Source organism: Saccharopolyspora terrae (assembly GCF_004348435.1).
Taxonomy (GTDB): Bacteria; Actinomycetota; Actinomycetes; order Mycobacteriales; family Pseudonocardiaceae; genus Saccharopolyspora; species Saccharopolyspora endophytica.
The window spans coordinates 1-57671 of sequence record NZ_SMKS01000034.1 but is presented as its reverse complement, the minus strand read 5'-3'; the positions used below and the strand labels follow the sequence as shown (position 1 = coordinate 57671).

The following is a 57671-nucleotide window of genomic DNA, read 5'->3' as shown; positions in this document are numbered from 1 at the left end:
AAGGTGCGCACCCCGCAGGACCTGGCGGGCAAGACCATCGCCATCTCCGGACCGCGCACCATCTCGGAACTGCTGGTCAAGGCCACCATGCGGGCCTACGGCGTGGACTTCTCCAAGTCCGAGTTCACCGCGATCCCGTTCATCAACATGCCGGCCGCCCTGCAGCAGGGCCGGGTGGACGCGGCGATCCTGACCGAGCCGTTCCTGACCCAGGCCGCGCGCGCCAGCGGGGCGGTCCCGGTGGCCGACACCAACACCGGTCCGCTGGAGGACCTGCCGCTGACCGGCTACGGCGCCACCGCGAAGTTCGTGCAGGACAACCCCAAGACCGTCGCCGCCTTCCAGCGCGCGATGGACCGCGCGGTGGCCGAGTCGCAGGACCGCTCGAAGATCGAGCCGCTGCTGCCGGAGTTCGCCAAGATCGACAAGGACACGGCCGCGATCATCTCGCTGCTGAAGTTCAACTCCCGCGCCGACGCGACGCGCTTGCAGCGCGTTCCGCGTCTGATGAAGGACTTCGGGTTCCTCGACAAGGACATCGACGTGTCCAAGATGATCGTCCAGCCGGCGCAGGGCTGACCCTCGCCTCAGCCCCAGGGCTGAGGGCCGCGCCGATCCGATCAGCCAAAGTGCTGAGCAGGATCGGCCGGCCCGGCACCCGGACCCCGCCGCGGGACCGACCCAGCCGCAGGTGCTTCGTCACGAACGAGGCATCTGCGGCTTTTGTCGTTTATCTCACCGTGTATTTCACGTTATTGGCGCATGGCCACCCGTTTGCGATGTGGACAGCACTCTCCGTGTTGTTTGCTTTTGCCAATGAGTGACCGGAGACACACCTTCGAGTAATGGACACAACGAGCCCATTACGTCTTGTTGTCGCCCCCTGGTCAGGTATCTAGAGTTCTGCGCACCGATGCAGTCGGTGATCCCGAGGACACGGGACGTGCGCAGCGGACCACCGGCACGCCCGCGCACGCAGTCCCGCATCCCGGCCGCAACGGCCTCGGTCCACGCAAGTCGCTCCAGCCGCCAGGGCCCGCACAGGCCCACACCCCGCCACGCCAGGAGGAAACGCCATGCGTCCGAAGAACCGCCCGATAGCCCGCCGCGACCTGTTCAAGATCGCCGGCGGTGTGGCCACCGCAGGAGCGCTGATGGGTTCGAGCGGGTGCGGGCTGCTGGGTGGCGCGGAGCAGCAGTCGTCCGGGAACAGCCAGGTGGAGAAGGCCAACCTGCGGGTCGGCGCGCTGCCCACGGCAGAGCTCGCCCCGCTGTACCTGGCGGCCGAAGCCGGTCACTTCCAGCGCGAGGGCCTCAACGTCGAGATCGTCCCCGCCTCCGACGGCGGCGCCGCGCTCAACAGCGCCATCGGCGGCGACCTCGACATCACCTTCTCCAGCTACGTGCCGATCTTCGCCGCGCAGGCCAAGGGCGTGGCCAACCTCAAGATCGTCGCCGACTGCATGTCGGCGGTGCCCAACAGCTGCCTGATCATGTCCGGGCCGAACTCCGGGGTGCGCACCGCGCAGGACCTGGCGGGCAAGCGGATCGCGATCTCCGGCCCGGGCACCATCTCCGAGCTGCTGGTCAAGGCCTCGATGAAGGCCAACGACGTGCCCTTCGACAAGGTGCAGATGGTGCCGCTGGGCTTCATCAACATGCCCAACGCGCTCAAGGCCGGGCAGGTCGACGCCGCGATGGTCGTGGAGCCCTTCCTGACCCTGGCCGCGCGCGACGCCGACGCCGTGCCGGTCCTCGACACCACGGCGGGCCCGCTGGAGGACCTGCCGCTGGGCGGCTACGTCTCCAACTCCGAGTTCGCCGAGCAGAACCCGAAGACCGTCGCCGCCTTCCAGCGCGCGATGACCGCCTCGGTGGCCGAAGCGCAGGACCGCGCCAAGATCGAGCCGTTGCTGCCGAAATTCGCCAAGATCGACAAGGAAACTGCGTCCATCATCACATTGCTGAAGTTGAACGCGCGCGCAGATGCCACCCGCTTGCAGCGGGTTCCGCGATTGATGCTGGAATTCGGTTACATCTCAAAGGACGTCGACGTGGCGAGCATGATCATCAAGCCGCCGCAGAGCTGATCGGGACATGACCAGAACACTCCGGGGTCTGCTCGGACTGCTGGGCTTCCTGCTGTTGTGGGAAGCCTTCAGCAGGTCCGGGCTCGTCGACCCCCAGTACTTCCCACCGCCCTCGGTGGTGCTGACCAGGTTCGTCGAGCTCCTCGGCGACCCCTCCTTCCTGCTCGACCTGATCGCGAGCGTGCTGGCCTGGGCCATCGCGCTGGGCATCTCCATCGCCATCGCCGTGCCCGCCGGCCTGCTGCTGGGCAGCGTGCGCGGCATCCGGGTGGCCACCCGCGCGATCATCGAGTTCCTCCGGCCGATCCCCTCCGTGGCGCTGATCCCGCTGGCCATCGTGCTGGTCGGGTCCGGCCCGGAGACCAAGATCGCCCTCGCCGTGTACGCGGCGGTGTGGCCGATCCTGTTCAACACCATCTACGCGTTGGACGAGGTCGACCCGGTGATGGTGGACACCGCGCGGTCCTTCGGCTTCGGCCGGGCTCGCACGATGTTCACCGTGATGCTGCCCAACGCCGCGCCGTTCGTGCTCACCGGCATCCGGATGTCGGCCTCGGTGGCGCTGATCCTGGTGGTCAGCACCGAGTTCCTGGCAGGAGGCGGCAGCGGGCTCGGCAGCTTCGTGCTGGACGCCTCGACCGGTGCCGGGCGGATGGACCTGGTGCTGGCCGGGACGATCGTCGCGGGCATCGTCGGCTACCTCATCAACGAGGCGCTGGAAACGGTGCACAAGCGCGGCCTGGCGTGGAGCGCGGTCGATCGGGAGGCAGTGTGACGGGCCACCTTTTTCCCGGCGTTCACGATTTCCCGGGAATTGACATCGTGAATTCACTGGAATTCAACTTCGGGCTGCGGGGTGCGTTGTGAAGAAAACGCGTGGATTCCTCCGCCAATGGCTCGTGCTCATCATCGCGGTTCTGCTGTGGGAATTGGTGACCCAGATCGCACAGCACCCGTTCTTCCCGTCGCCGAGCAAGATCCTCGCCACCGCCGGGCAGAAGTGGTTCTCCGGGCCTCCGGAATCGCTCTTCCTGACCAGCGAGGCCACCGGCGACCTGTTCGCCAGCCTCGGCCGGGTCGCCTTCGGGTGGGTGCTGGCCGCAGTCATCGGCGTCGCGCTGGGCACCCTGCTCGGCCGCTCGCGCAACCTGCTGGACTTCGTCGGGCCGCTGATGGCGTTCATGCGCGCCATCCCCTCGCCCGTCCTGGTCCCGGTGTTCATCGTGCTGCTGGGCATCGGCTCGTCGATGCAGATCACCGTGATCGTGTTCAGCGTCGTGTGGCCGATCCTGCTCAACACCGTCGACGGCGTCCGCTCGGTGGACCAGGTCAAGATCGACACCGCGCGGTCGTTCCGCATCCCGCGCGCCCAGTGGATCACCGGCGTGGTGCTGCCCGCGGCGACGCCCAAGATCTTCGCCGGGCTGCGGGTTAGCCTGTCGTTGTCGCTGGTGCTGATGGTCGTGTCGGAGCTGGTGGGCTCCACCAACGGCATCGGCTACCGGCTCATGTTCGACCAGCGGCAGTTCGACTTCCCGGCGATGTGGGCGGGGATCGTCCTGCTGGGCGTCCTCGGATACGTACTGAACACCCTGCTGCTCGTGGTGGAACGCCGTGCGCTGAGCTGGCAGCCCTCGCAGGCGTCGGCTGACCAAGTTGTCGGAGGCTGACCGAAATGACCCGAACGAACACGATGCTGGAAGTCTCCGGACTCGGTCACCGCTACGGCGGGGCGAACGGGCACCAGGCCATCGCCGACCTCACCTTCGAGGTCCGCACCGGTGAGCTGGCGTGCATCGTCGGCCCCTCCGGCTGCGGCAAGTCGACGATGCTGCGGGGCATCTCCGGCCTGATCAAGCCGACCTCCGGCGACGTGCGGCTGCACGGCGAGGCGGTCGACGGCGTGCCCAGCGACCTGGCCGTGGTGTTCCAGGACTACAGCCGCTCGCTGTTCCCCTGGAAGTCGGTGCGCGCCAACGTCGAGTTCCCGCTGCAGGCCCGCGGCGTCAGCCGGTCCGAGCGGCGCGAGCGCGCCGACGAGGTCCTGGAGTGGGTCGGCTTGACGGCCTCGGCCAAGAAGTACCCGTGGCAGCTCTCCGGCGGCATGCAGCAGCGGGTCTCCATCGCCCGCGCCCTGGCCTGCCGGCCCGCGCTGCTGCTGATGGACGAGCCGTTCGCGTCGGTGGACGCCCAGACCCGCTTCGAGCTGGAGGACCTGCTGCTGCGGGTCCGCAAGCAGTTCGACAGCACGGTCCTGCTGGTCACCCACGACATCGACGAGAGCATCTACCTCTCCGACCGGGTCTTCGTGCTGTCGAAGTCCCCGGCCACGATCGTCAAGGACCTGGAGATCCCGCTCGGCACCGAGCGCGACCAGATCACCACACGCGAGTCCGAGACCTTCGTGCACCTGCGCAGCGAGGTGGCCCGCCTCCTCGACGTCAAGAGCGCAGGCGCCGCTCCCGCCTCGGCAGCGGAGACCACTCAGGTCTTTTGATCCTCAACGACGAAGAGGCGGCCCCGACCAGCTGTGGTCGGGGCCGCCTCTTCGTCGTTGAGGACCGCTGATGGGTTCCCGATCAGTACAGGAAGCGCTGGCCCGGGTCGACCTTGATGTGCAGGAGGCTGGGGCCTTGCTTGCCGGCGAACTCCTCGGGCAGGGCCTCGGCCAGCTCCTCCGGGGTCTGGATGAGCTTGGCCGGGCAGCCGAGGCTCGTGGCCAGCGAGACGAAGTCGATCCCGCCCAGGTCGACGCCCGGCAGCTTGCTGCCACCGGCGGCCTCGCCCAGCACGGCCACCGCGGCGTACCGCGAGTTGTCCATGATCACGAACGTGACGGGAGCCTGCTCGCGCACGGCCGTCCACAGCGACTGGATGCCGTACATGCTCGAACCGTCGCCGAGCAGCGCCACCGTCCGCCGGGCGGTGTTGGCCATGCCGACGCCGACCGCGGCGCCGACGCCGTAGCCCAGCGCGCCGGAGAAGCCGGTGAAGAACCCGCCGTCGGTGGAGCGAACGGGGAAGTACTCGTGCAGGTCGTTGCGGTGGCTCGGGGTCTCCTCGACGACGGCCGCGTCGGCGGGGAGCTGACCCACGAGGGTGTCGAAGACGTAGGAGGCCGTCATCGGCGTGCTGGCGGCGGGCTTCTCGGGCCGGGCCATGGTCGTCGGCGCCGACCGGTCCAGGTCGTCGAGCAGCGCGTTGACCTGCGGAACCGCGTGCGCCATCGTGCCCATCACGCCCCGCCCGGAGCGGGCGCGGGCCAGCACGTCGGCGTCGTCGTTGACCAGGAACAGCTCGGGCAGCGCGACCTCGGCCTCACCCCGGTAGACGTGGTAGGTGAACGCCGGGGCGCCCCACACCACGACCAGGTCGTAGCCGGAGAGCTCCTGGCTGAGCAGCCGCTGCTCGGGCTGCAGGAACCCGGCGAAGCACGGGTGGTCCTCCGGGAAGGAGCAGCGCGGCGACATCGGCGGTGCGTACACGGCGGCCTTGGTCTTCTCGGCCAGCCGCACCATCTCGTCCACGACGCCGTCGGCGTCGACCGCCGGGCCGGTCACGAACGCGGGCCGCTCGCAGTCGCGCAGCGCCTCGGCGAGCCCGGCGATGGCCTGCGGGTCGGGCGCGAAACCCGGTGTGCGCGGGCGCGCGGGGACCTCCACGCCGGGCTCGTCCCAGTCGTCGGCGGGCACCGACAGGAAGACCGGACCGTACGGCGGGGTCGTCGCCATCTGGTAGGCGCGCACCAGCGCGGCCGGGACGTCCGCGGCCCTGGCCGGCTCGTAGCTCCACTTCACGTAGGGCTTGGGGAAGTTCGGCGCCTCGGTGGCGCCCAGGAACGGTTCGTTGAACATCAGGCTGCGGGTCTGCTGACCAGCGGTGATGATCATCGGAGTGCGGTTGCGGTAGGCGGTGAACACCGCGCCCAGCGCGTGCCCGACACCACCGGCCGAGTGCAGGTTGACCAGCACCGGTTCGCGGCGGGACTGCGCGTAGCCGTCGGCCATCGCGACCACCACGGACTCCTGCAGCCCGAGCACGTAGTGGAAGTCGTCCGGCCACCCCGTCAGGAAGGGGACCTCCGTCGTGCCCGGGTTGCCGAACACCGTGGTCAGCCCGAGCTCACGCATCAAACCCCGGGTGATGTCGCGAACCGTGCGATCCTCGCTGCCCATTGGTACTGCCTCCTCGCCCCACCGATCGTCGTGGTCCATCACAGCAGACCGGCTTCGTTAGCGGTAGTAAACATCAGATGCCCCGAACGTCCCCGAAGCACACGGTCTTGCGGGTGAAGACGTAGTAGCCCTCGTTCTCCCCGCACGCGGACTCCGGGTCCTGCCCACCGACGACCCTGGTGACCTGGTCCTCCGACCGGGAGCACTCGATCTTCAACGGCAGGACGCCCTCGTCCTCCTGGAAGGGCGTCAGGCAGTCGCCCACCTTGACGTCGAGGACGACGCAGTAGGCGTTGCCCTCGGAGTAGTTGACGTAGTCGTCGCCGCACTCGGCGAGCCCGCGGTCCTGGACGTCGACGACCTCGTAGTCGGACTCGGCCGAACCGCAGTCGGCGGAGGCCATCGGGCCACCGCGCTCGTCGAGCAGCTCCACGCAGTCGCCGGCCTCGACCCGGTTGCTGGCGATCACCGCCAGCGAGATCCCGATGATGCCCCCGGCCAGCAGCAGCACGCCGCCGACGACGAGCCCGACGATGAGACCGGTGCGCTTCTTCTTCGGCGGCGGAGTTGGTTGCTGGTTGCCCGCGACCTGGCGCCAGAAGGCGTCGGAACCCTGCTGCGGGTACGGGTAGCCCTGCTGCGGGTGCTGACCGGGCCAGCCGCCCGGATACGGCCCGGACTGCGCACCGTGAGGATCCGGTTGCGGTGGGTAGGTCACAAGTCCTCCGTGGTCGAGTTCGCCACCAGCAATCTACCCAGCCAGGGAAAACGCGTTCCTACGCGGCATCGCGGCGCAGCACGAACACGAACGGCGCGGCCATGCCGCGCAAGTCCATCGCGCACAGCAGCGTGTCGTCGTCGACCTTGCGGAACGGGTCCTGGATCGGCAGCGCGTCGTAGACCATCGCCGCCGAGGACACGCCCCGGTACTCGACCATCCGCAGCCGCGCGCGGGCCTCGCTCGTGGTCATCAGCGGCATCAGGATCCGGAACAGCTTCGCCACGACGGGGTTGTTGAGCTTGTCGGCGATGCCGAGCATCAGCCCGACCGGCATGAACGCCGGGTTGATGCTCACCACGCGGCCACCGGAGGCGGCGAACAGCAGCGGATGGGCGTCCTCGGGGCCTCCGAAGCGCTTGCCGTACCAGCCGAACCGCTCCAGCAGCCCGTCGAACGGGTTCCCGGTGTCGATCCCGTTGCCCCGCCAGGTGCCCACCAGCTCCTCGACCCGCACCGGGGGCAGCGAGTCGAACAGTTCCAGCACGTCCGCCAGGCGGGCCCCGGGCTCCAGCTCCCGCAACCGCTCCCCCGCGTTCTCCGCAGCCATGTCACTCCTCGCACCCGAACGAGATCGACGACACGCTCCCACCAGCCCGGCACCACCACAATCCCCCAACCGCCGGGCGGCGCACCCCCTGGAGCGGGCGGTCCTGGTCCGAACCGACCGGACGTGAAGGACATCGATCAGGGACGGTTCGGAGCAACACCACTCCTTCCAGCCCAGGCGAGCGGGCGATTTGAGTCACTTCGGGCCGCCGCTGGGACTGGACCCGGCGGGGGCGGTGTTGCCCGGGTGGAATACTGGGCCGGGAGTCTTGCCGGTGGCTGCCGACAGTGTTGATCACCTGCGGAAACTCCACCCGATCCCCGAGGGAGCGCTCACCTTGACCGACGGACCTCTGATCGTCCAGTCCGACAAGACGCTGCTGCTCGAAGTCGATCACGACCTCGCCGACGACGCGCGCACCGCCATCGCACCCTTCGCCGAGCTGGAGCGCGCGCCGGAGCACGTGCACACCTACCGGATCACGCCGCTCGCGCTGTGGAACGCGCGCGCCGCCGGGCACGACGCCGAGCAGGTCGTCGACGGACTGGTCCGCTTCTCCCGCTACCCCGTGCCGCAGCCGCTGCTGGTCGACATCGTCGAGACCATGGGCCGCTTCGGCCGGCTCCAGCTGACCAACGACCCCGCGCACGGCCTCGTGCTGGTCTCCGTGGACCGCGCCGTGCTCGAAGAGGTCCTGCGCAACAAGAAGATCGCCCCGATGTTCGGCGCCCGCATCGACGACGACACCGTCGTGGTGCATCCCAGCGAGCGCGGACGCCTCAAGCAGATGCTGCTCAAGGTCGGCTGGCCCGCCGAAGACCTCGCCGGTTACGTCGACGGCGAAGCGCACCCCATCGAGCTGGAGCAGGACGGCTGGAACCTGCGCGACTACCAGCGCCAGGCAGTGCAGTCGTTCTGGGCCGGTGGCTCCGGCGTCGTCGTGCTGCCCTGCGGCGCGGGCAAGACGCTGGTCGGTGCGGCGGCCATGGCCGAGGCGGCGGCGACCACGTTGATCCTGGTCACCAACACCGTCGCGGGCCGCCAGTGGAAGCGCGAGCTGATCGAGCGGACCTCGCTGACCGAGGAGGAGATCGGCGAGTACTCCGGGGAGAAGAAGGAGATCCGGCCGGTCACCATCGCGACCTACCAGGTGATCACCCGCCGCTCCAAGGGCGAGTACAAGCACCTGGAGCTGTTCGACTCCCGCGACTGGGGCCTGGTCGTCTACGACGAGGTGCACCTGCTGCCCGCCCCGGTGTTCCGGATGACCGCCGACCTGCAGTCCCGCCGCCGGCTCGGCCTGACCGCCACCCTCGTGCGCGAGGACGGCCGGGAAGGCGACGTGTTCTCGCTGATCGGCCCCAAGCGCTACGACGCCCCGTGGAAGGACATCGAGGCGCAGGGCTGGATCGCGCCCGCGGAGTGCGTCGAGGTGCGGGTGACGCTGACCGACAACGAGCGCCTGCAGTACGCGACCTCCGAGGCCGAGGAGCGCTACAAGCTGTGCGCGACCGCGCGCACCAAGGCTCCGGTGGTCAAGGCGATCCTCGACCAGCACCCGGACGAGCCCTCCCTGGTCATCGGCGCCTACCTGGACCAGCTGCACGAGCTCGGCGAGGCGCTGGAGGCGCCGATCATCGAGGGTTCGACGAAGAACAAGGAGCGCGAGGAGCTCTTCGACGCGTTCCGGCGCGGCGAGATCAACCGGCTCGTCGTGTCCAAGGTCGCCAACTTCTCGATCGACCTGCCCGAAGCCTCGGTCGCCGTGCAGGTGTCGGGCACCTTCGGGTCCCGGCAGGAGGAGGCGCAGCGGCTCGGCCGGCTGCTGCGGCCCAAGGCCGAGCGCAAGCAGGCGCACTTCTACTCGGTCGTCTCGCGCGACACCTTGGACACCGACTACGCCGCGCACCGGCAGCGGTTCCTCGCCGAACAGGGCTACGCCTACCGGATCGTGGACGCCGATGACCTCCTCGGCCCGGCCCTCCCGGACGTGGGGTGACGGAAACTCCGGGTGAGCCCCGGATAGCTGTCACCCAAAAGGGGTCCGCGATCGGCTGCTTTGCAGCTACCGTTGCGATGAACGAACGCAGCGTCTGAGCTGCAAGACACTGGAGATCGGATGGAAACCGAGCACCAACGGCCGGCGATGGGCGGTGCGCACCGCTTCGTCGGCCTCGCGGAGAACCTGGAACGGTACGCCGGCGCCCCCACGGGAGCCGAGCCGCCGAACGTGAACGGCACCAACCGCGGCTACGGTCTGGTGTTCTTCCACCTCGAAGAACTCCATCTGACGACGGTGATCAGCAGCGGCCTGCGGTTCCAGCCGCTCGGCGCCCACCCCGCTCAGGAGCTGGCCTGCACGGTCTACCGGGAGCAGGCCGAAGCCGCCCGCCACCTGGTCGACCTCACCTCGGAACTGCTGGTGCAGAACCGCACCTTCCTGGTTCCCGACCAGATCGTGCCGAACGAGAAGCCGCTGCTGCCGGGCACCGAGTTCCACGGCGTCCTGGCCAGCGGGCATCCGATCTTCCCGTCGGAGTTCACCCGCTTCACCGACCCGGACGGCGTCGAGCAGCTCCAGGTCTTCACCCTCCTCCCGGTCACGCTGGGCGAGCTCAACTACATCCTCGACCACGGCGTCACCGCCCTGCGGCAGCAGTGGGCCCGCTTCGAGGTGGACGTCTTCGACCTCGGCCGCCCGAGCGTCGCCTGACCCTGACCCCACCCGAGGCGCCTGATCAGGGACATCACCTCCTGAACCCGATTTCCACTGAAATCCGGACCCGGGTTTCAGCGGAAATCGGGGGTCGGACTTCCACTGAAATCGGGTGCACCTCGAGGGCGCGGAGGCGGGTCCGGGCTGAAAGGATTGGGGTATGGCGAGCTTCGATCCTGCGGAACTGGACGCCGTGCGGGTGTACGCGTTGCCGATGCGGAACCGGTTTCGCGGGATCACCGTGCGGCGCGGGGTGCTCATGTCCGGGCCTGCCGGGTGGGGCGAGTTCTGCCCGTTCGAGGACTACGACGACGCCAGCTCCGTCCCGTGGCTGAAGGCGGCGTTCGAGGCGTGCGGTGAGCACTGGCCGGAGCCCGTCAGGGACAGGATCCCCGTCAACTGCACCGTTCCCGCCGTGTCCGCCGAGAAGGCCGCGCAGATCGTGGCGCGCTCCGGGTGCCGGACGGCGAAGGTCAAGATCGCCGATCCCGGCCAGACCGCCGCCGAAGACCTGGAGCGGGTCGCCGCCGTCCGGGACGCGCTCGGGCCCGACGGCGCGATCCGGGTCGACGCCAACGCGGCGTGGGACGTCGACACCGCCATCAGCCGCATCCGCGAGCTCGACGCCGCCGCCCGCGGCCTGGAGTACGCCGAGCAGCCGTGCCCGAGCATCGAGGAGCTCGCCGCCGTGCGGCGCAGGGTCGACGTGCGCATCGCCGCCGACGAGAGCATCCGCCGCGCCGAGGACCCGATGCGCGTGGCCGTGGCCGGAGCGGCCGACGTGGCGATCATCAAGGCGACGCCGCTGGGCGGAGTCCGCCGAGCGCTGCAGGTCGCCGAGGCGTGCGGTCTGCCGTGCGTGGTGTCCTCGGCGGTGGAGACCAGCGTCGGTCTGTCCGCGCAGCTGGCGCTGGCGGGTGCGCTGCCCGAGCTGCCGTTCGCGTGCGGGCTGGGCACCATGGCGCTGCTCGACGGCGACGTGGTCGCCGATTCGCTGCTGCCCGAGCAGGGGTTCCTGCCGGTGCCGTCGAAGCCCCCGGAACCCGACCCGGCGCTGGTCGCGGCCGCCACTCCGCCCGCCGACGTGCAGCGGTGGTGGCTCGACCGGCTCGGCCGGGTCGGAGCCCTCCTGCGGGACTGAGAGCCCCGCAGGAGGGAAATCCTCACGAGGCGCGCTTGCGGGCGCGGCGCTTCTTGAAGCGGCGCAGCACGATGAACGCCACCAGCAGACCGATCACCGCGGGGGCGGCCCGCTTGAGGACCGGTGCGCCCGCGGTGCCCAGCAGGTCGATGGCCTCGTCGTTGGCGGTCGGCTCGGCGACGGTGGTCGAGCTCGGCGAGTCGGCGCTGGCCGGGGTGACCCGCCAGCTGGTGTCCTTGCGGGCCGAACCGACCGCGGCGCCCGCGGCCGCCGAACCCGCAGCCGCGGCGGCACCGTTGCCGTTGGCGCCACCCGGGGTCTCGGTGCTCTGCGGCTCGGCCGACGCCTTCTCCTGCGCGGCCGGGGCCTCCTGCTCGGACTCCAGCTTCTTGGCGAGGTTGTCGGCGAACTGGTTCAGGATCTTGCCGCCCACCTCGGAGATCAGGCCGCGACCCAGCTGAGCGGGCTTGCCGGTGACCTTGAGGTCGGTGTCGACCGTGCCCGAGGTGGTGCTGCCCTCGTCGGTCAGCGTGACCACGACCGTCGCGGCGGCGGTGCCGCTGCCCCGCGAGTCCTTGCCGCTGGCATCGATGACCAGCCGGCGGTTCTTCTCGTCGATGTCCTTGAAGACACCGGTTCCCTTGTACAGCAGCGTCACCGGTCCGAGCTTGACCTTCACCGATCCGGCGAACTCGTTGCCCTCGGCCTTGGTGAGCGTGGCGCCGGGCATGCACGGAGCGACCCGCTCGGGGTCGGTCATCGCCTTCCACGCCGCATCGATCGGCACCGGAACGCTGAACGTGTGCTGCATTTCCACTGGAAGGTCCTCCTGATTGACCGTGCTCGGCTCAGGCGCAGAGCCATCGTTTCAGTCTGAAGCTATAACGCAGTCCACCCACCAGCCTCCCAGGCCGGACGGCGTGCCGATAGCCCGATCGGCTCAGCGGGAAGGACCACCCGCCCACAAGAACGATTCGGGTCTGGCGGCAATTCCGCGAAACGCCGCCAGACCCGATCTTCGCCGGAGCGGATCAGCCGCCTGCCGCCGCCAGCACCGCACGTCCGGTCAGCACCTCGGCGAGGTGTTCCCGGTAGTCGGCATCAGCGCTGGAATCGCCTGTCGCGCTGGTGCCCTCGGTCGCGTGCCGGGCGGCCTCGCGGACCGCGTCGGCCGTGGCCTGCTGGCCGACCAGCGCCTGCTCCACGCCCATCGCGCGGATGGGGGTGGCGCCCATGTTGGTCAGCGCGATGCGCGCTTCGGCGATGGCGCCGCCGGAAACCCGCACCGCTGCGGCGACTCCGACGATCGACCACGCCTGGGCGACGCGGTTGAACTTCTCGTAGTGCGCGTTCCAGCCGGTCCACTTCGGCATCCGCACCTCGACCAGCAGGTCGGTGGGTTCCAGCGCGGTGGTGAAGTAGTCGACGAAGAACTCCGACGCCGGGACGGTGCGCCGGCCCGAGGGACCGGCGATGACCATCTCCGCGTCCAGCGCGAGCGCCGGGGCAGGCAGGTCACCCGCCGGGTCGGCGTGCGCCAGCGAACCGCCGAAGGTGCCCCGGTGGCGCACCTGCGGATCGGCGACGGTGCGGGTGGCCAGCGAGATCAGCTCGGCGTGCTGCCGGATCAGCGGGTCCCGCTGCACCTCGTGGTGGGTGGTCATGGCGCCGACGACGAGCTTGTCGCCGTCCTCGCGAACGCCCCGCATCTCGGGGATGCGCCCGACGTCGACGATCGTGCTCGGATCGGCCATCCGCATCCGCAGCACGGGCAGCAGGCTCTGCCCGCCGCCGAGCACCTTGGCGTCCTCGCCCGCCGCCGCCAGCGCGGCGACGGCCTCGTCCACGGTCGAGGGCGCGATGTATTCGAACTGGGCCGGGATCACCGGGCACCTCCCTGGGGATTCATCGAGCCGAGTCCGCCGCCGGCCTCCGGCGCCGTCTGCCCGGACGCGCGAGCGCCGGTCACCGCTCGCCACACGCGTTGCGGCGAGCAGGGCATCTCGACGTCGTTGACGCCCATCGGGCGCAGCGCGTCGACGATCGCGTTCACCACCGCGGGTGTGGAGGCGATCGTTCCCGCCTCCCCCACGCCCTTGACACCCAGGGCGTTCGAGGTCGCGCGGGTCTCGGTGCGGTCGGTGGTGAACTCCGGCAGGTCGGCGGCCGAGGGCACCAGGTAGTCGGCCAACGTGCCCGTGGTGAGCGTGCCGCCCTCGTCGTAGACGGCCTCCTCGTAGAGCGCCTGCGCGATGCCCTGGGCGAGACCGCCGTGCACCTGGCCCTCCACGATCAGCGGGTTGATCACCGATCCGATGTCGTCCACGCACACGTACTTGCGGATCTTCACGTGCCCGGTCTCGGTGTCCACCTCGGTCGCGCAGAGGTGGGTGCCGTGCGGGAACGAGAAGTTCTCCGGGTCGAACGTCGCGTCGGAGTCCAGGTTCGGCTCCACGCCGTCGGGCAGGTCGTGCGCGGCGAACACCGCGAGCGCGACCTCGCCCATCGCCACACCCCGATCGGTGCCGCGCACGCCGAACCGGCCGGAGGAGAACTCCAGGTCCTCCTCGGCGCATTCGAGCATGTGCGCGGCGATCGGCCGGGCCTTGTCGATGACCTTGTCGGCGGCGGCGACCACGGCCATGCCGCCCACGGCCAGGGAGCGGGAGCCGTAGGTGTCCATGCCGCGCGGTGAGACCTGGGTGTCGCCGTGCAGCACCTCGACGTCCTCGAAGGCGACGCCGAGCCGGTCGGCGACGATCTGGCTCCACGCCGTCTCGTGCCCCTGGCCGTGCGGCGACGAACCCGTGACGACCTCGACCTTTCCAGTGGGCAGCATGCGGATCGCCGCGTGCTCCCAGCCGCCCGCGCCGTAGGACAGCGACCCCAGCACCCGCGAGGGCGCCAGCCCGCACATCTCGGTGAAGGTGGAGATGCCGATGCCCAGCTGGACCGGGTCGTTCTCGCGACGGCGCCGCTCCTGCTCCTCGCGCAGCGAGGTGTAGCCGAACAGCTCCATCGCCTTGTCGGTGGCGGCCTCGTAGTTGCCCGAGTCGTAGGTCAGGCCCGCGACCGTGTCGTAGGGGAACTCGTCGTGGGCGATCCAGTTCTTGCGCCGCACCTCCATGGGCTCCATGCCCAGCTCGGCGGCGAGTTCGTCCATCATCCGCTCGATGCCGAAGGTGGCCTCCGGTCGCCCGGCGCCGCGGTAGGCGTCGGTCGGCGTCTTGTTGGTGAACACGTTGGTGCAGCTGAAGTGGTACGCCGGGATCTTGTAGATCGAGTTGAACATCAGCGCGCCCAGGATCGGCACGCCCGGGGTGACCAGCCGCAGGTAGGCGCCCATGTCGGCGAGGAGTTCGACCTTGAGCCCGGTGATCCGGCCGTCGCGTGTCGCTGCCATCGACAGCTTCTGGATCTGGTCCCGGCCGTGGTGCGCCGAAACCATCGTCTCCGAACGGGTCTCGGTCCACTTGACCGGGCGGCCGAGCCGTTGCGCCATCAGGAACGACAGGACCTCCTCCGGCGTGACCTGGAGCTTCCCGCCGAAACCACCGCCGACGTCGGGTGCGATGACCCGGATCTTGCTCTCGGCGACGCCCAGCGTCATGGCCAGCATGACCCGCAGGATGTGCGGGACCTGCGTGGCCGACCAGACGGTGATCTGCTCACCGGTCGGGTCGACGACGACCGAGCGCGGTTCCATGAACGCCGGGATCAGCCGCTGCTGCCGGAAGGTCCGCTCGACGAGCACCTCCGCGCCGGACAGGGCCTGCTCGACGTCACCGCCGGTGCCGGCCTCGGCCGAGTCGAAGGTCCACACGGCGTTGGTGTTGGTGCCCAGGTCCTGGTGGACCAGCGGTGATCCCGGTTCGATCGCCGAGGGCATGTCCAGCACGACCGGCAGGTCCTCGTAGTCGACGTCGATGGCGTCCATCGCGTCGCGCGCCTCGGCGGCCGAGCGGGCGGCGACCATCGCCACCGCTTCACCCGCGAAGCGCACCTCGTCGACGGCCATCGCCGGGGCCGCCGGGGCCTTCATGTCCTCGGTGATCGGCCACGCGCAGGGCAGGCTGCCCTGGACGTCGGCGATGTCGCGGCCGGTGACGACCGCGACCACGCCGGGAGATTCCTTGGCGGCCTCGGTGTCGATCGCGGTGATCTTGGCGTGCGCCATCGGTGAGCGCAGGATCGCCAGGTGCAGCGTTCCGCTGGGCGCGAGGTTGTCGGTCCAGCGCGTGCGGCCGGTGATCAGCCGCGCGTCCTCCTTGCGCTTGCGGGAACGCCCGAGTTCCGGTTCTGCCACAGCGGTCATGACTGGCGACCTCCCGTGGCCTCGGCGCCGGTCCGCTCGTCGGCGGGCTTGCGCTGCATGGGCGTGTCATCGGTGTGCTCGGCCGCGGGCCCCGCGCCGGGTTCCATGCGCTGAGCGGCATCGCGCACCGCTCGGACGATGTTCTGGTAGCCCGTGCAGCGGCAGAGGTTTCCCTCCATGCCCTCGCGGACCGCCTGCTCGTCGGGTTCGGGGTCCTCGGCCAGCAGGTCCAGCGCCTGCATGATCATGCCGGGGGTGCAGAACCCGCACTGCAGCGCGTGGTTGTCGTGGAAGGCCTCCTGCAACGGGTGCAGCTTGCCGTCCTGGGCCAGTCCTTCGATGGTGGTGACGTCGTGGCCGTCGGCCTGGACCGCCAGGACCGAACACGACTTCACGCTGTGCCCGTCCATGTGGACGGTGCAGGCACCGCAGTTGCTGGTGTCGCAGCCGACCACGGTGCCGACCTTGCCGAGCCGCTCGCGCAGGTACTGCACGAGCAGCGTTCTAGGTTCCACTTCATCGGTGTACTTGGTGCCGTCTACGTTGACGGTGATGCGGGACATGGAACGGCCTCCTCGCCAGGAGCGCGGACGTTCGGGAACACGACTATCCGCCGAGTGACGGATGTCACTCCGCTAGAGGGTCCTACTCCGTCCCGGCGAGAGCAAGCGGGCTCAGTCGTGGTGGATCGGACCCTCCACGTCCGAGAGCCTCACACCGCGGCCGCCCCAGCGCAGCGCGATCAGCTCCGCGGCGATGGAAACGGCGGTCTCCTCCGGGGTCCTGGCACCCAGGTCGAGACCGATCGGCGAGGACACGCGGGAGAGCTCCTCCTCGGTGACGCCCTCCTCGCGCAGCCGCGTCAAGCGGTTCTCGTGCGTGCGGCGCGAACCCATCGCGCCGATGTAGCCGACGTTCATGCGCAGGGCTTCCTTGAGCACCGGCACGTCGAACTTCGGGTCGTGGGTGAGCACCATGACCGCCGTGCGCTCGTCGAGGCGCCCCTCCTCCGCTTCCTGGGCGAGGTAGCGGTGCGGCCAGTCCACGACCACGTCGTCGACGCCCGGGAACCGGCTGTTGGTGGCGAACACCGGACGCGCATCGCACACCGTCACCCGGTAGCCGAGAAAAGCACCCATCCGGGCCATGGCGGCGGCGAAGTCGATCGCGCCGAAGACGAGCATGCGCGGCGGCGGCTCGAAGGAGTTGACGAACACCCGCATGCCCTCGCCGCGGCGCTGCCCCTCCGGGCCGTACTCGATGACGCCGCTGCGACCGCTGGCCAGCATGCCGCGCACGTCGTCGACCACCGCGTCGTCCACCCGCGACGCGCCGAGCGTGCCGCGCACCCGCTCGCGCCAGATCAGCAGGTGGGTGCCGACCTTGGCCTGCTCGGGGTGCTCGATGACGGTCGCGACCGCCACCGGCTCCTCAGCGCGCACCGAGGCGGCGACCTCGTCGAGGTCCGGGAAGGTCTCGCGGTCGATCCGCTCGACGAAGATGTCGAGGATCCCGCCGCAGGTCAGGCCCACCGCGAAGGCGTCGTCGTCGCTGACGCCGTAGCGGCGCAGCACCGGCTCCGAGCCCTGCAGGACCGTGGAGCCCTCCTCGTAGACGGCGCCTTCGACGCAGCCACCGGAGACGCTGCCCACGGCCTCGCCCTCCTGCGTGACCAGCATCGACGCACCCGGCGGGCGGGGGGCGGAGCGGAAGGTGGCCACCACGGTGCCCAGCCCGACGGACTCGCCGGCCTCCCAGCGCTTGGTCAAGTCATCCAACACGTCACGCACGGTGCACCTACCTCCACGGGCCGTCCTGGCCCCTCCAAGCATCCACCCGGGTCGGCGTCAGGCGAAACCGACCGGCACCCCGGGGAGCTGCTCCCCGGGCTGGGAAAGTCTGCGAACCCACGACCAGATGTCTTCCAGCGACCTCAGGCTGTGACCGGCCACCATTCGGTCAACGTGCGGGAGGGCCGCCACAATTCCGGATTGCACGGGTTGATATCCGTCGTGGCCCGCGTGCGGGTTCGCCCAGATCACGCCGCGTGCCAGTCTGCGCAGCCGACGCATCTGCTCGGCCAGGTCGGTGGTGTCGCCGCGCTCCCATCCGTCGGAGAACAGCACCACGACGGAGCCGCGCGCCACGCCGCGCTGCCCCCACCTGTCCAAGAACACCCGGAGAGTGTCGCCCAGTCGTGTGCCACCGGAGAAGTCGGGGACCGCGCGAGAAGCCGCCTGCAGCGCGGATTCCGGATCGCGCTGGCGCAACTGCCTGGTCACGCGGGTCATCCTGGTGCCGAGCGTGAAGACCTCGGTGCTCGCCGGAGCCCGGCGGACCACGACGTGCGCGAACCGCAGCAGCGCGTCCGAGTACGGGCTCATCGAACCGGAGACGTCGATGAGCAGCACGACGCGACGCGCGCGCCGCGAGCGGTGCTGCCGGGGCAGCCGCACCGGCTCGCCCCCGGACCGCAGCATCGCGCGCAGCGTGGCGCGCGGGCTCAGCGCTCCGCGCTTGCCGGGTTCGCGCCGCAGCGCCGGGCGCGTCGGAGGTTCGGGGCGCAGCACCGCCAGCATCCGGCGCAGGTGGTCGCGCTCGGCCGCGCTGAGCTCGGTGACATCGCGGTTGCGCAGCACCTCCGCGTCGCTGGCGGCCGCCGCGAGGGGATCGTCGGACTCCCCCTCGCCCTCGCCGTCGGACGTCTCGGCGGTCAGCGCCGCGATCTTCGCGGGGCGCGACACCGGCTTCCCCGGCTGCTCCACCTGCATCGGCTCCGCGCTGAACCAGGTCTCGAAGGCCGCGTCGTAGCGGGCGACGTCGTCGGGCTCGGAGCACAGGGTCAGGCGACCGGCCCAGTACACGCCCTCGCGCTCCTCCACCCCCACCTGCTCCACGGCGGACAGGAAGCTCTGCACCCGGTTCGGCCCCACGGCCATCCCCGAGTGCCGCAGAGCCCGGGCGAACCCCACCAACCCGGTCACGGTCTCCGACATCAACACCCCTCCCACCGCAGGTCACCCCTCGTGCACCGGATTTCAGTGGAAACCGGAGCCCCGATTTCAGCGGAAACCAGAGACCGGATTTCCACTGAAACCGGGGACCTGAGTTCCACTGAAATCGGGGTTCCGAGTTCCACTGAAGTTCGGTCAGGGGGTGAGGACGCCTGATGAGCGGACTCGTTCCGCGTCTTCTCGGTACTTGAGGACCGCTCCGAGGGTCGTCGCGGCGGTCTCCGTGTCGAGGGAGTCCGCGCCGAGGGCCTGGAGGGCCTGGGTCCAGTCGAGGGCTTCGGCGACGCCCGGGGGCTTGAGGAGCTCCATCTGGCGCATGCGCTGGAGGGATGCCGCGACCTGCTCGGCCAGGCGTCCGTCGACGCCCGGCAGGCGCCGGCGCAGGATGGCGACCTCCCGTTCCAGGTCCGGGTGCTCCAGCCAGTGGTAGAGGCAGCGGCGCTTGAGGGCGTCGTGGACCTCGCGGGTGCGGTTGGAGGTGAGGATGACGATCGGCGGTTCCTCGGCGCGGACCTCGCCGTACTCCGGGATGCTGACCGCGTACTCCGAGAGCACTTCCAGCAGGAACGCCTCGAACTCGTCGTCGGCGCGGTCGATCTCGTCGACCAGCAGCACGCACGGCGCCTCCTGCAAGGCGCGCAGCAGCGGCCTGGCCAGCAGGAATCGCGGGGTGTAGAGGGAGGACTCGGCGGCGTCGGCGTCGAGCTCACCGCCCGAAGCGGCTTCCAGGGTGCGCAGGTGCAGCAGCTGCCGCGGGAAGTCCCAGTCGTAGAGCGCCTGGGCCGCGTCGATGCCCTCGTGGCACTGCAGGCGGATCAGGTTCACGCCGAGCGCCGCTGCCAGGGCCTGGGCAAGCGCCGTCTTGCCGGTGCCCGGTTCGCCTTCGGTCAGCAGGGGGCGACGCATCCGCATCGCCAGGAAGGCCGCGGTCGCGATCCCGTCGTCCGGCAGGTAACCGGTCTCGTCCAGCGCCGCCGCGACCTCGGCCGGTGATTTCATCTCGAGAGCGTCAGCCACCCCCCGAGCCTATTCGACCGGACGCATCCACCCCATAGGATGCGCGTCGGTCCGATCGAGGTGCTGGTGGAGATCGCGGCGGAGCCGCTGTCCCAGGTGTGGGAGTCAGCCCGCACCGCCGCGCACAAGGACCACAACACAGTTCGCAGAGGTGGGGCATGAGCAGGTTCAAGGGGTTCCCGGCGCACGTGGAGAAGCACGTCGGACGCGTTCGAGGTGCCGACAGCCGGAGCGCCGGTGGGCGGGAGCGGGCCTACAACCTCGTCTACTGCGACCACGCCGACGGCGCGCACGTGACCGTGCTGACCAGCGGACTTCGCGAGCACACCGCCGGGGCACCGCTGCCTCAGGAGCTGCTGTGCACGCTGCGTCGCGATCAGGAGGTCTACGCCAAGCACCTGGTGGGCGTGATCGCCGAGCTGCTCACCGAGTCGCAGGCGCGCGTCGGCTACGGCGCGCTGATCATGAACGACCGCATCCTGCTGCCGGACACCGCGATCGCGGGCGCGATGGCCGCACCGCACCCGTACCTGGGTGACGAGTTCGACGTCCTGCTCGACGAGGGCGTGCCGGTCCTGCAGCTGATCACGCTCGTCCCGATCACCCGAGCGGAGTCGCAGCTCGTGGCGCGCTTCGGCCGCGACGCGCTCTACGACCGGTGGGAAGCCCAGAACACCGACCTGGTCGACATCTACCGGGACGACGCGGGCAGCGGGCAGTTCTAGTCCGAACCGACCGGGTTCATCGAACGGTTCGAACCAGGACCGCCCGCTCTGCTGATCACCGCAGGCCGGGGGCCTCGTTCAGGAACGTGTCGAGGACTCCGTCGGCGACCAGGACCTGACCCGCCGGGCGGACCTCCGCGGTCGTGGAGCGGATGCGCTTGGCCGCGTCCACCGCCCACCGCGCCTCGTCGAAGCGCGCGTTGGCCATCGCCTCGTCACCGGAAGCCCGAGCCTGCAGACCGTCGGCCGTCGCGAGCAGGGCCTGACCCCACTGGTCGGTCGCGGTCAGCCAGTGATCGGTGTCGGTGACGAAGTCCCTCGGCGCCCCCGCGCGAATCCGCTCCGGTGCGTTGGCGACGAGCTCCGCGTAGGCCCGCAGGTCCCGCACCGCCGCGCGGCGGTCGCCACCCGTCCACGCCTCGCGGAACGCGTCGAGGCGGCGGGACAGCTCCGGAGCGGGCGGCAACCAGGCCGAACCGTTGGCGACCGGGGCCATGTGCTCGAGGTCGAAGAACGCCAGCAGCGCCTCCACCGTCGCCGGATCCGCCTGCACGCCGGGGGAATCACCGGCGAGCCGCTTGCCCGCCAGGTACTCGGCGGCGGCCCGCCAAGCCCGCTGCGGGTCGAAGTCCTCGTCGTTCCAGGCGAAATCGGCCGCACCGATCTCCACGACCTTGCTCGCCGCCGCCTGGTTCATCGGGTTGACCACGTCACCGGCCAGCTGATCGCTGAGCCCGCGCTCGCGCTTGTCGTAGGAGCCGAGCATGATCCGGCCGCGCGAACCGTTGAAGTCGTTGACCGGGTAGTTGTCCCACAGGAAAACCTTGCGACCCCACACGGTTTCGGCCTGCTTGGCATCGGAAACGGTGATCTGGCGCGGGATCACGCCGTCACCGGTCCACATCACCAGCACCCTCGGGTCCAGCGCTTCGCGGATCGCCGTCTTGTACTCCGAGTCCTCGACGTCGGAGTACTCGGTCGGCACGAACTGCAGCGGCGCCACCCCGGGGTGGGTGTCGACGAACTCGCGCTGCACCTTGTTGAGCAGGTCGGCCTGCGCCCGCCCGGCCGAGCCCTCCGAGGGGCGGCCGTAGGCGCGCTCGTCACCCGCGCAGTTCCAGCGCGTGTAGGAGATGTCGTCCAGCGGCAGCGAGAAGTCGCGGATGCCCTCGTCGTACATGGCCTGCAACTTCGCCTGCAGCGCCTGGTAATCGCGCGGGTCGCTGTAGCAGATGGAGTTGCCCGGCGAGAGCGCGAAGGTGAACTTCACGTGGTGCGCACCGGCCTGCCGGATCAGCTCGCGGACCTCCCCGAGCTCCTGCGCCGGGTAGGGCTCGCGCCACTTCTCGCGGTGGTACGGGTCGTCCTTGGGCGCGTAGATGTAGGTGTTGAGCTTGACGTCGCCGTAGAACGCCAGCTGGTCCATCCGCTCCTGGTGCGTCCACGGCGGGCCGTAGAAGCCCTCGATCGCGCCGCGCAGCGGCATCGCCGGACGGTCCAGCACGGTCACGCCCGCGATGCGGCCGGGCGAGACGAGCTGCCGCAGCGTCTGCACCCCGTAGTAGGCCCCGGCCGGGTCGGAGGCACCGATGAACACCTCGGACTCGGTGTCCGGGCGCACCGCGAGCACGTACGCCTCCTCCTCCATCGGGACCGGGGCGTTCATGCCCGTCTCCTGCAGGCCCTTGACCACGGTCGGCGAGGTGCGCTCGCCGATCCGCACCCGCAGCGAGGCGTCCGCGGCGGGAGCGCCCGGCTCGCGGATCGCGACCTCGTCGGCCCCGGCGAGTTCGAGCACCTGCTTGGCGAGGTCCTTGGTCTGCCGGTCGACCAGCGGGTCCACCACGACCTCGACCTTGCCGCGGACCGCGACGTCGTCGCCGAGCCTGTCGAGCAGCTCCGGCTGCGGCACCACCGAGGGCACGCCCTCACCGGGCAGCGCGTCGGAGCTCTGCGGGGCCGGTTGCTCCGGTGGAGGCGCGGAGTTGGTGCACCCGGCCAAGGCCATGATCCCGGCCACGCACACCGCGAACGACCTGGACAAACCGCGCATCGAGCTCCCCATCCAATCCACCGGCGACGCCCCCAGTTCAACACACCGGCAGATGACCCGACCGGGTCACCTGCCCGCGTGACGCAAAGCAGAAGGGCCGCCCCTGACGGGGACGGCCCTCCTCAGCTTGGGACTGGACTCAGAAGCCCATGCCACCCATGCCACCGGTCGGGTCGGCGGCGGCAGCCGCGTCCCCGCCCTTCTCCGGCTTGTCCGCGACCACGGCTTCGGTGGTCAGGAACAGCGCGGCGATCGACGCGGCGTTCTGCAGCGCCGAGCGGGTGACCTTGGCCGGGTCGATGACGCCGGCCTGCACCAGGTCCTCGTACTCGCCGGTCGCGGCGTTGAGGCCGTGGCCGGAGGTGAGGTTCTTGACCTTCTCCGCGACGACGCCACCCTCGAGACCGGCGTTGACCGCGATCTGCTTGAGCGGAGCCTCGACGGCCAGCTTGACGCTGTTGGCACCGGTCGCCTCGTCGCCCTCGAGCTTGAGGCCGTCGAAAGCGGTCTGCGCGGCCTGCAGCAGAGCCACGCCACCACCGGCGACGATGCCCTCCTCGACCGCGGCCTTGGCGTTGCGGACCGCGTCCTCGATGCGGTGCTTGCGCTCCTTGAGCTCGACCTCGGTCGCCGCACCGGCCTTGATGACCGCAACACCGCCGGCCAGCTTGGCCAGGCGCTCCTGCAGCTTCTCGCGGTCGTAGTCGGAGTCCGAGCGCTCGATCTCGGCGCGGATCTCGTTGACCCGGCCGGCGATCTGCTCGTCGTCGCCCGCACCCTCGACGATGGTGGTCTCGTCCTTGGTCACCACGACCTTGCGGGCCTGGCCCAGCAGGCTCAGGTCAGCGGTGTCCAGCTTGAGGCCGACCTCTTCGCTGATGACCTGACCACCGGTGAGGATGGCCATGTCCTGCAGCATCGCCTTGCGGCGGTCGCCGAAGCCCGGGGCCTTGACGGCGACGGACTTGAAGGTGCCGCGGATCTTGTTGACCACCAGGGTCGACAGGGCTTCGCCCTCGACGTCCTCGGCGATGATCAGCAGCGGCTTGTTGGCCTGCATGACCTTCTCCAGCAGCGGGAGGAGGTCCTTGACGTTGGAGACCTTGCTGCTCAGCAGCAGGATGTACGGGTCGTCGAGGACGGCCTCCATGCGCTCCGTGTCAGTCACGAAGTACATCGAGATGAGGCCCTTGTCGAAGCGCATGCCCTCGGTGAGCTCGAGTTCGAGCCCGAAGGTGTTGCTCTCCTCGACGGTGATGACGCCTTCCTTGCCGACCTTGTCCATCGCCTCGGCGATGAGCTCGCCGATCTGGCGGTCGCCGGCGGAGATCGCGGCGGTGGCGGCGATCTGGTCCTTGGTCTCGATTTCCTTGGCGTTCTTGAGCAGCTGCTCGGCGATCGCCTCGGTGGCCTTCTCGATGCCCTTCTTCAGAGCGATCGGGGAGGCGCCGGCCGCGACGTTGCGCAGACCCTCGCGAACCAGGGCCTGGGCGAGCACGGTGGCGGTGGTGGTGCCGTCACCCGCGACGTCGTCGGTCTTCTTCGCGACCTCCTTGACCAGCTCGGCCCCGATCTTCTCCCACGGGTCCTCGAGCTCGATCTCCTTGGCGATCGAGACGCCGTCGTTGGTGATGGTCGGCGCGCCCCACTTCTTCTCGAGCACGACATTCCGGCCCTTGGGGCCGAGCGTCACCTTGACGGCGTCGGCGAGGGTGTTCATGCCGCGCTCAAGACCGCGGCGGGCGTCCTCGTCGAACGCGATCATCTTGGCCATTGCGGTGTGGTCCTCCACCTGTCTGGACGCCGACGGTGCACACTGGGGCGTGCACGACGGCAGGACTCTGCTCGGCCAGGCTCGGTGCCCGCGACGGACGATCGCGCGACGACGCCGTCATGTGGCGCCGCCGGAACGACCTCACCGTCCCGACCTGGCACTCAACCTTGATGAGTGCCAGTACCGTGTTTAGCACTCACCGATGGCGAGTGCAAGCGACCTGCCTCGGTCTCACCCTCCGGCGGTCGGCACCGACGTGGGCAGCTCGGCGGTCGACGGCGTGCTCCCGGAGCTCGAACCGCTCCCGGACGTGGCCATCACCACGAACAACAGCACGATCACCAGCAGCGCGACGCCCACCAGCACCGGCACGATCCACTTCGCCGCACCGCCCGACGAGGTCTTGGTGAACGACGAGGACCCGGCGGGCATCGGCGGGCGCAGCCGCACCGGCTGCTGCTGGTAGCCGGGGTAGGACTGCTGCGGGTACGGCCCGGTCTGCTGGGGCATCTGCTGCGGGAACGGCTGGGACGCGGGGTGAGCGGGCTGCGGCACCGGCTGCTGCGCGACGCGCGGCGGCGCCGGGGCCTCCCCGGCGGCCGGGCCCAGCGCGGCGCGGGCCGCGGCGATCAGATCCTGGCAGCTCGCGTAGCGCTGGTCGCCGCGCTTGGACATGCCCCGGCGCAGCACGTCGTCGATCGGCGGCGGCAGCAGCACCAGCGATCCGGGCGTGGGCGGCTCGGCGCCCAGGTGCCCTTGGATGACCTCCTGGACCGAGCCCGGGAACGGCGGACGCCCGGTCAGGCAGGCGAAGAGCATGCAGGCCAGCGCGTACTGGTCGGTGCGGCCGTCGACCGGCTCGCCGCGCAGGTGCTCCGGGGCGGCGTAGGTCGGCGAGCCCAGGAAGTCGCCGGAGGACGTGCGGTGGCCGGTCGCGCCGCGCCGGGTCAGCCCGAAGTCGGCGAGGTAGACGTGCTCGTGCGAGGACTCGCGCGAGGTGACCAGCACGTTGGCCGGTTTGAGGTCGAGGTGCACCAGACCGCGCTCGTGCAGCATGTCCAGCGCTTCGGCGATCTGCCCGAGCAGCTCCAGGCTGCGCTTCGGCGAGATCGGCCCGTCGGAGATCAGCCCCGCCAGATCGGTGCCCTCGACCAGCCGCATCGCGATGAACAGCATGCCGTCGACCTCGCCGAAGTCGTACAGCGGCACGATGTTCGCGTGGTCGATCGCCGAGGTGTTGCGGGCTTCGTCGACGAAGCGCTCGCGGAACTCCGCGTCGCCGGTGATGTGCTCCCCCATCACCTTCAACGCGACCTTGCGGCCGAGCCGGACGTCGGTGGCGCGGTACATCACGCTCATCCCACCGCGACCGAGCACGCCGTCGATCTTGTAGTGGCCGAGCCTGCGACCGGTCAAATCTTCCGACACGTCCCGCAGCCTAACCGGCTGAGATCACGTGCGGGTGCAGGTTTCGGGATGACGCGCTGCGGCCCGGTTCCCCGACCGGGAGAACCGGGCCGCACGACGACCTGGTGCGAAGTTCTCTTCAGACCTTGCGAACGCCGTCGGCTTGAGTTCGGCCATCGCGGCCGGCTTTCACCTCGAATTCGACCCGATCCCCTTCAGAAAGGGTGCGGAAACCAGACATGTCGATTGCGGAGTAGTGGACGAACACATCGGAGCCACCGTCCGTCGCGATGAATCCGTAGCCCTTCTCCGAGTTGAACCATTTGACCGTGCCGACCGCCACGGCGTCCTCCTCAAGAAATGTGATGCACGGCGCTAGCGCCGCTGGAGCATCGGCCACACTACTCCGGAAAATCGGGCTCGTCGCGGGTCCGGCAATACGACTTTTCCGTTAAACGCTGGGCCGAACGGGTGGCTTCTCCGGACACGTTCCGTCATCAACGGGAGCTAATTCCCCCGACTGTCGCAATCGCTTTCAAACCCGAACCAAAACCGGCGACGAATGCCCCCCAACGGGAAAACCACTCGCGATGACGACCGGAGCGAATGGGTCAGACCAATTGCGGTCCGGCGCAATGATCGATCGTTTTCAACGAGCGAATCAGGAACGCGGTCCGAGACCATTCGCGCGCAACCAGCCGACCAGGCCGCGCGGGTTGCGGGTCTGGGTCAACACCTGCCCCGGCCCGGCGAAGTCGAAGACCAGGCCCTCGCCGCTCTTGAGCGACTGCGCCACGCCCTGGTTCATCTGCCGCAGCTGACTCTGCACCGTGTCGGCGTAGGCGACGACGTGACCGGTGTCGATCGTGATGTACTCGCCGGGCTGCAGGGTGACCACGTCCAGCGCGCCGTAGCAGGCCACCACCGCCGAGCCGTGGCCGCTGAGCCGGGTGAGGAACCCGCCCTCGCCGCCGAAGAGGTTCTGGAAGCCGCCCCACTGGGTCTCGACCTGCACCGTGCTCGCCGAGGCCAACCAGCAGCCCTTGGTCACGCACCAGCCGACCCGGCCGTCGAGCTCCAGCACGTTGAGATCACCGGGCAGCGTCGGCGCCACGTCGACCCAGCCGCCCTGCTGCGGTGCCGTGTAGGTGGAGACGTAGAACGACTCCCCGCCCAGCGCGGACCGGGCCAGCGACTTGAAGAAACCGCCCTGCGCGCGCGACTCGACGGTCACCCCGTAGCTGGTGGCCAGCATCGAACCGGACTCCACCCGCACCGGTTCCCCCGGTGCCAGCATCAACCGGGCGACCCCGTACGACGGCGTGTGACGAGTACGGACCTGCACAGCACAACCCCCTTCAGGGCCCCACCGGTCGGCGCGGGCACGGCGATTCTATGTAGGTGGCGCCGAGGCGGGGGAAGTCCGCGCCACCCCGCGGAGAACCGGTGCTGGAGGGCGCGGGCGTCGGGCGAACCGGGCATTGTGCCATCGCGCCGTGGAGCGACCAATCCCACGCCGATGGCGACACGGCGGGTGCCGATGACAGATGATGCGTGCGTGTCGTCCAACAACCCCGCCCACGAGCTGACGTCGGTCGCCGATCACCGGGCGAAGGTCGCTTCGCTGCTGACCCGCACGCCGGTCGAGACCCGTCCGCTGCAGAACTGCCTCGGCCTGGCCCTGGCCGAGGACCTGGTCGCCCCGATCTCGCTGCCGCCGTTCAGCAACTCCGCGATGGACGGCTACGCGGTCCGCTCGGTCGATCTGACCGAGGCGACGCAGGACGAGCCGGTGAAACTGCCGGTCTCCGAGGACATCCCGGCCGGCCGGGTGGACGTGCCGCCGCTGCAGCCCGGCACCGCGCACCGGATCATGACCGGCGCGCAGCTGCCCCCGGGCGCCGACGCGGTGATCCCGGTGGAGCGCACCGACGCCGGCACCGAGACGGTGGCGCTGTTCGGTTCCGTGCAGCCGGGCGCCCACGTGCGCCGCGCGGGCGAGGACGTCGCCGCGGGAACCACCGTGCTCACCGCGGGCACCCGGCTGGGCGCCGCGCAGCTGGGCGTGGCCGCCGCCGTCGGCATCGCCGAGCTGCCCGTGCACCGTCCGGTGCGGGTGCTGGTGCTCTCGACCGGCTCCGAACTGGTCGCGCCCGGGGAAGAGCTGCAGCTCGGGCAGATCTACGAGTCCAACGGGCTGATGCTCGCCGCCGCCGTGCAGGAGGCCGGTGGTGAGCCGACGATGCTGCGCTTCGTGCCCGACGACGTCGACGCCTTCCACGAGGTCCTGCAGACCCACCTGGACTCCGCCGACCTGCTGATCACCTCGGGAGGGGTCAGCGCCGGGGCGTACGAGGTGGTCAAGGACGCCCTGGCCGGCAACGGCGTGGAGTTCACCAAGGTCGCGATGCAGCCGGGGATGCCGCAGGGCTGCGGCCGCTACCGGGACGCGTTCGCGGTGGTCACGCTGCCCGGCAACCCGGTGAGCTCGATGGTCTCGTTCGAGGTCTTCGTGCGTCCGGCGATGCTGGCCGCAGCAGGGCACGCCACGACCACGCGGCACCGGCGGCAGGCCGTGCTGGCCGAGTCGCTGGTCGCTCCCTCGCGCAGGCAGCAGTTCCGACGCGGGGTGTTCGACCCGGTGTCCGGCGAGGTCAGCCTGCAGGGAGCCCCGGGTTCACACCTGCTGGGTAGCCTCGCGAGGGCGAACTGCCTGCTGGCGATCCCGGAGGACGTGACCGAAATGCCCGCTGGGTCCACTGTGGACGTGGTGTTGCTGGACTAGATCAAGTCGATATCGCTTGTCACACCATCGTTGACGGTTCGACTTTCGGTCGCGAAGACTGCGAGTCCGACCTTCCACTTCCCCTCCGGAGTTTTGCACGTGCGTGGCCCCTGGCGCGCCGCCTTGGCGCTGGCGTTGCACATCGGTTTCTTCGTCGTGTCCCTCGGCCTGGTCGCCGGCCTGCTGATGATGGCGGGCATGACCTTCCGCCGCGACACCGTCGGAGGGATGAAGGTCGCCTTCGCCGCCGTCGTCGTCGGCGCGATCTTCGCCATCGGCCTGCGGGCGGTGCTGCGCAACCGGGTCCGCCCGCGCGGCGTGCCCGTGGACCGGGTCTCCCAACCCAACCTGTGGCGCACGATCGACCAGCTCGTCGACGCCACCGACTCCCCGCTGCCCGACGAGATCCGCATCACCTCCGAGCCGGGCGTCGCGATCCGCGAGAACACCGCGCTGCTCGGACTGCGCACCCGCACCCGGTACCTGGAGATCGGGCTGCCGATGCTCGCGGCGCTGACCACCTCCGAACTCGGCGCGGCGCTGGCGCACGCGGTCGGTCGCCTCACCGGCCGCAGCAAGCTGACGGTGACCGCCCACCGGGTGCTGGCCAGCGTCCAGCGCACCGTCGACGGGCTCACCACCGGCCCGGTGAAGTGGCTGTTCGTCGGGTACGCCCGGTTGTTCACCGCCATCGCGGTCACCACCACCAAGGAGCTCGTGCTCGCCGGGGACGCCGCCGCGGTGCGCCTCGCGGGCAAGCGGACCGCGGTGATGGCGCTGCGCAAGTCCGTCGCGGTCGAGATCGGCTGGCGCGAGTACGCCGACGCGTACCTGAGCATGGCCGCCAGCATCGGCCACGCACCCGACGTGCTGCTGGGCTTCCGCAGCTTCATGGACCACCCCGCGCGCAAGCCCGCGCTGGCCGAGCGCGCCAAGCAGGCCATCGCCGAGGAGCGCGGCAAGCTGCCGGTGCGCGCGAGGGTCGAGCTGATGAAGCGGCTCAAGGCCGCCGACAAGGAGGCCGACGAGCGTCCGGCGTTCGCGATCCTGCGCAAGCCGCGCAACGCCGTTCCCGAGCTGGAGGACCGGCTGCTGGTCGACTCGTTAGGTCCCAGGATGCAGTGGCCGGAGGTCGTCCGGCAGGCCGGGGCGGCGCAGGCCGCCGAGAAGGCCTCGCAGCTCAGCGCGGCCGCCCACCAGTGCGGGCTGGGCGTGGACCCGACGATCCAGGGCATCCTCGCCGCCATCCACCGCGGCCACGGCCGCGACCTCATCAACCCCGTGCTCAACCCGGGCCTGCACCCGTCGATGATCGACCAGACCGCCGAGGACACGCTCACCGAACTCCTCGGCTGCACCGTCATCGACGCGCTGATCTGCGCCCGCCGCGCCCACCACGAGCTGGACTGGGGCGGCCCGCCCGCGGTGCGGCTGGCCAACGGGCGCCCGCTGGACCCCGACCGCCTGGTCCGCCCGGCCGTCGCCGACCCGCGGCTCATCCCCGGGCTGCACCGGGTGCTGGTCGACCTGGGCGTCCCGCTGCACCACACCCGCGAGCCCGCCGAGGAGCCGGAGCCCTCGCTGGCCGGGATCGTCAGCCCGGTGCAGTGCTCGGGCCAGGCGTACGACCTGTTGGTCAGCGATCGAGGCCTGCTGCTGCTCCCCAGCGACGCCAGCGCCGCGAAACGACTGCTCGCGGGCACCCTGGCCCGGCTCAGGGAGGCCGAGCAGGAGCAGCTCAGCGAGCTGGCCTCGCGGCCGGTGAACGAGCTGCGGGAGCGCTCCGGGGCGCAGTGGGTGGACAGCCGCGACGTGGCCAGCGCCCGCCTCGACCAGGAGAAGGCCGGCTGGTCGCTGGAGCTGGACCTCTACCTCGACGAGTACGCGATGTCGACGCTCGACGAGGTGCGGGTGGCCTCCGGCGGGGACGACGGCGTGTCCGTGCTGACCCTGCACAGCACCGCCGACGGCGTCGAGCACGGGGAGCCGTACCACGGGCTGGCCGAGCTGATGGGAGCCCGCATGGAGCTGGACGAGCCCGCCCTGTCCCTGGAATGACCGCCACCCTGACGTGGAGCCCGCAGGCGTCTTGTTGACGCGGAGTTACTGAACACGTTCCCAACGTCCTCCGTTAGCGGCTACGGAGATACTGTGAACTCAATTACACTAGAAACCGCGTCACGAAACGTTGATCAGCTCCGTCTCCTTCGTGTCCGCAACGGCACCCTCGCTTGCCGGGTGTCGCGGACCGCGAAAAGAGGGCCGTGCGCCGTCGGGGGGCGCACGGACCCGAAATCAAAGAGGCCGTTCGGCACCTACGGGGAGGCGCCGAACGGCCTCTTTGTTCTTTGTGCCTGGGGTCGTGGTCTTGTTGATGGGCGGTGCGGGTGGCGGAACCTGAGACGCCGCCTTGGGTCCGGGCGCCGCTCCTGATGTATGCCAATACACGGCGTCACGGCGTCCTCCCCAGGCGACGTCTCGGAACCCGCGGCGGTGCCGGTTGCTCGGGTGGGGTGAAGAGAAACCGGCTTCGCCGGTTGCCTGACGGTTGGGGGGTTCACCCGTACGTGTGACTCTTGGTCGTGTGGGCGGTAGCATTCCGCTTGAGATACGTGCAGGTCATGTGGGTTGTTCTTGATCGACTGCGCCCCCTGGCGACGGTGAGAACGAGGCGTCCGCGATGCTGTACGTCTACGGCGCAGGCAGGACTACCGCGCCGCGCTGACATGACCTCCGACGCAGGGGCGCGACTACCTCGATGAGCAGCACCCAAGAGAGCCCGCTGGCGCACCTGATCGCGCTGGCCAAGGACACCGTTCCGCCGATGCACCCGGCAGGCAGGCCGTTCGTCATAGGCGCCGCCGTCGCCACGCTGGTGCTCCGCCGCATCTGGCGCCCGCTGGGCGTGGTCGGCGCCGTGCTCACCGCCTGGTGCGCGTGGTTCTTCCGCGAGCCCGCCCGCACCACCCCGACCCGCGAAGGCCTGGCCGTGGCCGCCGCCGACGGCGCCGTCGCGCACGTCGAGAGCGCCGTGCCGCCGGCCGAGCTCGGCTTCGGCGAGACGCCGATGATCCGCATCAGCACCTTCCTGACCATCTTCGACGTGCACGTCCAGCGCGTCCCGGTCAGCGGCAAGATCGACAAGATCGTCTACCGGCCGGGCAAGTTCCTCTCCGCCGACCTGGACAAGGCCAGCGAGGACAACGAGCGCAACTCGATGGCCATCCGCGCCCAGGACGGCACCCGAGTCGCCGTCGTGCAGATCGCCGGGCTCGTCGCCCGCCGCATCGTCTGCGAGGTCGCCGAGGGCGACACCGTGACCGCGGGCAACACCTACGGCCTCATCCGGTTCGGCTCCCGCGTGGACCTCTACGTCCCCGCCGACAGCAAGGTCCTGGTCGAGCCCGGCCAGCGCACCATCGGCGGCGAGACCCCGCTCGCCGAACTGCCCAGGGGGAAGCGCGACCGATGAGCATGCGGACCACCCCCGGCGTCCGGCTGCTGCCCAATGCGATCACCGTGCTGGCGATGTGCGCGGGCCTGTCCGCGATCCAGTTCGCCCTCAACGGGCAGCTGACCTTCGCGATCGGGTCCGTCGCCGTCGCCGCGGTGCTCGACGGCCTCGACGGCCGGATCGCCCGGCTGCTCGACGCCACCTCCAAGATGGGCGCCGAGCTGGACTCCCTGGCCGACGCGATGTCCTTCGGCGTGGCCCCGGCGTTGACGCTCTACGCCTGGCACATGCAGGACAACCGGGCCGGTTGGGTGGTGTCGCTGATCTTCGCGGTCTGCATGGTGCTGCGGCTCGCCCGGTTCAACACGCTGCTCGACGACGCCGAGCAGCCGCCGTTCACCAAGGAGTTCTTCGTCGGCGTGCCCGCCCCCGCGGCCGGGCTGCTGGCGCTGCTGCCGCTCGCCCTGACCGCGCACTTCGGCTACCCGGGCTGGTGGGCCAACCAGAGCGTGGTCATGGTGTGGATGGTGCTGATCGCCGCGCTGGCCGTCAGCCGGGTGCCCACCCTGTCGCTGAAGACCGTGAAGGTCCCGCCGAAGTTCGTGGCCCCGCTGCTGGTGGGCGTCGCGCTGCTGGCCGCGCTGGTCGTGGTGTTCCCGCTGATCTCGCTGGCCGTCGCGATGGTGCTGTACCTGCTGCACGTCCCCTACGCGGTCTACCGCTACCAGTGGCTCTCGCGGCACCCGGAGGCGTGGGACGCCGCTCCCCGGGAGCGCCGGGCGATCCGCCGCAACACCCAGCGCCGGCTGGGCATCCGCCCCCCGCTGCGCCGCAGCGTGGCCGGTGCCGCGCGCCGCGTGCGACTCCCCCGCCGCCCCACCGGGCCGGGGCACCCCCGGCGCAGCTGGCGCCGCCTCGAACTCCGCCGCAACCGCGACGACTACTGAGGCGCGCGGCGGTTCTGGTCCGAACGAGAAGGACATCGATCATGGGCGCTTCGGACCAGCACCGCCCCTCGCCCCACCACCGTTGACCACGTCGCCTCCCGCTGCGAGCGGCTAGGGTCGGTGGGGTGGCTTCGATCAGCTTGACCGCCCGCGTCTCCACGTCCGCCCGCGACACCCGGCGCGGGGTCGTGCGGCTGCACCCCGAGGTGCTGGACGCCCTGGACCTGCGACCGTGGAGCGCGGTGCGGCTCACCGGCGCGCGCGAGACCGTCGCCCTGGCCGCCGCCGCGGAGAGCACCTCACCGACCGGGTTCCTGCTGCTCGACGACGTCGCGCTGCTCAACCTCGGGGTGACCGAGGGCTCATCCGTGGCCGTCGCCCCGGCGCAGGTGGAGGTCGCCAAGCGGATCTCGATCACCGGCTCGCGGATGGCGCGGGCGACCGTCTCGCCCGAGACCGCCCGGCTGGCGCTGACCGGCAAGGTCTTCTCCCTCGGCGACGCGGTGTCGCTGCTGCCGCAGGACCTCTCCCCGTCCTCCTCGTCCCGGGCGGGTGAGGTGCGACGCCAGATGTCCGCCGCCATCGGCCTGACCTGGACCAACGAGCTGATCACCGTCGCCGCGACCGAGCCCGCCGGAGCCGTGGCCGTCCAATCGTCCACAGTGGTCGAGTGGCTGGACGGCGCGAAGTCCGAGAACCGCTCCGCCGCAACCGACTCCCCATCGCAGCGCGCGGCGCCGGAGCCCGTCGACGAGCCGCACGCCCCCGTTCCGGTGACCGACCTGGTGGGCTCGCGCGACACCGCGCGCCGCCTGACCGAATGGCTCCGGCTGGCCTTCGACCAGCCCGAACTGCTGCGCAGGCTCGGCGCCGAACCCCGGCTGGGCGCGCTGATCAGCGGACCGCCCGGAGTCGGCAAGGCCACGCTGGTGCGCGCCGTGTGCGCCGAGATCGGCGCCGAGCTCGTCGAGGTCGCCGCCCCGACCATCGCCGCCCTGGAGGCGCGCACCGCCGCCAACCGGCTGCGGGAGGCCGTCGACCGCGCCACCGCCGCCTCCGGCGACGGAGTCCTGCTGCTCACCGACGTCGAAGCGCTGCTGCCGGAGTCCGACCCGCCGCCGCTGGCCACCGTCGCCCTGGAGACGATCCGCGACGCCATCGGCCGCGACGAGCTCGCCGTGATCGTCACCAGCTCGAACCCGCAGTCGGTCGATCCGCGGCTGCGCGAACCGGGCCTGGTCGACCGCGAGCTCACCATCGGGCTGCCCGACGACACCACCCGCGCCGACCTGCTCGGCGTGCTGCTGCGCGGCGCCCCGCTCGACGAGGACATCCGGTTCGCCGAAATCGCCGAGCGCACACCGGGTTTCGTCGCCGCCGACCTGCTGGCGCTGTGCCGGGAAGCCGCCCTGGGCGCCGCGCTGCGCCACCGCGACGACCCCGCCGACCCGCGAATCCGCCGCCAGGACCTGCTGGACGCCCTGACCTCGGTGCGGCCGATCTCGATGTCCACATCGGACAACCTGCAGACCGGCGGGCTCACCCTCGACGACGTCGGCGACATGACCGAGGTCAAGCAGGCCCTCACCGAGACGGTGCTGTGGCCGCTGCAGTACCCGGACTCGTTCACCCGCCTGGGAGTCGATCCTCCGCGCGGTGTGCTGCTCTACGGCCCTCCCGGCTGCGGCAAGACCTACCTCGTGCGGGCGCTGGCGGGCAGCGGCCGGCTCAACGTGCTCACCGTCAAGGGCGCGGAGCTGATGGACAAGTGGGTCGGCGAGTCCGAGCGCGCCGTCCGCGAGCTGTTCCTGCGCGCCCGGGGCGCCTCACCCGCGCTGGTCTTCCTCGACGAGGTGGACGCGCTGGCACCGCGTCGGGGCCAGTCCTCGGACTCCGGTGTGTCGGATCGGGTGGTCGCGTCCCTGCTCACCGAGCTCGACGGCGTGGAACCGATGCGCGACGTCGTGGTGCTGGCCGCCACGAACCGCCCGGAGCTCATCGACCCGGCCCTGCTGCGACCCGGCCGCCTGGAACGCCTCGTCTACGTCCCGCCGCCGGACGCCGAAGCCCGCCAGGCCATCCTCACCGCAGCGGCGAAGAACACCCCGCTGTCCGACGACGTCGACCTGGCGGAGCTGGCCGGAACCCTCGACGGCTACTCGGCCGCCGACTGCACGGCCCTGGTCCGCGAAGCAGCGCTCACGGCCATGCGGGAATCCATCACCGCCGCCGAGGTCACGGCCACCCACCTCGCCACGGCCCGCGAGGCGGTCCGCCCGTCCCTGGACGCGGCCCAGCTCGAAACCCTCGCCGCCTACGCCGAGAACCACCGCTGACCCCGGGGACCGTCCCGACTCGCGCGAAATCCGACTCCAGCCCCCGACCAGGACATACACGCCCGAGCGCGGGGGGCGATTCGAATTTCGCGCGAAATTCGAGTCGGAACTTTCGCCCTCGAATTTCGCGCGAAATTCGAAAGGCCCAGGTCACGGCGTCACAGACGTGCGGTGGGGGCTCGAACCCTCACGTGGGGTTCGAGGGATCACTTCCCGACGGAAGGGCCCTTGTAGTCGTTGGTGATGATCGCGATCAGGCCGGGCGTGGCGTCCTGTATCCCGTCGAAGCGGGCGTCGGCGCGGGCGCCGATGCGGGCGGCGAGCTCCTTGGCCTGGCGCTCCTCGTCGGTGCCGGGCCGGAAGTAGACCGTGGTGGTCGGGATCTTGCCCTTGGCGTAGTTGCCGACCTCGGGCACGTCGTACCCGGCCTTGCGCAGGTCCTCGGCGGCGCGGTGCGCCAACCCGGAGATCGTCGAGTTGTTGTAGACCCGCACGATGATCTGCTCGCTGCCCTTGCCGGAACCCACCGGGACGTCCTGCCCAGAACCAGGGGTCTGGGCGCTGCCCGAACCCGGCTGCTCGGCTGTCGGCGGCTGAGCCGTCGGGGGCTGGACCACCGGCGGCTGCGCTGCCGGAGGCTGGACCGGCGGCGGCTGCACGGGCGGGACGACCGGGGACGGCGCGGGTTCCGGCGGCGGCTGCACCTGCGAGGTGGGCTCCTGCGGCGACGGTTGAGCGGTGTCCGAGGGCTCGCCGGACATCAGGGTCACGGTCCCGAACACGGCCGCGAGCACGCCGATTCCGATCAGACCCAGGCCGATCAGCTTGGCCCCGCCGGGCCCGCCGGACGGTTCCCCAACACTCATCAGTGCAACTCGATTCCCAGTCGTTGAGCGGCCCTCGCGCGCTGTCGTGCCGCCCGTGCCTTGCGCAGTCTCTTGATCAGCATAGGGTCCGCGCTGAACGCGGCGGGGGAATCCAGCAGCGTGTTGAGCAGTTGGTAGTACCGCGACGCGGACATGTCGAACAGTTCCCGGATCGCGATGTCCTTCTTGCCCGAGCGCTTCCACCACTGCGCTTCGAAGGCGAGGATCCCCAGCTCCCGATCGGTCAGATCCCGGTCCGCGGGGCCCTGTTCGGGCTCGTCCGGCGGCGGTTCGACGATCCGCTCGATGGGCTGGGTGATCGGGTCGGCGAGGGTGAGCCGCCGACGCTCCGGCGCCTGCTGACGCCCGTGCGTGCGCGCGAGTTGTTCGCACTGACGGGCGATCTCCTGCGCGGTCAGCATCTGAGCGGCGTCCATCCGGCTCCTCGCCTCGCGATTCGGTCGCGGAGAATCACACGGCTGTCATTCCCGGTGACCAATTGAACCATGCCGTGATCCGGGCGGTGAGCCGATCACACCCCTGTTCCGCGCGCAAGAGCGCACCCCGGCCGGGCCACCTGGGGTACCGATAGAGTCCGCGCATGGCTGTTCACCCCATCCGCGTCTACGGCGACCCCGTGCTGCACAACCCGACTCGCCGGGTGGAGCGCTTCGACGACGAGCTGCGCGCTCTCGTCGAGGACATGTTCGAGACGATGGCCGCCGCCAACGGCGTGGGCCTGGCAGCCAACCAGATCGGCGTCGACCTGCGGTTGTTCGTCTACGACTGCCCGGACGACGAGGGCGTGCAGCACCGCGGTCTGGTGATCAACCCCGAGCTGACGACCTCGGAGGTCCCGGAGACCATGCCCGACCCGGACGACGACTGGGAGGGCTGCCTGTCGGTCCCCGGCGAGTCGTACCCGACCGGCCGGGCGAGCTGGGCGAAGGTCACCGGGTCCGATGTGGACGGAAAGCCGGTGGAGGTCGAGGGAACCGGGTTCTTCGCGCGCTGCCTGCAGCACGAGACCGACCACCTCGACGGCTACGTCTACCTGGACCGGCTCACCGGCAGGCACGCCCGCGCGGCCAAGAAGATGATCAAGCGCAACGAGTGGGGCGTGCCCGGCCTGAGCTGGGACCCGGCCGAGATGGGCGACCCGTTCGCCGAGTGAGCCGAGTGCGGCCGGACGGATGACCCTGTTGTCATCGGCCGCCGCACCCCCGTAGCCTCGGCGGCGAACAAGTCAATCCGCGGGAGCTCGCACCAAGAGCGGGCTGAGAGGGCGACTGGAGAACTCCGGGGTCGCCGACCGCACGAACCTGACCGGGTAATGCCGGCGTAGGGAGTGGACGGCAATGGCCGACGTGTATCCGAACGCATCCGGAATCACCACGGGACCCATCGAGGGATCCCGAAAGGTCTTCAGCAGCACCGAAACCGGGCTGCGAGTGCCGTTCCGCCGCATCGAGCTGACCAACGGTGAGCACCTCGACGTCTACGACACGTCAGGGCCGTACACCGACGACAACGCCACCGTGGATGTCCACAGTGGACTGCCTCGAACGCGAGCGGGATGGCAGGACGGACGGGAGCACAACACCCAGCTGGGCTGGGCGAAGGCGGGTGCGATCACCCGCGAGATGGAGTACATCGCGCACCGCGAGGGGGTCTCACCTGAGTTCGTGCGCGACGAGGTCGCCTCGGGCCGCGCGGTGATCCCGGCGAACCGGTGCCACCCGGAGAGCGAGCCGATGATCATCGGCAAGAACTTCCTGGTCAAGGTCAACGCCAACATCGGCAACTCCGCGGTCACCTCCTCGGTCGAGGAGGAGGTGGAGAAGATGGTGTGGGCGACCCGCTGGGGCGCCGACACGGTGATGGACCTGTCCACCGGCAAGCGCATCCACGAGACCCGCGAGCGCATCCTGCGCAACTCCCCCGTGCCGATCGGGACCGTGCCGATCTACCAGGCGCTGGAGAAGGTCGACGGCGATCCGGCCTCGCTGACCTGGGAGATCTACCGGGACACCGTGATCGAGCAGTGCGAGCAGGGCGTGGACTACATGACCGTGCACGCGGGCGTGCTGCTGCGCTACGTCCCGCTGACCGCCCAGCGCGTGACCGGGATCGTCTCGCGCGGCGGGTCGATCATGGCGGCCTGGTGCCTGGCGCACCACAAGGAGAGCTTCCTCTACACCCACTACAGCGAGCTGTGCGAGATCCTGCGCGCCTACGACGTGACGTTCTCGCTGGGCGACGGCCTGCGGCCGGGCTCGATCGCCGACGCCAACGACCGCGCCCAGTTCGCCGAGCTGGAGACCCTCGGCGAGCTCACCCACATCGCCCGCGAGCACGACGTGCAGGTGATGATCGAGGGACCCGGCCACGTGCCGATGCACAAGATCGCGGAGAACGTGCGGCTGGAGGAGGAGCTGTGCGGTGAGGCGCCGTTCTACACGCTCGGCCCGCTGACCACCGACATCGCACCGGCCTACGACCACATCACCTCCGGCATCGGCGCGGCGATGATCGCCCAGGCCGGCACCGCGATGCTCTGCTACGTCACCCCCAAGGAGCACCTCGGCCTGCCGAACCGGGACGACGTCAAGACCGGCGTGATCACCTACAAGATCGCCGCGCACGCCGCCGACCTGGCCAAGGGGCACCCCCGCGCCCAGGAGCGGGACGACGCGCTGTCCACCGCCCGCTTCGAGTTCCGCTGGACCGACCAGTTCAACCTGTCGCTGGACCCGGACACGGCACGCGCCTTCCACGACGAGACGCTGCCCGCGGAACCGGCGAAGACGGCGCACTTCTGCTCCATGTGCGGCCCGAAGTTCTGCTCGATGAAGATCACCCAGGACGTTCGCAAGTACGCCGAGGAGCACGGCCTCACCAGCGTGGAGGCGATCGAGGCGGGCATGGCGGAGAAGTCCGAGGAGTTCACCCGCACCGGCGGCGAGGTCTACCTGCCGCTCGCGGCCAAGGACTGATCGCGAAGCCGGGGCGGCTCCTGCCGAGCCGTCCCGGCTGCTCAGATCCGTCGGTGGGCGGCACGAAGTCGATCGCCTCGCGTGCCGCTGCCGTCACGCACCGCGCTCTCCGACGAACTGCCTGGTCACGAGCGCGCCGAGGCGCGATCGGAGGGGATCACGCGGCACGTAGCATGCTGGGAATGCACGACGAGACCGCTCCGCCCACCGCGCTGACCATCGCCGGATCGGATTCCGGCGGAAGTGCGGGCATGCACGCCGACCTGCGGACCTTCTTCGCCTGCGGGGTGCACGGCATGACCGCCGTGACGGCGGTGACAGTGCAGAACACCGTCGGCGTGACCGGGCTCGTGGAGATCCCGCCGGAGACGGTGGCCGCGCAGATCGACGCGGTGGCCTCCGACATCGGCGTCGGCGCGGCCAAGACCGGGGTGCTGGCCTCGGCCGCCACCATCGACGCCGTCCTGGACGCCTGCGACCGGCACGGGATCGGCCGCAGCGGCCGGACGCCCTTCGTGGTGGATCCGGTGGCCGCGTCGCGCAGCGGTGAACCGCTGCTGCGAACGGACGCGCTCGACGCGCTGCGCCACCGGGCGTTCCCCCGGGCCACGCTGGTCACCCCGAACCTCGACGAGGTGCGGCTGCTCACCGGCATCGACGCGCGCACCCGCGAGGACCTGCTGGACGCGGCCAAGGCGATCCACGCCTTCGGGCCGGAGTGGGTGCTGATCAAGAGCGGCCACCTGCCCGACGACCCCGAGTGCGTCGACCTGCTCTTCAACGGCACGGAGTCCATCGAGCTGCCCGGCCCGCGCTACGCCACCGAGCACACCCACGGCGCGGGCGACGTGTTCGCCTCGGCGATCACCGCCGCGCTGGCCAAGGGGGCCTCGATGCCGGACGCGGTGCGCGGGGGCAAGCGGTTCGTCACCCGCAGCGTCGCCGACGCCTACCCGCTCGGCGCCGGCGTGGGACCGGTCTCGACCTTCTGGCGGGTCAGCCCTCGCTCGTACTGACCAATCATTTGAGTGATTCTCGTCGGCATCCTGTAACCCGATAGGTGCCGCTCGTCGACATATGTTGAGGAGGGGCGTAATTCCAGGCGCGGAACCTGGAGTGCGCGGCGAGGGACGACAGGGGTTTGCGAGAGCGTGGCTAGAGCGGTGTTGACAAGGGCACGGGGATGGATGGCCACCGAGGCGGGTGCGCCGGATCCTCGGCAGCGCCAATACGTGCTGCTGGTGGTGCTCGCCGTGATCGCCGGAACGTTCGCGGGCGGGTTCTTCGAGCTGCAGACCCCGGTGCTGCTGGGAGCGCTGACCACCGTGCTGGCGCTGACCGCCACCAGCGGTCAGGCGCTGCGCTCCGATCTGCGCAGGTTCATGTGGCTGACGCCGGCGCTGGTGCTGATGATGGCCCTCGGCCCGATGCTGACCAAGGTCCCGGTGCTGGCCGGGCTCGCCGTCGCGGTGGTCGTGTTCGGCACCGGGATGCTGCCCGCGCTGGGTGAGCACTACCGCATCGGCGGGCAGATCTTCGCCGCCGCGACCCTGGTGACCACCACGACCGGCATCGGCAACGACCAGCCGTTCCTGGTCCTGCTGGCCTCGACCGCCGCCGGTGGGCTGTTCGCGCTGCTGCTGCGGGTGATCATCGGGGTCGGCGACCCCGGGCACGCGACCCGTGTCGCGGTGGCCCGGACGCTGCTGACACCCGGTCCCGGCGTGCTCGAATCAGCCTCCGCCGCGTGGCGCGCCGACGGTTCGAGCACCTGGCTCGGGCAGGTCCTGGCGGGTTCGGCCCGGTTCCGCGCCGCCCGCGAGACGCTGCTCGCGCAGGCCCAGCAGAGCGACCGGATCGAGGCCGAGCGGCTCCGCGAGATCGTCGCCGAGGCCGACCTGGTCGCCTCCGAGCTCGCTCGCGCGATCCGCTCCCGCGCCTGCACGGGCCTGCCGATGGCCGCCCGCCGCGACCCCGCCCAGGCCGTCATCGCCCGGGGCGGGCGGCAGGACATGCCCGACGCCGTCGCCGGCGTGAACCAGGGCCTGGACCGGATCCGCGCCGCCGTGGTCAACCGCGACGAGAGCCCGGTGCCGCCCGCCGAGGACGGCGCCCTGCGGGAACGGCTGCTGGGCGCGGTGCGCGCGCACCTGTCGTTCCGGTCCTCGCTGTTCCGGCACGCGCTGCGCTGCACGCTGGCGGTCGCGGTCGGCATGGTGATCGTGCTGCTGCTGCGCGACCCGTCGGCGTCGAGCCTGCTGCTCGCGCTGTACGTGGTCCTCGCTCCGGCGGCCCGCGACAGCATGACCGGCGCGCTGGAACGCACCGGTGGCGCGGTGCTGGGCGTGACCGCCCTGGCCATCCTGATCACCCTGCTGCCGGGCGCCTACCTGCTGATCCCGCTGGTCATCGGCGGGATGCTGCTGAACATGCCGAGGCTGCGCGCCGAGTACCAGGTGGTGCTGGGCTGCCTGATCGTGATCACCGTGGTGGACCAGGCGATGGCGCTGGACCGCCCGCTGGTCAACGTCGGGATCAGCTTCGCCGCCAACACGGCGGTGGGTGCGGCGATCGCGCTGATCGTCGGCTACGTGAGCTACCTGGTGCTGCCGAGCAGCATCGTCCCGGACGTGCGCGGCGCGGTCCGCTCCACCGTCTGGTCGGTCTCGGAGCTGCTGCGCAGCGTCCGCGCCTCCGGCCAGGGCGCCGATCTCCCGAAGGCGCTGCAGGCCGCGAACGTGCTGGCGCTGCGCCGCACCCAGGACCTGCTGGGCATGCCCGCGCTGCTCGACGGCACCGGCGAGGAGACCGACGACAACCACGCCACCCGCGCCGCGGCGATCGCGCTCGACGCTCTCCGCCAGGACGTCGCCACGCTGGCCTTCCGCCCCGCCGAGGAGCGCAAGGTCGCGGTCCCGGCGCTGCGCGCGGTCGACGACCTGCTGGGCGGCAAGTCCACGGCGAAGATCCCCGACATCCCGGCCAGCGGCGCCCCGGCCTCGGAACTCCTGGCGAGCTCCCTGGTCGAGAACGCCCTCCACGCCCGCCAGGCCATCGACCGGACCTTCGGCTACGACAACCCCTGGAAGAGCTACACGATCAGCTTCGTCCGCCCCGAACGCCTCCACATCCGCTGAGGCCGGGCATGTCGAATTTCGCGCGAAATTCGAGTCGGAACTTTCGCGGTCGAATTTCGCGCGAAATTCGACAACAGCCCCGGGCTTCGGGCCCTGACCTGGGCAGACACGCCCGAGCGCGGGGGAGCCTTCGAACTTCGCGCGAAGTTCGAAGGCTGCGCCGCGCTCGGGCGTGGTGTCAGTGGGGTGTTCGGGTGTCAGCCCATGGGGGTGCCTGGGCTTGAGGCTTGGGCCCAGAAGCGTTGGGGGATTCTGCCTGCCTGGGAGGCGAGGCGGCCTGCTTCGACGGCGCTGCGCATGGCTGTGGCCATGCGCTCCGGGTCCTGGGCGCGGGTGACGGCGGTGGCCAGCAGGACCGCCGAGCAGCCGAGCTCCATCGCCAGGGCCGCGTCGGAGGCCGTGCCGATGCCCGCGTCGAGGACGATCGGGACGTTGGCGCGGGACACGATCATCTCGATGTTGTGCGGGTTGCGGATGCCCAGCCCGGTGCCGATCGGCGAGCCGAGCGGCATGACCGCAGCGCAGCCGACCTCCTCCAGCTTCAGCGCCAGGACCGGGTCGTCGTTGGTGTAGGCGAGGACGACGAAACCCTGGTCCACCAGCTGCTCCGCCGCGTCCAGGAGCTCGATCGGGTCGGGCAGGAGGGTGTCCTCGTCGGCCACCACCTCCAGCTTGACCCAATTCGTCTCCAAGGCTTCGCGGGCGAGCTGCGCGGTGAGCACCGCTTCGGCGGCGGTGCGGCAGCCCGCCGTGTTGGGCAGTGCCTCGATGCCGAGCTTGCGCAGCAGGTCGAGGACACCGGTGCCGCCACCCGCGTCGGCGCGGCGCATCGCGACGGTCGTCAGCTCGGTTCCGGAGGCGATCAGCGCGCGCTCCAGCACGGCGAGGTTGTTCGCCCCACCGGTCCCGGTGATCAGGCGCGATCCGAACTCGCGGCCGGCGATCAGCAATGGGTCGTCCACGGTCACCCTCCTTGCACTGCGGTGAGGACTTCGATGCCTGCGTCGGCGTGCAGCTCCGTGGTGGGCCACGACGCGCGCGGCACCACCGCGCCGTCCAGAGCCACGGCCACACCTCGTTCCGGCACGCCGAAGTCGTCCAGCACGGACGCGAGGGTGGCGCCCGCGGCGACCTCCCGTGCTTCGCCGTTGATCACGACGTTCACTGCTGCCCTCCCAAACGGCTCGGATCGGTGGCCTTGATCAGCGGTTCCGGCTCTTCGCCGCGCAGCAGCGCCAGCACGGCGTCGACGGTGACCGGCGTGAGCAGGAACCCGCCCCGGTGGTGTCCGGTGGCGGCGAGCACTCCCGGCTCCAGCCAGCCGATCACCGGCAGGTTGTCGGTGGTGCTCGGGCGCAACCCGGCGGTGGCCTCGACCAGCGCGTACTCGGCGATGCCCGGCATCACGGTCTCGGCGTCGGCGAGCAGGTCGCGGACGCCGCCGACGGTGACCTCGGTGTCGAAGCCGACCTCGTGCTGGGTGGCGCCGAGCACCACTCCCCCGTCGTCGCGCGGCACCAGGTAGCAGGGCCTGCCGCGCACCGGGCCCCGCACCGTGCGGGTCGGCGGTGGCAGCGCGGTGGCTCGTCGCCGCAGCCGCAGGATCTCGCCCTTGACCGGGCGGATCCGGTCGGCGAGCGCCGGGTGCAGCGAACCCGAGTGCGCGCCTGCGGAGATCACCGCGACATCGCACTCCACAGTGGACTCGGCGAGCTCGACCGCGCCCGGCCGGACCGCCTCGGCGCGTTCGGCGATGAACTCCACGCCCGCCGCTTCCGCCGCCGCGCGCAGCGCGGTCAGCGCGAGCCGGTTGTCCACCGCGAGATCGCCCGGCACCTCCAGCCCACCGCGCACCGCGGGGCCCAGCGAGGGCTCCCGCCTGCGCAGTTCGCGGCCCGTCAACCGGGTCACGCTGCGGCCCAGCCCTGCCAGGTATCCGGCGACGGTGTCGAGCTCTTCGCGGTCGGCGCCGTCGACGCCGAACATCAGCGTGCCCTCGGTGCGCAGCCCGGACGGCAGACCGGACGCGCGGCTGAGCTCGTCGGCGAAGTCCGGCCAGCGGTTCAGCGACGTCGAGCCCAGTTCGAGCAGTTCTTCCTCGCCTGGCCACGCCTCGGCGAGAGGCGCGAGCATCCCGCCCGCGACGTACGAGGCACCTGAGGCGGGGGCCGGATCGACCAGGCTCACCCGGTTCCCGGCCGCTGCGGCGCGCCAGGCCACGGACAGGCCGACGACTCCGCCGCCCACCACGACGACATGATCGGTTCTCTTCCCAGACAACTCCACGCTCCCTGCGCCGGCATGACCCGGATCAGGTTCGACGGTCGGAGCCCTGCGCTCCCTCTCAGCCCGGTCCGCCGGGCTCCCGTGCTCACCACCGTCCACCGTACCCGTCAACAGATCGCCACGTCAGCGCCTGGTCCGGAGGATCTGCTGAGGAGGGCCGCGGAGCCGCTGCTTCAGGTGCGGACTCAGCCAGCAGGTTCTTCAACGGCTTCGCGGCGAGTACGCCGGGACGCCGTACATCAGGAGCGGCGCACGGAGTCCACGGAACGCTCAGGCCCTGCCACTGGCACCGCCGAGCGAAGCAACCACGAAACAAGGCTTAGGCTGGGGACATGCCTGGATTGGACGGCTTCGGGATTCGCGCTCGCCTGGCCGAGGCGAAGTTGTACCTGTGCACCGACGCTCGCAGCGAGCGAGGTGACCTCGCGGAGTTCGCCGACGCCGCGCTCGCCGGTGGTGTCGACATCATCCAGCTGCGCGACAAGGGCCCGGGCGGTGCTCCGCTGGAGGCCCGCCACGAGCTCGCCGCGCTGGAGGTGCTGGCCGAGGCCTGCGTGCGGCACGGTGCGCTGCTGGCGGTCAACGACCGCGCGGACGTCGCGCTGGCCGCGGAGGCCGACGTGCTGCACCTGGGCCAGGACGACCTGCCGGTGGACATCGCCCGCCGCATCGTCGGCGACCAGGTGGCGATCGGCCGCTCCACGCACGACATCGCCCAGGCCGACTCGGCGGCGACCGAACCGGGCGTGGACTACTTCTGCACCGGGCCGGTGTGGACGACTCCGACCAAGCCCGGACGTCCCGCCGCGGGCATCGACCTGGTCCGGCACACCGCCGAGCACCGGGGGCACGGCCGTCCGTGGTTCGCCATCGGCGGCATCGGCCCCGAGAACCTCGACGAGGCGATCGAGGCGGGCGCCGAGCGCATCGTGGTGGTCCGCGCGATCACCGCCGCCGACGACCCCGAAGCCGCCGCCCGCGACCTCCGGGCGCGGCTTCCCTGACCTGACGACGAACGACCCCCGGGACCGAAGATCCCGGGGGTCGTCGTGCGTGAAGTGGTGTCAGCGGGAGCCGCTGTCACCGATCACTGGGTCAGCAGGGAGACGCCGTAAGCCGACAGTGCCTCGTTGACCGGCTGGAAGTAGGTCGTGCCACCGCTGGTGCAGTCGCCCGAACCGCCCGAGGTCATGCCCTGGGCCTGGTCGCCCGAGATGAACGAGCCACCGGAGTCGCCCGGCTCGGCGCAGACGTCGGTGCGGGTCAGCCCCTCGACGGTGCCCTGCTCGTACTGCACGGACTGGTTCTTGGCCTCCAGCGTGCCGCAGTGCCAGCCGGTGGTGGAACCGGAGCGGCAGATCGACGCGCCCTCCGAGGCCTCCGTGGAACCGGCCACGGCGACCGTGCCGCCGCTGTAGTCGTTCACCGCGGCTTGCGGGCTGTCGTCGGTGCCGACGGAGATGAAGGAGTGGTCATCACCGGGGAAGGACGAGCCCTCGAAGGTGCCGCTGGGCTCGGTGGTGGTGTCGCCCGTACCGCCGCAGTGGCCGGCGGAGACGAACCCGCCCTCCACGGCGAAACCGACGGAGCAGCGAGCGCCGCTGCCGATGTAGTAGGCGTTGCCGCCGACCACGTCCATCAGCGTCCGGGGCTGCTCCTGCGACTCGACGACCTTCACCGCTTCGGTCGGCACGCCCGCGGCCTGCGCGAACTGCGCGCCCTCGGCGGCGGCACCCGGCTTGACGGTGACGACGACGGCGTTCTGCTTGTTGCTCGCGTACCAGCCGGTGACGCTCTTCGGCGCCTGCGCCTTGCCCGCGTTGAGCCCGTCGACGACCCCGTTGAGCTGCTTGGTGCTGAAGGCGACCTGGCGGACCTCGGCACCGGCGGCGCGGACCTGCTCGGAGCGGGCCGCGTCGGTCACGCCGACCACGAGCTTGCCCGTGGCGGAGTCGAAGTAGGCGCCGCCGAAGGAGTCGGCCAACGCGTCGCGCAGGGTGCTCTCGGTGCGCTGAGCGGCGGACTCGAGCTGGAGCCGGTCGAGGGCCTGCTCCTTGGTGAGGCCGAGGTCGCGCTGCATCGCGTCGAGCAGCGTGCCCGCCACCGGGACGGCGGTGGGTGCGGTGGCGGTGGCCGGCATGGTCAGCGCGGCGACCGTGCCCGCGGTGACCAGAACGGTCCCGGCAATGCGAGCCGCGAGTCTACGTTTCATCTCGTGTCTCCCTTGTGATGACCTGATCTCTCAAGGCCCCGTCGCCGGTCCAGTATCAGATTTCCTCAGGGGAATCACATCCAGCTTTTAGCGCAATGTGCGCAAAACAACTCCGATAGCTTCTCGATCAAGATCGGAATGAGGCGCATTTCACCGTTTTTCGCATTTATCGGAGCGGCAGTCCCGGATCGGCCGACTCGGGAACCGGTTCGGTGGTCGAGGATTGCGTTGCGGGCGAACCGGTTTCGCTCGGCTGCTGCGTCGGTGGTTGCGTCGGCGGCGCGCTCGGGGCGGGTTGCTGCGAGCTGGTCGGCGGAGCGGATGGTTCCGGCGACGGCGTCGTGCTGGTCGGCGCCGATTCGCTGGTCGTGGGCTCGACGGGCTCGGTCCTGACCGGAGTCCGCGGCGCGGGCTGGAGCACTCGGCCGAGCGTCGTGCCGTCACCGCCCGACAGCGGGCGGCCGGTGAGGCCCTCGAAACCGGTCACCAGCAGCATGCTCACCGCGAACACCGCCGCGCAGGTCGCGCCGACCAGGGTCCAGCGCCCCCACCTGCGGCGCGGCACCGGTGGGGAGAGCACGGTCCGGGTGCTGGAGCGCTCGGCGGAGGGTTCCTCGACGGCTTCGCCACCCGGCCACTGCAAGCCCGTGACCTGGATCTTCCGCGTCGCCTCCTCGGTTCCCGAGACCTGGGTGGACTGGGTCTTGCGCTGCCGCAGCACCGAGGCCCGCGCGGCGGCGACCACCGCCTTCTCCCTCGTCTTCTCGATCGACCGCTGGTAGAGCGCGCCGCCGACCGTGATGATCACGCTGGTCAGGCCCGCGCCCACGACGGTTCCCGCGACGCCGAGCCGCGAACCCAGGAACGCCGCCGTCACCGACGCCAGCGCAGCGCCACCGACCTGCGCCGGTGACACCTGCGTCTTCTTCTCGCTCTGCTTCTCCGGCTGATCTTCAGCCGAATCCGCTCCACCCCTCGCCATTTCCCTCACACACGCAATTGGAGTCGCACATCTGCATCACCAACGCGCGTGCGGGGCCGGATTTCTCCGCCTCGGCCTCTTTCGTGAGGACTCCCACGACGTGTAACGAAAAGCGGTGCCACTGCGCGAAAACGCGATTGCGCACCGTTATGGAATCAAGCGGGCGGGTTGAGTCGCGCGACGAACTTGTACCGATCTCCGCGGTAGATGGAGCGGACCCATTCGACCGGTCGGCCCTCGGTGTCGAAGGAGTGCCGGGACAGCAGCAGCATCGGCAGGCCGACGTCGGAGCCGAGCAGTTCGGCCTCCTCCGGGCTGGCCAGGGCGGTCTCGATGGTCTCCTCGGCGTGCCCGAGCTCGACCTCGAAGGTCTCCCGCAGCACCTGGTAGAGCGACCCGCCGGACTCCAGCTTCGCGGTCAAGCCGCGGAAGCGGGCCAGCGGCAAGTGCGTGGTCTCTATCGCCATCGGTTCGGCGTCGGCCAAGCGCAGCCTGCGCAGCCGCAGCACGGCGGAACCGGCCTTGGTGCCCAGCAGGACGGCGAGCTCCTCGTCGGCGGCTTCCTCGACGACCTCCAGCAGCCGGGAGGTCGGCTGCCTGCCCTGGGCGCGCATGTCCTCGGTGTAGGAGGACAGCTGGAGGCGCTGGGCGACCTTGGGCTTGGCGGCGAAGGTGCCCTTGCCCTGCACGCGGAGCAGCCGGCCTTCCACGGTCAGCTCGGCCAGCGCCTGGCGGACGGTGGTGCGCGAGACGTCGAACTCGGAGGCCAGCGAGCGCTCGGTCGGGATCGGCGAACCGGGCGGCATCGACCTGAGCAGGTCGAGCAGGTGCTGCTTGAGCCCCCAGTACTTCGGTTCCCGTGGTGCGCGGCCCTGCGAATCCGCGCCGCCGGACACGGTCGTGTCGAGCATCGTTCCTCCTACCCGCCGCAGCCTGACCTCCGAGCATGCCCGACCGCGCGGCCCCGCGAAACGCGTCTCCGGCAGATCGTCCGCACTGATCAATTCAGACTTTGGTGCGCGTGCACACTAACGCCGATTCCTGTTGACAATGAGTGTCGCTCACCACAATCCGCGACGCCCCGGCGGCCGTGGTGAAGCCGACCATCGGACGAACGATGGTGCTCTTCGGTTCCGGACCGGGTAGAATTGGTCTGGACCTTATGGAAGGGATGGGCCGAGATGTCCGCCACCCCCGGCACCCACATGAAGCACGAGATCGACCAGCAGCCCGCGATCTTCGCGGACCTGCTGGCCGCGCAGGAGCAGTTCGCCGAGGTCGCGGCGGTCATCGCCGAACGCCGTCCGCGGTTCGCGCTGCTCGCGGCGCGCGGCTCCAGCGACCACGCCGCGCTGTACGCGAAGTACCTGATCGAGGTGCTCCTGCAACTGCCCGTCGGCCTGACCTCACCCTCGACCACCACGCTCTACGGCGCACGTCCGGACCTCACCGACGTGCTGCTGCTGACCGTCAGCCAGAGCGGCGGCTCGCCCGATCTGGTCGCGGTCACCGAGTCCGGCCGGGCCAGCGGCGCGCTCACCGTCGCGGTCACCAACACCACGGACTCCCCGCTCGCCTCGGCCGCCGAGCTGTCGCTGAACATCCGAGCCGGTGCGGAGCAGGCGGTCGCCGCCACCAAGACCTACAGCGCCACGCTGCTGGCGCTGTACCTGCTCATCGATGCCATTCGCGGCGGGGGTGCCGCCCTCGCCCGAACCCTTCCGGACCTCGCGGCCACCACGCTCGCCGACGCGGCCGACCCGGTCGAGGAGGCCGTGCAGCGGTACCGCTTCGCCGGCCGGATGGTCACCACCGGACGCGGGTACTCGCTGGCCACCGCGCACGAGACCGCGCTGAAGCTGGCCGAGACCAGCTACCTGTCGGCCCGCTCCTACAGCGGCGCGGACCTGCTGCACGGCCCCGTCGCCGCCATCGACGCCGAGACCGCGGTGCTCGCGCTGTGCAGCGCGGGCCTGGGCGGCGAGTCGACGCGCGAGGTCGTCGAAGCCGTGCACCAGCGCGGCGCCGACATCTGCGCGATCGGCTCGGCGGCGTCGAAAACTCCGGCCGCGCACCGGATCCCGGTCCCGGAGTCGGCCGAGGAGATCGCTCCCATCCTGGAGATCCTGCCCGCCCAGCAGCTGGCTCTGGGCCTGGCGCTGGCCAGGGGCATCGACCCCGACAACCCCCGCGGCCTGCAGAAGGTCACCAAGACGACGTGATCACCGCGGATCAGAGGTTGTAGATCTCGCGGGCGGTGGTGTCGAAGACCGCCGCCCGCTCCGCATCGCTGAGCCCGGCGGTCAGGTCCTTGGCCACGCCGAGGACCTCGGCGTAGGAGGCCGCGAGCAGGCAGACCGGCCAGTCGGAGCCGAACATGATCCGGCTCGGCCCGAACGCCTCCAGCACGACCTCGGCGTAGGCGCGCAGCCGGGACGGGTCCGGTTGCGCCGCCCAGTCGTCCTGCGTGACCAGGCCGGACAGCTTGCAGACGACGTTCGGGTGCGCGGCGAGCGCGCGGATCCGGCTCGCCCACGGTTCGAGCTCTCCCGCGGCCACGTCCGGTTTCGCGCAGTGGTCGAGCACGAACGTCATCTGCGGGAACTGCCCGGCGGCCTTGATCGCGGCGGGCAGCTGGTGCGGGCGGACGAGCAGCTCGTAGAGCAACCCGGAGTCCTCCACCGCGCCGAGCCCGGCCAGCACGTCGGGCCTGACCAGCCAGTCCGGGTCGGGCTCGTCCTCGACCTGGTGCCGGATGCCGCGCAGCCAGCCGCCGGAGGGATGGGTCTGCAACCGGCCGATCCGCTCGCGGGCGTCCTTGGCGGTGAGGTCGACCCAGCCGACGACCGCGGCCACCCGGTCGACGGTCTCGGCCAGCACCAGCATCTCGGGAGTCTCGTCCGGATCGGCGACCGTCTGCACCAGCACGGTCGCGTCCACCGAGGTTCCCCGCATCGCGGCCTGCAGGTCAGCCGGGCGGAAGTCGCAGCGCAGCGGATCCATCTCCGGGCCGGTCATCCAAGGCTGGTCGCGGACGTCGAGATCCCACAGGTGATGGTGGGTGTCCACGGTCATCGAGCGCCTCCGCGAATGTCCACATCAGACTGAACGCGGCAGGCGCTCGTACAGGCGTCGCCCATGTTTTCTCTTCTCCCCGACGGATGAAACGACCTGTCGATGTATATCGGCTCTCCGCTTCGGAGACCAGGGCTCGAATTGGCCACTTCCCGTCGCGGCGCCCGCCGATCGCGCCGCGCGAGAGTACAAAGAGCGCATGCACGGTGATGACACGGCCCTCGTCCTCGGTCTGGATGTCGGCGGCACCAGCAGCCGCGCGCTGGTCAGCGACCTGACCGGCCGCGTGCTGGGCACCGGTGAAGCGGCGGGCGGCAACCCGAACTCGCACCCCGCGCCGGACGCGGTCGCGCAGATGGCCGGCGCCGCCCGCGAGGCGCTGGGCGGCCACGACCCGTCTGCGGTGCGCGGATGCGTGCTCGGCATGGCCGGGGTGAGCAAGATGGCCGATCCCGCGTTCGGCGAGTTCTTCCGCAGCGAGTGGGCCCGGCTCGGGTTGGGCTGCGAGACCACGCCGGTCAGCGACGGCGTGGTCGCCTTCGCCGCGGGGACCCCGGAGCCGAGGGGCACGGTGCTCATCGCCGGCACCGGCGCGGTCGCCGAACGCGTCGAGGACCACCGCACGGCGGCCACCATCGGCGGCTGGGGGTGGTTGCTGGGCGACGAGGGTTCGGCCTACTGGCTGGGCCGCGAAGCCGTGCGCGCCACCCTGCGCGCGCTGGAGCGCGGTGCCCCGGTGGAGGGGCTGGTCGAGGCGGTGTGCGACCACCTCGGCGTCGCTCCGGAGCGCAAGGCGGTGATCGTGGCGGCCAACGCGAGCAAGCCGATCCACCTCGCCGAGCTCGCACCGCTGGTCACGGGCGCGGAGGACGACGCGGCCGAGGACATCGTGCACCGCGCCGCCGTCCTGCTGGCCGACACCGCGGCGACGGCCCGGCCCGATCAGCACTCCCCGGTGGTCCTGGCCGGTGGTCTCCTCCACCCGGACAACCGCATCGGCCAAGCGCTGCGCGCCGAGCTCGAAGCCCGCTCCTGGCCGGAACCCCGCACCGCGGGTCCCGGCGCAGCAGCCGCAGCCTGGCTAGCTGCCCTCCCCCTCACCCAGGACCCGAACTCCCTGCACAAAACCCTCCTCCCCTGACCCCACCGGTTTCCGCTGAGATCAGCGCCCGAAATTCCACTGAAGTCAGGGACCCGATTTCCACTGAAGTCCGTCCCCGGAGCTCCGCTGCGGTCGGGGTTTGCGATTTCCACTGAAGTCCGTGCCCGGATTTCCACTGAGATCGGGGGGGAGTTCCACTGAAATCGGGTCAGGAGAGGCCGACCTCGGTGAGGGCGTTGCGGATGACCCGGAGTTCGGACTCGTCCGCCTCGACCAGGGGGAGGCGGGGGGCTCCCACCTCGTGGCCGAGGAGGTTGAGGGCCGCCTTGACCGGGATGGGGTTGGTGGTGACGCTCAGAGCCGAGTAGAGGGGCTTGAGGGAGGCGTCGATCTCGGCGCGGCGGGCCGGGTCGGTGACCATCTGCTTCATCTGGGGGCCGACCAGGTGGCTGGCGACGAGGATGCCGCCGACGGCGCCCAGGTCCAGGGCCTGCGCGAAGCCGTCGTCGTTGCCCGCGTAGAGGCCGAGGCCGTCGACCTGCGCCAGGGCGTCGTTGTCGGCCTGCTTGACGTAGTCGAGGTTGTCGATCTGCGCGAGCTCGGCGAGCAGGTCGTTGTCGAGCGACAGGCCGATCCGCGACGGGACGTTGTAGAGCACCACCGGCTTGTCGGTGGCCTTGCCGATCTCGGTGAAGTGCCGGACGAGCCCGCGCCGGTTGGGCTTGTTGTAGTACGGGGTCACCGACAGGATGCCGTCGGCGCCGATCTCGGTGACGCGCTCGGTCATCCAGCAGGCGTGCGCGGTGTTGTTGGAGCCGGTCGAGGCGATCACCGTGACGCCTTCGGGACGTTCACCGACGGCCAGCTCCACCAGCCGCAGGTGCTCGGCGTCCGACAGCGTCGGTGCCTCGCCGGTGGTGCCGCACACCACGACGCCGTCGGAGCCGTTGGCCAACAGGTGTCGGAACAGGTTCAGGAACGCTTCTTCGTCGACCTTCTGCCGGTCGTCGAACGGGGTCACGATCGCGGTGATCACGCTGCCGAGAGACATGAGCGCATTGTGCGCCCGCGCCTCGGAGGTGTCACATCGCGGGCTCCCTCGGATGGCGCATGCCCGGGTGGTCGTCGGGCAGGGTGCGGCGCAGCACCCACCAGCTCACCGCGATGCACACCGCCACCAGCGGCCAGGTCAGCACGACCTGCGCGATGGTCAGCGCACCGGTGGCCCCGGCCAGCCACAGCGGGATGAACACGACCAGCCGCACCGCGTACTGGCCGACCCACACCCAGCTGGCCCGGCTGTAGGCGCGCATCAGATCCGGATCGCGCCGCCACGAGCGGCCCTGCCGCAAGGCGACGCCGACGACCACGCCCAGCAGCGGCCAGCGGATCGCGATGCTGGTCATCCAGGCGAGCGCGCTCAGCGCGTTGCTGGCCAGGCGGGGCAGGAAGAAGTCGGCGGCGTCGCCGGTGCGGATCGCGATGAGCGCTCCCAGCATCACCGCCAGCAAGCTGATCAGGACCGCGAGCGGGCGAGCGCCCTTGCGGAGCCGGAAGCCGCCGAGGACGGCACCGACCACCACGGCCGCCGCGCTGCCGATCACGATCGACTCGCCGCCGAAGAACCAGCCGGCGCCGAAGGCGACCGGCGGCAGGCTCGCGTCGATCGCGCTGCTGCGCCCGCCGAGCAACCGCATGAACGAATCGCGATCGTCTCGGCCCGTGTCCGTCTGCCCCTGCGTCACGACACTAAGCCTGCCCTAACTTCCACGGGGGGCCAAACCCCGGCCTCATGCCCGGGTGGCTCTCCCGGCGAAACGGTCACCCCACCTCTACCCGAGGCGGCGCGCTCGTTCCACCAGCGTCGCGATCTCCGCGGCGATCGTCGGCTTGTCGGCGGGTTGGCAGGCCACGGCGTCCTGGCCGTCGACCCGCTCGCCCCGCATCGCGTAGCGGCCCTGGTCGGTGTCGAACCAGATGAGGTTGGGCACGCGCGCCCGCCGGGCACCCGCGACGACGAAGTGGCCGAAGCGGAACTTCGGCCTCGACGTCACCGCGCGCAGCTCGGGCAGGCCTTCGATGTCGGCGTCGGCGGGCATGCCGCCGCGCCGGTCGGCGACCGCGCGCAACGCGGGACCCGCGCCGACCGGGGCGTCCGGCAGCAGGTCGGCGGCGGTGCGCGGCAGGTCGCTCGGCGGCAGGAAGGTCATCCGCATCCCCCGGCCGTCGAAGATCCCGAGCACGCCGACCTCACCGGTGGCCACCACGCGCGCCGCCAGCCGGTGCCCGGCGCGGACGTCGAGCAGCCCGGCCGCGGCGATCGACACCTCCGAACTGCACAGCAGGTACAGCGCGTCCTCGACCTCGGGTTCCGGGCGCCCGTTGCGGGCCAGCCCCGCGGACTCCAGCTCCTGCCACACCCGCTGGGCGACGACGTTGCGGTCCTCCGGGAGCTCCGCGATGCGCGGCAGCTCGAACGGGTACTGCCGAACGGTGAGGTTCAGCTGCTCACCGAGCAGATCGACCGCGGGGGCCGACAAGGTGATCGTCTCAACCATCACAGCTCACATTTCGCGTCAGCGGTAGTTAGTGTTATCAGTGCGCCCCGGCGCGACCGGCCCGAAGGCCGGTCCGCCAGGGGTTTCGCCGCGTCAGAAGTCCCGGAAGCTCGCCGGTGACTCGCCGAGCACCGGCGGTGCCACGAGACGGCCGCCGTCATCGTCGTCCCACAGCTCGTCGGCCTCGATGAGGAACTGCGGCACGGCACCGCTGCCGGTCTCTCCCGGCTTGTAGCCGGAACCGGCGCGCAGGTCGTCGCCACCCTCGCGGCGCTCTTCCTTGAAGTCGTCCGCCGACCACGAGGTGTTGCGCCCGTACCCGGCGCGACCCGTGCCGTTCGACCAGGCACCGGCCGAACCCATCGGGCCGAACCCGCCGTCGGCGCGTTCGTTGATCTTCGGCGTGCGCACCGTCCTGCTCTTCGGACGCTGCTGGTCCTGCTGGGGCGGTTCCGCCGGGTGCTGATCCGGCGGGCGCGGAGGCTCCGGCCGGCGCGGCGGTTGCTGCGCGACCGGTTGCTCGGCCTGCTGCGGAGCCGGCGGAGGCCCCGGTCGTGGCGGTGGCGCCATCGGCGGCGGGCCCTGCGGACGCGGCGGACGCTGCTGCCCGCTGTTCGGCGGCGCGGGCGTTCCCGCAGGTGGCGAGGGGTGTTGCGGAGGCGGAGGCCCGGCCGGGTGACCCGGTGGCGGGCTTGCCTGCGGCATCGGGCCGCTCGGCGGACCCGGCGGCGGGCCCTGCGGACGCGGGCCGCTCGGCGGACCGGCCGGGGACATTCCCGCGGGCGGGCTCGGAGGCGGTCCGTCCGGGCGCTGGGCGGCGTCCGGGCGCGGCGGTACCGACGCCTGCTCCGCGAAGGGCGCTTCCGGCGGCTCGGGCATCGGAGGCTCGGGCCTCGACGGCTGGGCCACCGGCTGCTCGGGCATCGATGGCTCGGGCATCGGCGGGTGAGCCATCTGCTGCTCGGGCATCGGAGGCTCGGGCCTCGACGGCTGGGCCATCGGCGGCTCAGGCATCGGCGGCGGGGCCACCGGCTGCTCGGGCATCGGAGGCTCAGGCATGGGCGGCTGGGCCATCGGCGGGTGGGGCGGTCGTGGCGCCTCCACCGGTGGCGGCGCGTGGGAGACCTGCGGAACCGGGCCGCTGGGCGGACCGTCGGTCAGCGGGCCGCGCAGGACTCCGTCGCGCACCTGCGGCTGCGGACCGCTGTCCGGAGCCGGATTCGGTGCGGGACGCGGGTTTTCGGCGGGCGGGAGCAGCGAACCGCTCAGGCTCGCGCTCTCCGGTCGGCCGTGGCGCGGTTCGTCGGACTCCAGGGAGCCGGACATCTCGGCCGGTCGCGCCGGAGCGCCACCGAGATCGCCCGACAGCGAGGGCAGACCGCCGGTGGACGGGCGCGAGGGTTCGGTGACGGGCCTCACGGCCGGTCCGGACCCGCGCTGCTCCTGCTCGAAGCGGTCGGGGAGTTGTTCCGCCCGCTGCCAGAACGCGAACGGGTGCGGTTCGGCGGCGAGGGCGGCCAGTTCGGCGCGCACGTCGAAGTGCCCCGGGCGCTGCGCGGGCGGAGCCGGACGCGCGGGAGGTGCGGGAGGCGGACCTCCGGGTCCGGCGTCGCTCAGCGAACCTCGCAGCGGCGGGTCCGCTCGGCGCCTGCCTCCCGGTTCCGGAGCTCGCCGGTTCGGTGCCTCGAAGCCCGCCGGCCCCGGCGCGGACGCCGGATTCTGCGGTGCCGTCACGATTCCCCCAGATCTGCAGGACGGTTGCGGAGAGCGACGATCAGAGTCGCGGTCCTCGTGGAATCGACGCAATGCCCCATGTCGTCGTTCCCCATCAACCGGACACGACGAGCAGCGCGCGAAACACCCGCTCCGGCGTCCTGCGAGCGGACGCGCGTCGTGCTGTGACCTGCAGCGATCGCGTCATCGTGAGCCCCCTTGTCACTTCTGTTACCGCCGAAGGACATTAGCAGCTGGCGTTCACCCGTATCGGTGTTTCCTGCCAAGATCCACCTTCTCGGCCCGTGACGGGCGGATACACCGCACATCAAGGAAGAGCATCGTTTCGGCAAAGTCAACAGACCAATCGGACATATTTTCTAGACTGGCCAGTGCCGTTTGTCACTTGGCGGGAACCTTCGGTGGCGTAGGTACGTTCCCGAGGGCCACTGTTGATTTCGGACCACCACGGGCGTGCGGGGATGAGCAGGAGGGACGAGTCGAAATGGGATCGGGGCGCTGGGACAGCTTCGTCGCGCTGGGAGACAGCTTCACCGAAGGTCTGGCTGATGCCACGGCCGAGACCGACGTCTTCCGGGGGTGGGCGGACCGGTTGGCGCTGCACATCGCCGAGCACGACCCGGATCTGCGCTACGCCAACCTGGCGGTGCGCGGGAAGCTGATCCGCCAGATCGTCACCGACCAGGTGCCGCAGGCCATCGAGCTCAAGCCGTCGCTGGTCGCGCTGACCGCGGGCGGCAACGACATCATCCGCCCGGGCAGCGACCCCGACCTGGTGGCGGCGCTGTTCGAGGACGCCGTGAGCCGGCTCCGCGCGACCGGGGCCGACGTGCTGATCGGCACGGGCTTCGACACCGCGCGCACCCCGGTGCTCAAGCACGTGCGGGGCAAGGTCGGCACCTACAACTCGCACCTGCGCTCGATCGCCGACGCGCACGGCTGCTACGTCATGGACCTGTGGTCGATGCGGGTCCTGCAGGACCCCCGCGCGTGGTGCGAGGACCGGCTGCACCTGTCCGCCGACGGCCACCGCCGCGTCGCGCTGCGCGCCTGCGAAACCCTCGGCCTTCCGACGTCGGAGGACTGGAACGAGCCCTGGCCGGATCTCGACGAGCGCAGCTGGCAGGAGCAGGCCGCCGAGGACATCAAGTGGGCCCGCGAGTACCTGGCTCCGTGGATCAGCCGCCGCCTCCGAGGAGTCTCCAGCGGAGACGGCCGCACCGCCAAACGCCCCTGCCTCGAAAAACTCCCGACCAACTGCGGCTGAGGACCCGAAAGACCGTCAGGCAAGCACCGAAGGTGCTTTCGCAGTACCCCACCTGAGCAACCGGCACCGCCGGGGGTTCTGAGCCGTGCTGTGGCGAGCACGCCGCGACGCCGTGTATTGGCATACATCAGGAGTGGCGCGCGGAGTCCACAGCGCGGCTCAGGTTCCCCCACCCGCAC

51 protein-coding genes and 1 riboswitch (1 of these 52 running past the window's edge) are annotated in these 57671 nt (G+C 70.7%); of the genes, 23 read left to right on the top strand and 28 right to left on the bottom strand.

From position 1 onward, the window contains the following. The 5 genes from E1181_RS19110 to E1181_RS19090 all read left to right on the top strand — a co-directional run. A protein-coding gene (locus tag E1181_RS19110) for an ABC transporter substrate-binding protein (RefSeq protein WP_132676684.1) crosses the window boundary here: on the top strand, positions 1–579 show its 3' portion. 435 nt of this gene lie to the left of the window's left edge; 579 of the gene's 1014 nt are visible here — the last part of the coding sequence; its start codon lies off the left edge, out of view; its stop codon occupies positions 577–579. 497 nt (positions 580–1076) lie between these two features. Next, positions 1077–2090, top strand: coding sequence for an ABC transporter substrate-binding protein (locus E1181_RS19105; RefSeq protein ID WP_235876872.1), 1014 nt, complete (start codon positions 1077–1079; stop codon positions 2088–2090). A 7-nt stretch (positions 2091–2097) separates the two neighbouring features. Beyond that, complete coding sequence (locus tag E1181_RS19100) at positions 2098–2865, top strand: ABC transporter permease (RefSeq protein WP_132676682.1); 768 nt, start codon at positions 2098–2100, stop codon at positions 2863–2865. 88 nt (positions 2866–2953) lie between these two features. Then, positions 2954–3760 (top strand): ABC transporter permease, encoded by an 807-nt coding sequence (locus E1181_RS19095; RefSeq protein ID WP_132676680.1) that lies wholly within the window; start codon positions 2954–2956, stop codon positions 3758–3760. A 5-nt stretch (positions 3761–3765) separates the two neighbouring features. Next, complete coding sequence (locus tag E1181_RS19090) at positions 3766–4587, top strand: ABC transporter ATP-binding protein (RefSeq protein WP_132676678.1); 822 nt, start codon at positions 3766–3768, stop codon at positions 4585–4587. A gap of 82 nt (positions 4588–4669) precedes the next feature. Here the strand turns inward: E1181_RS19090 and mdlC are convergent, their stop codons facing one another. From mdlC to E1181_RS19080, 3 genes are all read right to left on the bottom strand, one after another. Continuing rightward, positions 4670–6265 (bottom strand): benzoylformate decarboxylase, encoded by a 1596-nt coding sequence (gene mdlC / locus E1181_RS19085; protein ID WP_132676676.1) that lies wholly within the window; start codon positions 6263–6265, stop codon positions 4670–4672. A gap of 73 nt (positions 6266–6338) precedes the next feature. Continuing rightward, positions 6339–6983 (bottom strand): hypothetical protein, encoded by a 645-nt coding sequence (locus E1181_RS31495; RefSeq protein ID WP_165944672.1) that lies wholly within the window; start codon positions 6981–6983, stop codon positions 6339–6341. A 58-nt stretch (positions 6984–7041) separates the two neighbouring features. Then, entirely contained in the window at positions 7042–7593 is a 552-nt protein-coding gene (locus E1181_RS19080) for a DUF4334 domain-containing protein (protein WP_132676674.1), read from the bottom strand. Positions 7594–7930: 337 nt separating this feature from the next. Here E1181_RS19080 and E1181_RS19075 point away from each other — a divergent pair, with 337 nt between their 5' ends. The 3 genes from E1181_RS19075 (at position 7931) to E1181_RS19065 (ending at position 11450) form a co-directional block, all read left to right on the top strand. After that, complete coding sequence (locus E1181_RS19075; RefSeq protein WP_132676672.1) at positions 7931–9592, top strand: DNA repair helicase XPB; 1662 nt, start codon at positions 7931–7933, stop codon at positions 9590–9592. Positions 9593–9712: 120 nt separating this feature from the next. Next, positions 9713–10306 carry a suppressor of fused domain protein gene (locus E1181_RS19070; protein WP_132676670.1) on the top strand — a complete coding sequence of 198 codons (594 nt, stop codon included), beginning with the start codon at positions 9713–9715 and terminating at the stop codon, positions 10304–10306. A gap of 163 nt (positions 10307–10469) precedes the next feature. After that, positions 10470–11450, top strand: coding sequence for an o-succinylbenzoate synthase (locus E1181_RS19065; protein WP_165944675.1), 981 nt, complete (start codon positions 10470–10472; stop codon positions 11448–11450). 22 nt (positions 11451–11472) lie between these two features. Here the strand turns inward: E1181_RS19065 and E1181_RS19060 are convergent, their stop codons facing one another. From E1181_RS19060 to E1181_RS19030, 7 genes are all read right to left on the bottom strand, one after another. Beyond that, on the bottom strand, positions 11473–12267 hold the full coding sequence (locus tag E1181_RS19060; RefSeq protein WP_132676668.1) for an SRPBCC family protein: 795 nt from the start codon (positions 12265–12267) through the stop codon (positions 11473–11475). 214 nt (positions 12268–12481) lie between these two features. Continuing rightward, positions 12482–13336, bottom strand: coding sequence for an FAD binding domain-containing protein (locus tag E1181_RS19055; protein WP_132676666.1), 855 nt, complete (start codon positions 13334–13336; stop codon positions 12482–12484). Beyond that, positions 13333–15765, bottom strand: coding sequence for a xanthine dehydrogenase family protein molybdopterin-binding subunit (locus E1181_RS19050; protein WP_132676664.1), 2433 nt, complete (start codon positions 15763–15765; stop codon positions 13333–13335). The genes E1181_RS19055 and E1181_RS19050 overlap by 4 nt, the downstream gene beginning before the upstream one ends. Next, positions 15762–16328, bottom strand: coding sequence for a (2Fe-2S)-binding protein (locus tag E1181_RS19045; RefSeq protein ID WP_132676662.1), 567 nt, complete (start codon positions 16326–16328; stop codon positions 15762–15764). The genes E1181_RS19050 and E1181_RS19045 overlap by 4 nt, the downstream gene beginning before the upstream one ends. 111 nt (positions 16329–16439) lie before the next feature. Continuing rightward, entirely contained in the window at positions 16440–17555 is a 1116-nt protein-coding gene (locus E1181_RS19040; protein ID WP_132676660.1) for an XdhC family protein, read from the bottom strand. 57 nt (positions 17556–17612) lie between these two features. After that, positions 17613–18761, bottom strand: a complete 1149-nt coding sequence (locus E1181_RS19035) for a vWA domain-containing protein (RefSeq protein WP_132676658.1) — start codon at positions 18759–18761, stop codon at positions 17613–17615. Positions 18762–18914: 153 nt separating this feature from the next. Beyond that, positions 18915–19778 (bottom strand): AAA family ATPase, encoded by an 864-nt coding sequence (locus E1181_RS19030; protein WP_132676696.1) that lies wholly within the window; start codon positions 19776–19778, stop codon positions 18915–18917. Positions 19779–19835: 57 nt separating this feature from the next. Between E1181_RS19030 and E1181_RS32600 the strand changes: the two genes are divergently transcribed. Both E1181_RS32600 and E1181_RS19025 read left to right on the top strand, forming a co-directional pair. Continuing rightward, on the top strand, positions 19836–19958 hold the full coding sequence (locus tag E1181_RS32600) for a hypothetical protein (protein WP_268952481.1): 123 nt from the start codon (positions 19836–19838) through the stop codon (positions 19956–19958). Next, positions 19955–20521, top strand: coding sequence for a suppressor of fused domain protein (locus tag E1181_RS19025; protein ID WP_132676656.1), 567 nt, complete (start codon positions 19955–19957; stop codon positions 20519–20521). Before E1181_RS32600 ends, E1181_RS19025 begins: the two co-directional genes overlap by 4 nt. Before the next feature lie 55 nt (positions 20522–20576). Here E1181_RS19025 and E1181_RS19020 read toward each other — a convergent pair whose 3' ends face one another. The 5 genes from E1181_RS19020 to E1181_RS18995 form a co-directional block, all read right to left on the bottom strand. Further along, on the bottom strand, positions 20577–22574 hold the full coding sequence (locus tag E1181_RS19020) for a beta-N-acetylhexosaminidase family protein (protein WP_165944674.1): 1998 nt from the start codon (positions 22572–22574) through the stop codon (positions 20577–20579). Positions 22575–22713: 139 nt separating this feature from the next. Next, positions 22714–24348 (bottom strand): chaperonin GroEL, encoded by a 1635-nt coding sequence (groL, locus tag E1181_RS19015; RefSeq protein ID WP_132676654.1) that lies wholly within the window; start codon positions 24346–24348, stop codon positions 22714–22716. Between the two features lie 231 nt (positions 24349–24579). Then, on the bottom strand, positions 24580–25776 hold the full coding sequence (locus tag E1181_RS19005; RefSeq protein WP_132676652.1) for a serine/threonine-protein kinase: 1197 nt from the start codon (positions 25774–25776) through the stop codon (positions 24580–24582). Positions 25777–25894: 118 nt separating this feature from the next. Further along, positions 25895–26098 (bottom strand): cold-shock protein, encoded by a 204-nt coding sequence (locus tag E1181_RS19000; RefSeq protein ID WP_132623257.1) that lies wholly within the window; start codon positions 26096–26098, stop codon positions 25895–25897. A 318-nt stretch (positions 26099–26416) separates the two neighbouring features. Further along, positions 26417–27100 (bottom strand): TIGR00266 family protein, encoded by a 684-nt coding sequence (locus E1181_RS18995; RefSeq protein ID WP_132676650.1) that lies wholly within the window; start codon positions 27098–27100, stop codon positions 26417–26419. Positions 27101–27295: 195 nt separating this feature from the next. Here E1181_RS18995 and moeA point away from each other — a divergent pair, with 195 nt between their 5' ends. From moeA to E1181_RS18970, 5 genes are all read left to right on the top strand, one after another. Further along, positions 27296–28540, top strand: a complete 1245-nt coding sequence (gene moeA, locus E1181_RS18990; protein WP_132676648.1) for a molybdopterin molybdotransferase MoeA — start codon at positions 27296–27298, stop codon at positions 28538–28540. 99 nt (positions 28541–28639) lie between these two features. After that, on the top strand, positions 28640–30598 hold the full coding sequence (locus E1181_RS18985; RefSeq protein WP_132676646.1) for a M48 family metallopeptidase: 1959 nt from the start codon (positions 28640–28642) through the stop codon (positions 30596–30598). Positions 30599–31298: 700 nt separating this feature from the next. Next, a complete protein-coding gene (locus tag E1181_RS18980) occupies positions 31299–32012 on the top strand; it encodes a phosphatidylserine decarboxylase (protein WP_132676644.1) in 714 nt (237 codons plus the stop codon). Next, on the top strand, positions 32009–32941 hold the full coding sequence (gene pssA / locus E1181_RS18975; RefSeq protein ID WP_132676642.1) for a CDP-diacylglycerol--serine O-phosphatidyltransferase: 933 nt from the start codon (positions 32009–32011) through the stop codon (positions 32939–32941). The genes E1181_RS18980 and pssA overlap by 4 nt, the downstream gene beginning before the upstream one ends. A 125-nt stretch (positions 32942–33066) precedes the next feature. Beyond that, entirely contained in the window at positions 33067–35277 is a 2211-nt protein-coding gene (locus tag E1181_RS18970) for an AAA family ATPase (protein ID WP_132676640.1), read from the top strand. 206 nt (positions 35278–35483) lie between these two features. On the opposite strand, the gene E1181_RS18965 is transcribed toward E1181_RS18970, so the two are convergent. Together E1181_RS18965 and E1181_RS18960 are read right to left on the bottom strand one after the other, a co-directional pair. Next, positions 35484–36143 carry a LytR C-terminal domain-containing protein gene (locus tag E1181_RS18965; RefSeq protein ID WP_132676638.1) on the bottom strand — a complete coding sequence of 220 codons (660 nt, stop codon included), beginning with the start codon at positions 36141–36143 and terminating at the stop codon, positions 35484–35486. Next, positions 36143–36451 (bottom strand): DUF3263 domain-containing protein, encoded by a 309-nt coding sequence (locus E1181_RS18960; RefSeq protein WP_235876874.1) that lies wholly within the window; start codon positions 36449–36451, stop codon positions 36143–36145. The genes E1181_RS18965 and E1181_RS18960 overlap by 1 nt, the downstream gene beginning before the upstream one ends. A gap of 293 nt (positions 36452–36744) precedes the next feature. Between E1181_RS18960 and E1181_RS18955 the strand changes: the two genes are divergently transcribed. From E1181_RS18955 to E1181_RS18940, 4 genes are all read left to right on the top strand, one after another. Continuing rightward, positions 36745–37317 carry a peptide deformylase gene (locus E1181_RS18955; RefSeq protein ID WP_132676634.1) on the top strand — a complete coding sequence of 191 codons (573 nt, stop codon included), beginning with the start codon at positions 36745–36747 and terminating at the stop codon, positions 37315–37317. A gap of 184 nt (positions 37318–37501) precedes the next feature. Further along, positions 37502–39139, top strand: coding sequence for a phosphomethylpyrimidine synthase ThiC (gene thiC / locus E1181_RS18950; RefSeq protein ID WP_132676633.1), 1638 nt, complete (start codon positions 37502–37504; stop codon positions 39137–39139). Positions 39140–39321: 182 nt separating this feature from the next. Beyond that, the gene (gene thiD / locus E1181_RS18945) at positions 39322–40155 is read left to right on the top strand and encodes a bifunctional hydroxymethylpyrimidine kinase/phosphomethylpyrimidine kinase (protein WP_207922212.1); all 834 of its coding nucleotides are present in this window, start codon (positions 39322–39324) and stop codon (positions 40153–40155) included. Positions 40156–40326: 171 nt separating this feature from the next. After that, on the top strand, positions 40327–42276 hold the full coding sequence (locus E1181_RS18940) for an FUSC family protein (RefSeq protein WP_235876870.1): 1950 nt from the start codon (positions 40327–40329) through the stop codon (positions 42274–42276). A gap of 197 nt (positions 42277–42473) precedes the next feature. On the opposite strand, the gene thiG is transcribed toward E1181_RS18940, so the two are convergent. From thiG to thiO, 3 genes are all read right to left on the bottom strand, one after another. After that, on the bottom strand, positions 42474–43238 hold the full coding sequence (gene thiG / locus E1181_RS18935; protein ID WP_132676627.1) for a thiazole synthase: 765 nt from the start codon (positions 43236–43238) through the stop codon (positions 42474–42476). Between the two features lie 2 nt (positions 43239–43240). Continuing rightward, positions 43241–43441, bottom strand: a complete 201-nt coding sequence (thiS, locus tag E1181_RS18930; protein WP_132676625.1) for a sulfur carrier protein ThiS — start codon at positions 43439–43441, stop codon at positions 43241–43243. Then, positions 43438–44556, bottom strand: a complete 1119-nt coding sequence (gene thiO / locus E1181_RS18925; RefSeq protein WP_132676623.1) for a glycine oxidase ThiO — start codon at positions 44554–44556, stop codon at positions 43438–43440. The genes thiS and thiO overlap by 4 nt, the downstream gene beginning before the upstream one ends. Continuing rightward, positions 44548–44655, bottom strand: a riboswitch (TPP riboswitch). (Overlaps the previous gene by 9 nt.) A gap of 239 nt (positions 44656–44894) precedes the next feature. Here thiO and thiE point away from each other — a divergent pair. Beyond that, positions 44895–45566 (top strand): thiamine phosphate synthase, encoded by a 672-nt coding sequence (gene thiE, locus E1181_RS18920; protein ID WP_132676621.1) that lies wholly within the window; start codon positions 44895–44897, stop codon positions 45564–45566. 83 nt (positions 45567–45649) lie between these two features. On the opposite strand, the gene E1181_RS18915 is transcribed toward thiE, so the two are convergent. The 3 genes from E1181_RS18915 to E1181_RS18905 all read right to left on the bottom strand — a co-directional run bounded on the left by E1181_RS18915 (position 45650) and on the right by E1181_RS18905 (position 48667). Then, entirely contained in the window at positions 45650–46774 is a 1125-nt protein-coding gene (locus E1181_RS18915) for a S1 family peptidase (RefSeq protein ID WP_132676619.1), read from the bottom strand. A gap of 166 nt (positions 46775–46940) precedes the next feature. Continuing rightward, on the bottom strand, positions 46941–47690 hold the full coding sequence (locus tag E1181_RS31490; protein ID WP_165944673.1) for a hypothetical protein: 750 nt from the start codon (positions 47688–47690) through the stop codon (positions 46941–46943). A gap of 221 nt (positions 47691–47911) precedes the next feature. Beyond that, a complete protein-coding gene (locus E1181_RS18905) occupies positions 47912–48667 on the bottom strand; it encodes a GntR family transcriptional regulator (RefSeq protein ID WP_132676617.1) in 756 nt (251 codons plus the stop codon). Positions 48668–48937: 270 nt separating this feature from the next. Between E1181_RS18905 and E1181_RS18900 the strand changes: the two genes are divergently transcribed. Beyond that, a complete protein-coding gene (locus E1181_RS18900; protein ID WP_132676615.1) occupies positions 48938–49978 on the top strand; it encodes an SIS domain-containing protein in 1041 nt (346 codons plus the stop codon). 10 nt (positions 49979–49988) lie between these two features. On the opposite strand, the gene E1181_RS18895 is transcribed toward E1181_RS18900, so the two are convergent. Next, on the bottom strand, positions 49989–50831 hold the full coding sequence (locus E1181_RS18895; RefSeq protein ID WP_132676613.1) for an amidohydrolase family protein: 843 nt from the start codon (positions 50829–50831) through the stop codon (positions 49989–49991). 199 nt (positions 50832–51030) lie between these two features. On the opposite strand from E1181_RS18895, the gene E1181_RS18890 reads away from it, so the two are divergent. Continuing rightward, positions 51031–51972, top strand: coding sequence for an N-acetylglucosamine kinase (locus E1181_RS18890; RefSeq protein WP_132676611.1), 942 nt, complete (start codon positions 51031–51033; stop codon positions 51970–51972). Between the two features lie 169 nt (positions 51973–52141). Here the strand turns inward: E1181_RS18890 and dapA are convergent, their stop codons facing one another. The 4 genes from dapA to E1181_RS18870 form a co-directional block, all read right to left on the bottom strand. Next, positions 52142–52984 (bottom strand): 4-hydroxy-tetrahydrodipicolinate synthase, encoded by an 843-nt coding sequence (gene dapA, locus E1181_RS18885; protein ID WP_132676609.1) that lies wholly within the window; start codon positions 52982–52984, stop codon positions 52142–52144. Positions 52985–53015: 31 nt separating this feature from the next. Then, positions 53016–53630, bottom strand: coding sequence for a DUF3159 domain-containing protein (locus E1181_RS18880; protein WP_132676692.1), 615 nt, complete (start codon positions 53628–53630; stop codon positions 53016–53018). 135 nt (positions 53631–53765) lie between these two features. Further along, the gene (locus tag E1181_RS18875) at positions 53766–54491 is read right to left on the bottom strand and encodes an ESX secretion-associated protein EspG (RefSeq protein ID WP_132676607.1); all 726 of its coding nucleotides are present in this window, start codon (positions 54489–54491) and stop codon (positions 53766–53768) included. Between the two features lie 93 nt (positions 54492–54584). Beyond that, positions 54585–56225, bottom strand: a complete 1641-nt coding sequence (locus tag E1181_RS18870; protein ID WP_132676605.1) for a hypothetical protein — start codon at positions 56223–56225, stop codon at positions 54585–54587. 484 nt (positions 56226–56709) lie between these two features. On the opposite strand from E1181_RS18870, the gene E1181_RS18865 reads away from it, so the two are divergent. After that, a complete protein-coding gene (locus E1181_RS18865) occupies positions 56710–57492 on the top strand; it encodes an SGNH/GDSL hydrolase family protein (RefSeq protein ID WP_132676603.1) in 783 nt (260 codons plus the stop codon). Positions 57493–57671: the final 179 nt, after the last annotated feature.

Coding starts and splice junctions, on each gene's coding strand:
- E1181_RS19020 (WP_165944674.1), bottom strand. CDS start 22,574: ATGCGCGGTTTGTCCAGGTCGTTCGCGGTGTGCGTGGCCGGGATCATG.
- E1181_RS18955 (WP_132676634.1), top strand. CDS start 36,745: ATGGCTGTTCACCCCATCCGCGTCTACGGCGACCCCGTGCTGCACAAC.
- E1181_RS18940 (WP_235876870.1), top strand. CDS start 40,327: ATGGCCACCGAGGCGGGTGCGCCGGATCCTCGGCAGCGCCAATACGTG.
- E1181_RS19030 (WP_132676696.1), bottom strand. CDS start 19,778: ATGAAATCACCGGCCGAGGTCGCGGCGGCGCTGGACGAGACCGGTTAC.
- E1181_RS19050 (WP_132676664.1), bottom strand. CDS start 15,765: ATGACCGCTGTGGCAGAACCGGAACTCGGGCGTTCCCGCAAGCGCAAG.
- E1181_RS18980 (WP_132676644.1), top strand. CDS start 31,299: ATGAGCAGCACCCAAGAGAGCCCGCTGGCGCACCTGATCGCGCTGGCC.
- E1181_RS19045 (WP_132676662.1), bottom strand. CDS start 16,328: ATGTCCCGCATCACCGTCAACGTAGACGGCACCAAGTACACCGATGAA.
- E1181_RS19080 (WP_132676674.1), bottom strand. CDS start 7,593: ATGGCTGCGGAGAACGCGGGGGAGCGGTTGCGGGAGCTGGAGCCCGGG.
- dapA (WP_132676609.1), bottom strand. CDS start 52,984: ATGTCTCTCGGCAGCGTGATCACCGCGATCGTGACCCCGTTCGACGAC.
- E1181_RS19100 (WP_132676682.1), top strand. CDS start 2,098: ATGACCAGAACACTCCGGGGTCTGCTCGGACTGCTGGGCTTCCTGCTG.
- E1181_RS18890 (WP_132676611.1), top strand. CDS start 51,031: ATGCACGGTGATGACACGGCCCTCGTCCTCGGTCTGGATGTCGGCGGC.
- E1181_RS32600 (WP_268952481.1), top strand. CDS start 19,836: ATGCGCGTCGGTCCGATCGAGGTGCTGGTGGAGATCGCGGCGGAGCCG.
- E1181_RS18880 (WP_132676692.1), bottom strand. CDS start 53,630: ATGCGGTTGCTCGGCGGGCGCAGCAGCGCGATCGACGCGAGCCTGCCG.
- pssA (WP_132676642.1), top strand. CDS start 32,009: ATGAGCATGCGGACCACCCCCGGCGTCCGGCTGCTGCCCAATGCGATC.
- E1181_RS19035 (WP_132676658.1), bottom strand. CDS start 18,761: ATGTCGGAGACCGTGACCGGGTTGGTGGGGTTCGCCCGGGCTCTGCGG.
- E1181_RS19070 (WP_132676670.1), top strand. CDS start 9,713: ATGGAAACCGAGCACCAACGGCCGGCGATGGGCGGTGCGCACCGCTTC.
- E1181_RS18905 (WP_132676617.1), bottom strand. CDS start 48,667: ATGCTCGACACGACCGTGTCCGGCGGCGCGGATTCGCAGGGCCGCGCA.
- E1181_RS18875 (WP_132676607.1), bottom strand. CDS start 54,491: ATGGTTGAGACGATCACCTTGTCGGCCCCCGCGGTCGATCTGCTCGGT.
- thiE (WP_132676621.1), top strand. CDS start 44,895: ATGCCTGGATTGGACGGCTTCGGGATTCGCGCTCGCCTGGCCGAGGCG.
- E1181_RS18895 (WP_132676613.1), bottom strand. CDS start 50,831: ATGACCGTGGACACCCACCATCACCTGTGGGATCTCGACGTCCGCGAC.
- groL (WP_132676654.1), bottom strand. CDS start 24,348: ATGGCCAAGATGATCGCGTTCGACGAGGACGCCCGCCGCGGTCTTGAG.
- E1181_RS18900 (WP_132676615.1), top strand. CDS start 48,938: ATGTCCGCCACCCCCGGCACCCACATGAAGCACGAGATCGACCAGCAG.
- E1181_RS19025 (WP_132676656.1), top strand. CDS start 19,955: ATGAGCAGGTTCAAGGGGTTCCCGGCGCACGTGGAGAAGCACGTCGGA.
- mdlC (WP_132676676.1), bottom strand. CDS start 6,265: ATGGGCAGCGAGGATCGCACGGTTCGCGACATCACCCGGGGTTTGATG.
- E1181_RS18965 (WP_132676638.1), bottom strand. CDS start 36,143: ATGAGTGTTGGGGAACCGTCCGGCGGGCCCGGCGGGGCCAAGCTGATC.
- E1181_RS19065 (WP_165944675.1), top strand. CDS start 10,470: ATGGCGAGCTTCGATCCTGCGGAACTGGACGCCGTGCGGGTGTACGCG.
- thiC (WP_132676633.1), top strand. CDS start 37,502: ATGGCCGACGTGTATCCGAACGCATCCGGAATCACCACGGGACCCATC.
- thiD (WP_207922212.1), top strand. CDS start 39,322: ATGCACGACGAGACCGCTCCGCCCACCGCGCTGACCATCGCCGGATCG.
- E1181_RS18865 (WP_132676603.1), top strand. CDS start 56,710: ATGGGATCGGGGCGCTGGGACAGCTTCGTCGCGCTGGGAGACAGCTTC.
- E1181_RS19090 (WP_132676678.1), top strand. CDS start 3,766: ATGACCCGAACGAACACGATGCTGGAAGTCTCCGGACTCGGTCACCGC.
- E1181_RS19105 (WP_235876872.1), top strand. CDS start 1,077: ATGCGTCCGAAGAACCGCCCGATAGCCCGCCGCGACCTGTTCAAGATC.
- E1181_RS18915 (WP_132676619.1), bottom strand. CDS start 46,774: ATGAAACGTAGACTCGCGGCTCGCATTGCCGGGACCGTTCTGGTCACC.
- moeA (WP_132676648.1), top strand. CDS start 27,296: ATGACAGATGATGCGTGCGTGTCGTCCAACAACCCCGCCCACGAGCTG.